Source organism: Mesorhizobium sp. ISC11, assembly GCF_037162595.1.
In the GTDB taxonomy this organism is placed as follows: Bacteria; Pseudomonadota; Alphaproteobacteria; order Rhizobiales; family Rhizobiaceae; genus Mesorhizobium; species Mesorhizobium ciceri.
In genome coordinates, this window is sequence record NZ_JAVSPW010000002.1 from 222,410 (window position 1) to 279,684 (window position 57,275).

Here is a 57,275-nt window from a genome sequence, read left to right on the forward strand (position 1 = left end):
GGTCAGCGCTATTATGACGAAACGGTCGTTAACCCGGCCAAGGGGGAGCGCTGGTTTTGCTCTCAATGGGATGCTTGGTGGGCTGGCTGGCGAAAGTCGAAGGTATGACGGCAACTGAGGCTGCGGAATCGGCAAAAACGTCTGGCTAGGTGACGGCGCGCAGAGAATATTAGCAATCGGGAACATTCGGTTCCTGCGGAAGTTTCTCGGGTGAAGGGACCTCAGGGAGGTTGCTATGAGAAAACTGTTCCTTGCTTCCGTGATTGCCATCGCCTGCGCCGCAGCCGCGGTCGCGCCTGCGGATGCACACTTCGGTTCTGGCATCGGCTTTTTTGGTCCGTTCGGCGGCTTCAGCCCGTTCGGCGGCGGCCCGTTTTACGGCGGTGGCCCCTTCTACGGCAGAGGTCCGTTTTACGACTATAGCGGCCGCTACTACGGCCCCCGCTATCCTGGCTACGTGGCCCGCTACCCGCATCGCTACTATTTCCGGCATCGTCACCATTGCCGCGTGAAGTGGGTTAGGCACTGGCACCATCACCACCGGGTGCTGGAACGCGTTCAGGTTTGCCGGTACTGACAAGCCGGATTGGCCTACCGCCCGTCTTTGGCCTTGGCATAAGCATTCGCCTGCCCCATGCCCGAATGCTTCTAAGCCACCTCGTCCCCCGGTCGGGTCGGATGCTGTCGATTTAGCAGGATAGACAAGGCCGTGATGATCTGAGGTATCGCAAACGGCTTGCTGATCATTATGCTTTCCGGAACGCCTTCAGCACTCCAATAGGGCGCGCCATCGCCGCTGATGTAAATCACGGGGATGGCGGGGTTCACTCCCCGAAGATCTCTGGCCAACTGCCACCCGTTTTTACCAGGACCAAGTCGAATATCCGTAATCAAGCTGCTAACCGGCGCTTCGTCAAACGCCTTTATAGCCGCTTCGGCTGTTGTCACCCCGATAACCCGGAAACCAGCCTCTTCCAAAGCCGTCTCAAGGTCCAGCAGGATTAGTGGCTCGTCTTCAACGACCAGAACCGGGATTTCGTCCATTCCCCACTTAGCACAGCCCCTGTTGCAGGCGCAACTTCACTTTAGCCACAGCTAATAAACGAGCAGAAGCATACGCCTGTGCTTAGGGCACTGGAAGCAGGTGGCTTGGTCAGCGCCCGTCCTTAGCCATGGCGTAAGGATTCGAAACGCCCATGCCGGAATGCTTCGTCGGGTCGAGCGTGTAGCTGAAACCGACGCTTCGCTGTTCGCAATTCGAGCAGCGCATCTTAGGCGCGAGATCAGCGGCCATCGCTGGCGCATCAGCGCCGCACCGCTCGCGCAGCGCCTCCAGGTCGAGCGTGCGGGAATGATTGCAGCGGGCGCAATGCGCCGTCACCCGCATGCCGCTTTCGATCAATGAACCAAACGTCCATCCCATGGCGTGAACGTAGCAAGAGCGGGAGCGGCGATCAACGATATCTCAAAGTGGCCGGCGCCCTTTGGCGGGGTGCTTCGGAGATGGACGCCGGCCTGGCGGGCGGGGTTGGCACGCCACAGGATGGTGGTCGACACGGTCAGATACCAAGCGACGGTGACAGAACCGTGCCGACCAATCTGGGCACGACGGTGGGCCTAGTGCCCAAACTTTACGCTACTCGCAAAACGACAGCGCAGCAATTAAACCTCATGGACTAGTTCGCGCAGTACGATCTTCGAACAGCCGGAACTATTCTTATTGGCACAGTGGCGGTCGATTCTCAGGATGTAGCCGCCCTAATTGCGACCCGTCGTGCTTGGCCAACGCGTCGGGTTCTGCGCGTGTCATCCCTTTGCAACCATTTTAGCTTAATCTAATTTAACCTCGGTCAGTCCGAGTTCGCGTATGTTGAAGTTCATCCGGCCAATGTTCCCCACGCTTGTCGAGGTGCCGCCGACAGGGGACAACTGGATTCACGAAATCAAGTACGATGGCTACCGGACGCAAATCATAATCGAGGACGGCACGGCCCGAGCGATCACCCGAAGGGGCTACGACTGGTCATCGACGTACAAGACGATAGTCGAGGTGGCGGCAACCCTTTCCCCCAAGTCGGCAATCATCGACGGCGAGGCAATCGTCCTCAACGGGAAGGGCGTGTCGGATTTCCATTCGCTGCGGTCCGCGATGCGATGGGCGCCGGATCGGATTATCTTCGTCGCCTTCGATCTACTGCACCTGGACGGGGTCAACCTGCGCCCAGCACCTCTGCTGGAACGTCGGGAAAAGCTGCTCGAACTCGTCGGGACTGCCAAAGGCGTGATCCAGTACAGTCACCATGTGCATGGCGGCGGGGCCGACTTCTACGCCGCGGTTGATCGCATGGGCCTGGAGGGCATGGTGTCGAAGCGGCCTGACAGCGTTTATCGGTCAGGCGACACCGAAGCGTGGCTGAAAACCAAATGCTACGAGGAAGTCGACTTTGAAGTGGCAGGCGTGCAGCTAAAACCGGGATCGGCACCACTCGCTTTGATGGCAACCCGCGATGCGGAACGCCGCTATGTCGGATCGGCTCACATCGCGCTGACCAAAGCCATGCGAGAACGCCTGTGGGCCAAGGTGCAGGAGGGGAAAGGCACGCCACCGAAGGGAGCCGACAAGCCAGACGCCGAATGGATCAAACCTGGCCTTGTCGGACGAGTGAAGACCCTTAAGCGCGAGGACAAGCTACGCCATGCGACTTTGCGGGCGATCCGCGAGGCTAAGGCATGACGCCCCGGCCGCTCCACCATGTGAACGTCGAACCCAACTCCCCTGTGGCAGTCGATCAGCGTGCAGCCTTGAAGCTCGTCCGAATGGCCATCGAGCAGGTATGCCCTGCCGGCGTGCTGCCTAGCGAGGAATGGGTGACGGGCTACTATGGCCCAGAACCGATCTATGAAGGCGAGGCATTGGCCAAGGCGATCATTGAGACCGTGGAGCGCCTGACGAAGTAAGCCCGCCGCTGAGGACACAATTACAGCGGCGGGCCTTGCACTTGCACCAGAGCTTGGATTTGAGGAGGGGAATCTCAACCAAGCACATTTCCAACTTCAATTTCAGAAACAGGTTCCAGCCCTACGAAAAAGATTAATCGCGGGTGGCCCGCCACCGGGTCTCGGAGCCAGTGGCGGGCCTTGCTTGGCTGTTTCAAGGAGATTTCCTTACCAAGCGCATTCCGAACTTCGACTGCGGACGCATGTTCCTCCCAGGTCGGTGCAAGAGTTTATGCACCCGGTGGCAATCGATGCATTGGCCAAGGGACGCCCAACAGGTCAACAGACCTTAATCGGCTTTCCAGCGCGCAACATGGCCCGCGCAATTGCGAGTTGCGTTTCCAGCCTAGCGTTCTCTTTCTGAGCCATATTGTTGGCCGCTATGAGCCGTTTCAGCGCCCGCAATGTCTCGCCTCGCGTCCATCCCGCCTCCAGCATGCAATCGACAATCGCCTGAAAGCCCGGCTCCATGGCCTCCTGGCAGTCGATGGCTCGGTCCTGATAATCGTCCTGTCGCTTGGGCGGATTGACCATATCTGCGTTCTCAGTTGGCGGGGCCTTTGGGCTTTGTCTCGGACGTAGATCCGTCGAGGAGATCGAGAAATGAGTGCAACGCCTTCACCATCATCCGAGCGCCGTTTTCGCTCAGGGTGAAGGATCGCTTCCCCTCGGCAGTTAATAGCCCGACAAGGCAGACCTCGGGATTATCGCGGTCATCGATTTCGATTGTGACGCCCGAGACCGCTGGCAGCATTACGTCCTTTGGCTTCTTCGGCATCACCACAACCTTGATACGTTCTCACTCCGTTCCCATCTTGGGCGGGCCTCGATCCTTGTCAATGAGACGACCTGAATGTGTGGACGCGTTTTTGTAAAATCGACCATCCCGGACATGGTGCGGCGCTTCGAGTTCGCGCACCCTGGCGACGTTGAGCGTTTGGGCAACGGGTTCCCGGTCTGGAATGGCGCGCCCAGCCTGACCTATCCAATCATTGTACGTGAAGAGCTTTCCACGAGCATGGCCGGTTTCCTTTCTGCGAAGTGGGGGCTGGTTCCCGGCTGGGCGCGCGATGGCGGCGGGCGGCCACCGCCTGTCAATGCGCGGTGCGAGACGATTGCCAGCAACGGCATGTTCCGAAAAGCATACGCCGCGCGCCGTTGCCTGGTGCCCGTCGACGGCTATTTCGAATGGCAAAAGCTCGATGGTTCGGGCACGAAAAAGCAGCCTTACGCTATCGCGATGACGGAGGACGAGCCTTTTGCCATGGCTGGAGTATGGGAAGAATATGCCGACAAGGCGACCGGCGAGTTGATCCGGACCTTCGCTGTCGTCACCTGCGAGCCCAATACGTTGATGGCGACGATCCATGATCGGATGCCGGTTATTCTGGCGCCTGCCGATTACATGCGCTGGCTCGGACCGGAACTGGATCCACGCGACCTCATGAAGCCATATCCTTCGGAGCTGATGAAGATGTGGCCGATCGACAGGAAGGTCGGAAGCCCGCGAAACAACACGCCGGACATCATTGACGAAATTGGCGTGGGACCAAACGACCTTTTCGACGTTTGAGCCTTTACACTGAACGGTCGCGGTAGGAATATTGTCCTCAGGTGGGGCGACTCTCAAAAGGTGTCGCAATGGCTAGGTCAAAACCCTCAAAGCAGTTATCACAGGCTGAAATCGAGCGCTTCCTGGTGGCAGCGGAAGCGCTGCACCTAAGCATCATCAAGCCGTTCATATCGCCACATTGCGACCACTACAGGCAGACGCGCGTCCTGCATGAGGTGCTATTGAAGGCCGTGCGGGACGTCACCGGGAAAGAGGTCGAGTTCATCCGGTGGAACACCACTGGACCGGTGCTGCCCCCTAAGGCTGGGTAAGCGCCTGGCGGCCGGGGATCGATCAGGCCGAACCCGCAGAACTGACAATGACCGCGATGCGGATAGCGACGGCATCAAGTCCGCCGTCGTAAATTCTCGTGAGGACGTGTTCCGCAGTTTCAGCCCTTTGGGCAGTGCAACCGCGAACGTCGCCACCGCCCAACCTTGCCGGCCTGTTGGCGACGCAATCCCAAACTCCCCACAATCCGTCGCGCTCAACATGACAATAGAATCTGTGCTTGTGATTTTCCACGCAAGGTAAACCCCCCGCATCCCCATTGGGGTCCAATCTATCCAGGAAGGTGGTTAATGGGCCCGCGTTTGCCGATCGCACTTTAGGCTGGCCGCAGTGGTCCGTCGCCCCGCGGTGGACTCCTCACTGCACCGGCCACGACATCAGCGCGGTCAGACGGCTGCCGATGCGAAATCGGCGAGATGCGGGAACAGAGTTCAGACGCCGACGTTTTTTCCCCAGGTCACGCGATTTGCGCGTGTAGAACTAACGGAGGAAAAAATGAGCATCAAAATGCTTACGATGGGCGCGATGGCGCTCGCAGTGATGACGGGCTCAGCGCTGGCTGGCAGCAGCACCACTTCCGCGCTCGATGATCCTGCAAAGATGTCACCTTTCTTCACGGATGCCGGCATGAAAACCTTGAGGTCGGAAGCGGATTTCAAGACCGCATGGATGTCCATGAAACCGGATGAACAAAAGGCGGTGCTGAAAGACTGCGGCGACACCACGCTCAACAAGTCGCACGCTGATTTCTGTGCCATGGCCAAGAAGATGGGCGGCTGAGAATAACCGCTCTAGGCATTGTTCCCGAAACGTATTTGGCCCGTCCCTTAGGCACGGGCCTTTTTCTGCGGACCATTCCCTTGCGAGCCATGTTGCTAAGCGCTCCCGTCGGTCTCGCTTTCCTCGTCAATCATCCGGACTGGCAGATAAGCATTCGTTTCCAGCCACTCACGCAAGACGATCTGAATGAGCTCCGACCGGCCGATTTTCATTTCAGCGGCAATGGAGTTCAGTGCGTCCTGTGTTGCTGGCTCTAGCGGGAGGCCGGCGACGTTCCGGAGCATCAACGCAGCGCGCCGAAGCATGATCTGAAGATCCCCTCGCGACATGTCGGCGATGCTATCGGCGGCGTTCTCCAGTTCTTTGGCGAAGGATGATAGGGGCATGGCTCTCATCCTAAAGACAACAGCGGAATAATACACAGCAATTCAATTGAACAACGGGTGTATCGGGGAACGCGGCAAAATTATCCTGGTTGGATTGGCAGCAGGGATCACGGTTCACCTGGGCGGGCATCAATGGATGAAAGGACATGAGATGCACCTTGCTGAGCTTACCAAGTATGCGGTCCAGGGACAGCGTCATTCACAGCGTATGCAGAGAACCGGCATCGGCAACGGCGGCTGGCCACTGTGGACCGAGGCGGAGACAGAAATATGCCGCTCGCTCTATCCAGACTACAAGGCCATGCGCAAGGCGTTGCCACATCGCACCCAAGCCGCCCTGGCGACACGATGCCAGACACTAGACATAGCTAAGAGGCGCCGTATCTGGACGGCAAGAAGTGATGCATTGTTTCGGAGACTCGATCGGACAGCAAGTGCGTCAGAGCTTTGCGCCGCGTTTCCTGACCACAGCCTCAAGAAATTATGCTGCCGAGGCAGCGCCCTGGGTCTTTCCCGCCCTAAAGTTCGCTACAAGCCTACTGGTTTGCTTTACTCGACGAACTTCGATCGGAATGTTCGCGACGAAACGTAACCATGGCCGAACTTGACGAATTTGCGAGGTCAAAGCGCTACTTCCGTCACAAAAACTGGAGGGGCGCCCGAGGCTTTGTCGACTACAATGCCATTGTGCGCGGAATACGAGAACTCGGCGGTACAGTCCACATCGAATGGAGCGAGCAATGAGCGCCTTCTTCCGGTGCCGGGTCGAGGCGACGATCGAGCACATGATAGCCCTTCTGGATGAGATGGATGGTGATCCGAACATGCAGGCGGAACCTGTCGAAGAACAGCATGACCGCGAAGCCGTCGACCTCAACTCTGTCATTGAACGCGTAACTGCGAGGGTTATCCACAGGTCGCCAAGATTGGTAAAACGCTCCGAGCTTCGTTAAGGTCTCGTTAACACTCTGAGAGCATCGTTTGCGTGGGTTCTGAACCCCTAATCGCCTACGAAGCCCGCTGCCTAACCCCAAGCCCCCCGCCCAGGCAGCGGGCTTACTTTTCCAAAGAGAGCCACGTTAGCAGACAGCACTCACCGGCGGAGCCGTTCGCCAAAGGCTTGGCGGAACTGCGAGAGCTTAGCAGCCGGCATCGCTGCCCAATCATGTGCGCGGAAGCCGTCTGCTGGCGGTGCCACCGCCGCATTATTTCCGACTACCTGCTGGAGAAGGCGAACGCGTCATGCATACTCTTGGGGCCGGTCATGCTGAGGAGGCCAGCCTGACGCCAGGCGCTGTGTGCGCGATGATGGAACGATCGTTTATCCCGGAGAGCATCTCCTCGGGACGCAAGCATGGATCATTGCAAGATCGCGGCCATGGCGATCGCCAGACGTTGAAAAGCCTTCCGCGCCAGGCACAGGGTCTGGCGGAACAAGCTGTGACCTCGAAGGTTGGGTCACGCAGACAGCTTCTGAGGCACGCGCATGGCGTTGGACAGAGACGGGGCGAAACTAGCGGCCGGATTGTCCGTCGCTGCATTAGCGGCACTAGCGGGATACAACGCCATCCGCGCCAAACGTGCGATCGCCAGCCTGACATGCGGACGTATGATGGCAATTGATGGTCTGCGCCTGCATTTTATCGAAGCCGGAACCGGCATGCCGCTGCTTCTCCTGCATGGATCCATGGCGGAGGATTTCAAGTCGAGCGGCGTCTTCGATGAGGCGGCAAAGACCTACCGGGTGCTCGCATTTGACCGTCCCGGCTTTGGGCGAAGCTCACGTTCGCGCACCCGGCGCTGGTCCGCTTGCGACCAAGCCGACCTCATACATGCCGCCGCCGGCAGATTGGGTATTAAGAAATATCTCGTGCTTGGACATTCCTGGGGAGCCTGGATCGCCCTCGAGTTGGCGCGCAGGCATCCTTCATCGGTCGCTGGCATTGTGCTTGTCTCAGGCTATTACTATCCGCCACCGCGGCTGGATCTTGCACTGGCCGCACTCCCGGCATTGCCGGTGATCGGAACGGGGTTTCGCCACACCTTGTTGCCGCTGCTTGTGAGGCTTGCCTGGCCTTGGGCAATGGAAAAGATATTTCGACCCGCTATGATCGCCAGCGACTTCGCCGCATCCGCCAAGGATGCCGCCAGCCGCCCTTCCCAACTGGGGGCGGTTTGTTCGGAGTCAGCATCTATGCTGGCCGCGGCCCTGTCGGAGAAGGCCAGCTATAAGGACATTTCCGTACCGACCGGCATCCTGGCGGGATCTGGAGACCGGTTGTTCGATGCGGAACGGAATGCACGGCGCCTGCATGGCGAAGTTGGTGGGTCTCTCCTCGAGGTGATTCCGGGCGCTGGCCATATGGTTCATCAGAGCGCCCCGCAGGCAGTAGTCGGTATGGTGCACACGATTTCAGCACGGCACGCCCTTTCCCAATCGAACCGTCGGCAGCGACGTAAGCTGCGTGCCGACGAGTTCAAGCCAGGTCCGGCTCCGCAAATGTTCCAGGCGGGCGACAAGTGACGCCGCTTGCACCAGATCGTCGTTCAAACGAGCTTTCCAAATGAGCGACCAACGTCCAGCCAACATGCATTCGGTGCTCCACCAGAACATAGAGGCACTGGTCGAGCACAGGCGACAACAGGAGGAGCACCAAAGCGTTCAGGTGCGGATTGCCGGCGCTATTTCGCGCTTCGCGGGGAGCATGACTTTCGTCTATCTGCATCTCGCAATCCTCGTGGCCTGGATCCTTGCAAACCTAGGCGCGATGCCAGCCATCCCAGCTTGGGACCCAACTTTCGTGATCCTGGCCATGGTCGCTTCCGTCGAGGCAATCTTCCTGTCTACCTTCGTGCTGATCAATCAGAACAGAATGGCCGAACACAGCGAGCGCCGAGCGGAACTGGATTTGCAGATCAGCCTCCTTAACGAACATGAAACCACGCGGCTGATCGAGATGGTGGCTGCCTTGGCGGTGCGTCTGAATGTCTCCACCCCGGCCGACAAAGAGCTGCGGCAACTGGCAGAGAATGTCGATCCCCGAAAGGTGATGACCCAAATCCAGCAGGCTTCTGAAGATCAGCAGGAAGCTTGATCAAAGCGACCGCGCCGGCAAGCCGCCGCAGCGTACCAACCCAACACGAGCTTACAGCGAGAAACCATTCGCGCGGCTGCTGTAGGCCTGCAATCGTCCTCATCGTCTGGCACTTGGCTGTCGAAGCACCAAGCCCGTCTTGGCGTTGTCCAAGGCGACCTCAGGACGTCAATCGATCGCGGCAGCGTATCAGCGGCGATAGCGAGGTACACTGGGGAGCCGAAGGTGTTCCCAACAGCATAATATGATCACCAAGCCCTTCTTTCTGCCGCAGATCATAACGGCCGTACCTCAACTCTTAAATGCTCAGCAAGGTCCAGAAACTCACATCCAGGATTCGGATCTTGGCCCGAGCTGCTGACTGGATCGCACGCCGGCAAGTCTTACATGCCGTATCCTGCGCCGTGCTTCTGGCTCTTGGCCAATTATTTTCGCCTCACCAAAACTCCCGGAACATTCTGTCCATCCTGCGTTGGGCCGCGCCGGACAATCCCTCTTGCACAATCGCCTGTTGCCCGGCATCGGAAGCTGGATCCCCACAGCTTCAGCCCGCCTCGGCTCCCCACCCGAGGCGGGCGGCGCGGAGTTGATGCAAGCATAGAGACGCCTTCACCCCATCAGAGCTGGCCGTACTGAGCCGCGTTTTGGCGCGCAGCAACCCCAAAAAACGAGACCGAAACCAAGAGAGAACGGAGTGCATCGCGCATCCTGGCTTACTACCAAGCTGGGATAACGGACGAGGACGAACTCGAACAGCTTTCTCGACAATCCCTCGCGTGGTTATCGACATTTCGGCAATTCAGCATGTGCACATACTAACTCCGGCGGACGGGCCACCGCGCGGCATGGCCCGACGCACAGAGCGTTCTGCCGGCGTCGAGCGTGATTCACAGCCGCCAGTTCTTAGGGCAGCTAGGAAGCAATGCATCAACGCCGCACCGGCTGCCCCGTCCTGGAACACTTTAATGCGCGCCGCCAGGAACGGGGTCGCTGTGCTGACGTTCTTCTGGGGACAAGGTGAGATTTCAGTGAACAGGCATATTTCGCGGACGGATGTCGAACAAATCGATCACACGGATGACAGCGGGTTTACGATAGAGCACGGCGTCCCGCCATCTTCAGCTATCGCGGCAGCGCTGGCCGGTGGGCTGGAGGCCAGCCGGCACAAGCACATTATCCATATAACTGCCTCGGAACGCAGCGCCGACGAGATCGTCGGGGCTTTGCGTCAGTTCCTGCCGCACGCGGAGATCATCTTGCTGCCGTCCTGGGATTGCCTGCCTTACGACAGGGTGTGGCCCACACGCGCCAATATGGGGCGGAGGCTTCGTGCGTTGTGTCACATGGCAACGAAGCCCGATCGTGCGCGCATCGCTGTAATGTCGATCGAAGCCAGTCTGCAGCGGGTGCCGCCCGCCCAGGTCATTGCTGGCGGTTTCGCAATTCTGGAGGTGGGACAAAAGTTCGACCGGGATGATTTCAGAACAAGGTCCGAAGCTTTTGGCTATGTCGTCGACGAGAGGGTCGACGAACCGGGTGAAATAGCTTTTCGGGGCGATCTCATGGACATCTTCCCCGCTGGCGCGGAGGACCCCGTTCGCGTCGTCCTTGGCCCAGACAGCTGCATTCGAGAGCTCAAAACCTACGATCCGATCAGTCAGCTCAGCGACCAGGTTCGAGACTCGATTGCTGTCGGACCGGCATCCGAGCTGATGTTTAAAGCTGGTGATCATCCTGAGCTGACAGCGATGCGCGCGACGTCGATGGAAGAGCGCCTGGTCGCATTATTTGGCGCGATGCCATCTGTCTTCGACAGTGCGTCGAGCGCCTCGATCTCCTTCCTTGAAGGGATCGACGGGCAGCCGCTCGACAAAATTCTGGACCTGATCGAGGATGCACGCCGTGCCAGGCAGGAGGCTGCCGGGCGCGAGAAACCTTTGCCGGAACAATTTTACCTGTCGCGTGAAGAGTGGGATGCTTCCGTGCGCAACCGCTCCACGAGACTTGCCGTTTCTGCCGAGCGAGTTCCCAAATTCTTTCGCCAGGCCCGGCCCGGGTACGAAATCGCTGAATTCGTGACAAGGCAGACAAGCGCCGGGGCCAGGGTGGTGTTGACCGGCGATGCCTCTGAACTGCAGCGAGCAGATCGCCTGCTCAATAGAAAGCTAGGCCGGCGGGCTGAGGAAGCGGTCGACTTACCGCAAATACTTTCCGCCGCGAGAGGCTCTCTTCTCAAGGCTGGCTTCGTCCTCGATGAAGGGTTTGTCGACGCGCAATCCGGTATCGCGATGGTCGCCGCAGCCGACCTGTTTGGCCCTGCGTTGAAGGCGGATGCCGGCATGGCCGCAAGCATACTCGAACCCGAGTTGCGCATCGGCGACGTCGTCGTCCATGAAGACCATGGCCTGGGCGTGCTCGCGGCGGTCGAACAGGTCGACTTGGCTGGTCAGCACCAGGATGTTGTCAGGCTGGAATATCATGGCGGGGCTTCCTTGCTGGTTCCGGTCGACGACTTTGGGAAAATATGGCGCTACGGCTCGGAACCGGAGGCAGTGTCGCTCGATCGCCTCAACGGCGAGGGCTGGCCCAAGCGACGCGAGGCTGCGTTGCGCGAGATCGACAGGCTGGCCAAGCGCCTGGTGGGCCTTGCCGAGATGAGGTCCAGCCAGCCCGCCGAGATCATCAAGCCCTCCCGCGCGGACTTGGCCCGTTTTGCGGCGAAATTTCCCTATACCGAGACTCCTGACCAGGCCGCCGCCATCCGCGCTGTGCTCGACGACCTTTCCTCGGGGAGAACAATGAACCGGCTCGTCTGCGGTGATGTTGGCTTCGGCAAGACAGAGGTGGCTTTGCGTGCTTGCGCCGCCGCCGCCCTCTGCGGGAAACAGGTTGCGGTCATAGCGCCGACAACCGTGTTGGCACGACAGCACTATGAGACGTTCAGCCGCCGTTTCGCAGGAACGGGCCTGCAGGTCGCCCACCTGTCAAGGATGGTCGGGGCAGCAAAGGCAAAAGCGGCAAAGGAGGGCCTGCGGAGCGGCCAGGTTACGATCGTCGTGGGTACTCAGGCCTTGGCGTCCAGGAGCGTCACTTTCGCCAATCTTGGACTGCTGGTGATTGACGAGGAGCACCGGTTCGGCGTCAAGTTGAAGCTGGCCCTGCGGAACATGGCGCCCTGCCTTCACACGCTGAGCATGAGCGCCACCCCGATACCGCGGACGCTGCAATCGGCGCTGTCGGGCATCCAGGATGTCAGCGTTCTAAACTCTCCGCCCGCCAAAAGACGTCCCGTCCGCACGATCCTGGCAGCGTTCGATCCAGCATCGGTGCGCGCGGCCCTCTTGCGTGAATTTCGCAGGGGTGGACAGAGTTTCTTCGTGGTTCCTCGCATCGAGGACATTGGCCCGGTCTCTGACCAGCTGAACAGGCTGGTGCCGGAACTCGGCGTCATGACGGCGCACGGTGAAATGAAAGGGAGGCAGCTGGACGAAGTCATGGTCGGATTCGCTGACGGTGATGGCGACATTTTGTTGAGCACCGACATCATCGAGAGTGGGCTCGATGTGCCTCGAGCCAACACCATCATTGTCTGGCGCCCGGACCGGTTCGGTCTGGCGCAGTTGCACCAGCTACGGGGTCGGGTCGGTAGAGGAGCGATGCAAGCGGCTGCGTTTCTTCTGACGGAACCTGGTGTTGAGCTGGCCGACGGCACCAGGGCCCGGCTTTCGACAATGCTTGCGCTCGATCGGCTTGGCTCCGGCCTGGCAATCAGTCAAAGGGACCTCGACCTGCGCGGCGCCGGCGATCTCTTCGGCGAAGATCAGGCTGGGCATATGAAACTGATCGGAGTGGGCCTCTACGAGCACTTGCTGGAGCGGGCGGTCTCGGCGGCTGGAGAAGGGGCCGACCCCAACAGGCAACTTGCCAACATCAACGTGCCTGCAAAAGGGGCTTTTCCCGAAAGCTATGTAAACGAGCCTACTGTCCGTGTTGGCCTCTATGCGCGGCTCTCTCGTATTCGTTCTGACTTGGACCTTGATGCATTCAGCGAGGAGCTCGAGGACCGCTTTGGTGACATGCCTGGCGAAGTGACCGTTCTGCTGGAACTTACCAGGTTGCGGATAGCAGCGTCGGAACTGGGTGTCGGCAAAGTTGATGTTGGGCCCGAAGCCGTCGCGATCACCTTGCGCAACAAGCCTCTGGCGTCACGCTGGCGGGACAGGAAGGTGTTGGGCCTGGAGTACCGAAACGGCCGCGTGATTTTCAAGCGGATCGAGCCCCGCGTCTCAGGCATCGATGCCGTTCGCTTGGCGCTAGATGCCATACGTGCAGTTCAGCCAAAGCACGAGGTCTGACGAGCCTTTTATCTCCACCCCGGCGGTACAATGTACCAGCTTCATATCACCTCAGCCAAGACTAGCAGGGCGAGGTTTAAGGCATCGTTCCGGCTTGATGGGCCGTCATGGCGGCCATGTTCTCGTTCAGGTGGGCCATGATCCAAACCGAGCCCAGGACCACCAGCGCAACGATCAGCACGCCGAAGGCCAAGGCCAGGATGTTGTTGGTGTTGTCCGGCCCGGTGGTCAGGTGCAGAAAAAAGACTAGATGCACACCCATCTGCGCAACAGCGAGCACCACCAGGGCCGAAATCACCGCCGGCTGGTAAATCAGATCGGTTTGAGCCGCCAGGAATGACGCGATCGTGAGCAGGATGGCCAGGCCGTAGCCGATCACATAGCCCAACAGCCCTCCAGCCACTTCGTGCTCGGTTATACGTTCCTCGCCCGGTGCGGAATCGCGGCGGTCCTGCATCTCGCCGGGCCTGCTCTCGGTGTCAGTCATGGCGATGCTCCCAACAGATAGACCAGGGTGAAGATGGCGACCCAGATGATGTCGAGTGCGTGCCAGAAAAGCCCGAAGCAGTGGACCCGCCGCAAAATATCCGACCGAAAACCCTTGACCCATAGCTGCGCCATCATTGTGCCCAGCCAGAGCAGCCCCAGCCCGACATGGGTGCCGTGGCAGCCAACGAGCGCAAAGAAGGCTGATAGAAATGCGCTGCGCGAAGGCCCCGCCTGCTCGCCGATCATCGCCGCGAATTCCTGTACCTCCAGAAACAGGAAGGCTGCCCCGAGCAATCCGGTGACGAGCAGCCAGGCCTGCGTGGCAGCCATCGATCTGCGACGGGTCGCGAGTGTCGCCAGGCCACCGGTGAAGCTCGACGTGAGCAGAAGGCCCGTCTGCACCGCAACGCGGGTGGGCTCGAACAAATCCTTGCCGGTCGGTCCGCCGGCGGTCGCCTTGGCAAGCACGGCATACGCCGCGAAGAAGGCCGAGAATATGATGATGTCGGACAGCAGAAAGATCCAGAAGCCATATGCCACGGTGACGAATTTCGAGGCCGGGCCGCCTTCACCGTGGCCGGTCGCGGAGCGCACGCCGTGTCGGCCGCCCTGACCAAGCCGATAGGGGTCTCGGGCCTGGGTGCCCGCGCTGAAGTCGCCGGGTAGCGCGTGATCGCTCATGCCGGCCGCTCCCAGCGCCGCAGCCGGGCTGACTGTGCGGCCTTGTGGTCATCGTCGATGCGCGCGACCTCTTCGGCGGGAATCTCATAATCCCCATGATCGCGCCAGGCGAAGACGACGAAGGTCGCGTAGGCGCCGATGAAGCCGACGATCGCCAGCCACCATATGTGCCAGATCAGCGCGAACCCGATCAGCGTGCTGAAGAAGGCGGTGACGAAGCCTGTCGGGCTGTTGCGCGGCATCTCGATAGGCTCGTATCCTTCCTCCGCACCGGGCCTCTTCTCCTCCCTTGCCCGTTGCTTGATGCGCCAGTAGGGCTCTTCATCCTCGACGTAAGGCAGCCGCGCGTAGTTGAAAACGGGGGGAGGGGAAGACGTCGACCATTCCAGTGAACGCCCGTCCCATGGGTCGCCTGTCTCATCGCGAAGCTTGTCGCGATGTCGGATCGAAACGGCGAGTTGCATGATCTGCAGTGCGGCGCCGGCGATCATCACCAGCACGCCGAACACGGCCACCACCAGCCATGGCGCCCAAAGATCCATGTCGATATGCTGCAGGCGCCGCGTCATGCCGAGCAGACCGACGATATAGAGCGGCACGAAGACCAGCATGTAGCCGGCCAAGGTGACCCAGAATGCGGCCTTGCCCCAGCCTTCGTGCAAGCGGAATCCGAACGCCTTGGGAAACCAGTAGGTGAAGCCGGCGAACGCGCCGAACAGCACGCCCGAAATGATGACGTTGTGGAAATGCGCGACGAGGAAAAGGGAGTTGTGCAGCACGAAGTCGGCCGGTGGAACGGCAAGCAGAACGCCGGTCATGCCGCCGACGGTGAAGGTGGTCACGAAGCCCAGCGCCCAAAGCATCGGCGTGTCGAAGCGGATGCGCCCGCCATACATGGTGAAGAGCCAGTTGTAGATCTTCACCCCGGTGCCGACGGCGATGACCGACGTGGCGATGCCGAAGGCGGCGTTGACGTCTGCTCCGGCGCCCATGGTGAAGAAATGATGCAGCCAGACCATGAACGAGACGATGCAGATGAACATCGTGGCCGCGACCATCGAACGGTATCCGAACAGCGGCTTTGACGAGAATGTCGAGAAGACCTCGGAGAAGATGCCGAAGGCGGGAAGCACCAGAATGTAGACCTCGGGATGGCCCCAGGCCCAGATCAGGTTGACGAACATCATCTGATTTCCGCCGGCTTCGTTGGTGAAGAAATGGAAGCCGAGATAGCGGTCCAGCGTCAGCATCGCCAGCGTGGCGGTGAGGATCGGGAAGGCTGCGACGATGAGCAGGTTGGACGCGAGCGAGGTCCAGCAGAACATCGGCATTCGCAGGTAGCCCATACCAGGCGCACGCATCTTTAGGATGGTCGTCACCAGGTTGACGCCGGTAAGCAGCGTGCCGACGCCGGAGATCTGGATCGACCACAGATAGTAATCGACACCGACGCCCGGCGAGTAGGTGGTCTCCGACAAGGGGGCATAGGGCAGCCAGCCGGTGCGCGCGAACTCACCGATGACAAGCGAGATGTTGACCAGCAGGGCTCCGGAAGCCGTCAGCCAGAAGCTGACGGAATTGAGTGTCGGAAAGGCTACATCGCGTATGCCAAGCTGCAGCGGTACGGCGAAATTCATCAGGCCGATCATGAAAGGCATCGCCGCGAAGAAGATCATAATCGTGCCGTGCGCGGAAAAGATCTGGTCGTAATGCTCCGGCGGCAGGTAGCCCGGCCCGTGGATCGCCAGCACCTGTTGCGTGCGCATCATGATGGCATCGATGAAGCCACGCAGAAGCATGAGCATCGCCAGCACAATGTACATCACGCCGATGCGCTTGTGGTCGACCGAGCTTATCCACTCGTTCCACAGATAGGGCCAGTAGCCCTTCACCGTTATCCATCCAAGCACGGCGACCCCTGCCAGAAAGACGCCGAGAGCCGCGACGAGCGGGATGGGTTGATCGAAGGGAATGGCCGACGAGTCGAGCTTGCCCAGCATCGTCATTCCGCCCCTTCTGCCTGTGGATGATGCCCCGTCGGCGGCGCCGCCGCGGGCAATGCCTTTGGGCTCACCTGTGGCTCGCCGCCGGCGGCACTTTCGGCCGGCCCCGGACCCGGGGGCAATATCTGCTGAGCGACGGCATCGAACAGCCCGGGCTGAACATGACCGAACGTGGACGGCGGCACGTTGGTGCTTTGCCGGGCGAGCTCGCGGTAGGCATTCGCGTTGAGCACGCCGCCGCCGCCACGCAGCGACGACGTCCAGCGGGTGAAGGCATCGGCTGAAACCGCGCTCACGCTGAAGTTCATGTCCGAGAAGCCGTCGCCGCTGAAGTGCGCCGACTGGCCGAAAAAGCTGCCCTCGCGGTCGGCCTGCAGATGCAACTCGGTCTGCATGCCGTTCATGACGTAGACCATGCTGCCAAGCTGGGGCACGAAGAACGTGTTCATCACGCTGGCCGAGGTCAGCTTGAAATGAACTGGAACGCCGGCGGGGATAACCAATTGATTGACAGCGCCCACGCCCTGCTCGGGATAGAGGAACAGCCATTTCCAGTCGAGCGCCACCACCTGGATGTCGAGCGGCGGCTGCGCGGAAGGGATCGGTTTGCGCGGATCGAGCTGGTGCGATCCGTAATAGATCAGCCCGCCCAGGAAAAGGATGGTGAGCGTGGGGATCGACCAGACGATCAACTCGATGCGCCCCGAATAGGTGAACTCCGGGTCATAGCGCGCGTCGCTGTTCGAGGCGCGGAATTTCCATGCGAAGGCCAAGAGCGCAACAAGCGTCGGAACAACGATCACCAGCATCACCGCCAGTGAGTTCAAGAGGATCGTGCGGTTGCCCGAGCCAATGGGTCCTTGCGGGTCGAGCACACCCCCCGCGCAACCGGGCAAGAATGCGATTGCCGGGATCCAGAGCAGTCGCCGCCCCGGCTTGGAGCTGGATCGCAACAACACTTGCTCGGCCACCAATCCTGGAGAGGACGCGTTCTTGGGGCACGCGCTCTTGGCACTTCTCATCTGAAGCCTTCCTCTGAACCAACTTCAAGGCGCGTGGCCGGGGTGCCGCCCTCCGCCGGACGAAGGACCTAACTGGCGCTTCCCAGGTTTGTTCCTCCTCGCTGGCTCGTGCACAAACTCCAATTCGGCGGCACGGCGATGGAGCACAGCTAAGTCGATCACCCCATCAAGCTGGTGGAGCCGGGACCGCTCCACGGTTTTGGCCCATGAGCGAATCGACGCCAGTCATGGCTCGTGACGACCGGTGGGGGCCCGAACTTCTTGCCGATCGCCGCGCCGGCGGAGAGGACACGTCCTTCGGGGTGCTCGTTTTCCATCTGACGTCTGCTCCTGACGCGGGATTTTTTCGGGGCTGGCCGCAAGTCGCCCAAGCGTGCGACGCCTAACTGGCGCCTCCCGGGATTGTTCCGCTTGTCAGTGTTTGGGCGACATGGGCGCGACCCGAGGGGGGGAACTCTACCTGCTCGAGAGATGGAGTTGTCCAACGTGACCATATTCACAACGACGGCGGCTCGGTTACCTCAGCTATTTGCAGCCGTCGCTGGCTCGCGTACGAATTTTGATTTCGGCGGGACGGCGAACACCGTGAAGCGCTCAGCCAGACTGTCAAGAGCTTTACGCATGCCCACTCCAGCGGCAGCCGCACCGTGTCCAGTGATGACCATCTGAGGGTTCAGGGCAGCCAGACGCTTCACAGATCTTTCCGCCGCATCCCAGTCCGGCGTGAAGTAGCGCGGCGGACCGTGCATCTCGAGATCCTGGACGGCGACCTCATAGACGGACTCCTGACCGGTGGTGATGAAAGCGTCCCCTACGATCAGCGAGCGGTCTTCCTCGCGCCAGAGCGAAATGTGACCAGGGGCGTGCCCGGGTGTGTGCAGCCATTGCCATCCGGGCATTCCGGGGACCGATCCGTCGGCGGGCAAGAGTTCCAATCGGTTGCCAAGATCGATCGGCCCGCGCGGAAAGAGCGGCGAAAGCAGCGCCATCAGTCCGCCCCCGACCCAGGGATCCGGTGGCGGATAAGATTCAGTTCCGTCCAAATAGGGCCACTCGAGTCGATGCGCGAAGACGGGCACCTCCCACCTATTCGCGAGGTCCAGAACCGTTCCCACATGGTCAAAATGGCCGTGTGTCAGGATAACCGCGGCAGGCCGTGCGTTGGTGCCAAACCGCTTTTCCGCGACCGCAAGAATACTGCTTCTCGACGTCGGCAACCCCGTATCTATTAGCACCCAGTTCCGATCTCCGCTGCGCGGTGCGCCGAAGAACACGACATTGACGATTGCCAGCCGCAAATAACCCAGGTCCGGTGCGATGCTCCAGGCACCGTCGCCATGATCTTCGCGCCTGGCGTGGTCGATCTCGGAAAGTCGAATCTGAACGGTCATGATCCCGTGCCTCGGTTGTTGCTGCGCAGCCGCTCGAGTTCATCGGCGGCGGTGGAACATCGCCCCGAACTTGGGCACGGCCCCCTTGTTCCTTCCTTGATCCTCGTTCGCCACCCGGATCGCAGACAGTCCACCACCGGAACAAAGGCTCGGCCAATCGGTTTGACAGAAGCCGCTCACGCAAGGGCGCTGGACTGAGCAACGAAGATCGGGCGCGCCCGATCGGATGCGGTATTTCGCCAACACGGTTTCGGGTCCGAACAAGGCGGCCGAGTTCGAAGCCGACTGTCCAAAAACGGCTTCCAATGAGCGAAGTGGGACGCAAGGACCAGCAACAGATGCTTCGGTCCGGAAGCTTCGCGCTTCGTCAGCTTTTCAATGGCAGGTTTTGAGTGAGTTGTTCGCATGGTCCGGTCCCTGAAGGCACAAGGCTGCTAAGTGGGTGGCGCGTATCGCGGACTGCAATGGCTATAAATGCGCATTTTCGGACCCTCGCATGTGGGCTCCTCACCATGCCTCTGGGACTTGCATTTTGGGGATTATCCGCGAGGTTTCTTCGGCAAACGGACAGATGCAACGACGGCAATTAGCGTTGCACTTTAGCGGCGCTCATGGGCCACTTGTCGTCGCGGGCCAGCTTCCGCGCCGTCCGGTCAGCCGCGCCTGGAGCAGCACCACGACCAGCAGGAAGAGCCCCCGGATGACGGACTGCCAGTAGGCCGAGAGGGAGATCCAACCCAACCCGTTTTCAAAGTTCAGGATGTTGAAAAGGATGCCGAGCAGGAGCACACCGGCCAGCGTGGTCATGACTGAGCCCGAGCCGCCGGTAAGCAGCGTCCCGCCCACGACCACGGCAGCGATGGCAGACAACTCCCAGCCGACGCCCTCGATTGGCTGGCCTGCGCCGAACTGCGAAGCGAGAACGACGCCCGCGAGCCCGGCCAGGCAACCGCTTGCGACATAGACGAGAAATTTGATGCGGTCCGTGCGCAGCCCCATCAGCCGCGATGCATCTTCGCCGCCCCCGATGGCCAGCACCGTCCGTCCCGTGCTGGTGTAATTCAGGACGACCGATCCGACCACATACGCAACCAGGGCGATGACCGCCGGGATCGGGAAGATCCAGAAGTTTCCTTGGCCGATGGCGGTGAAACCTGAATCATAGGACACCGAAACGGACTGGTTGCCAGCCAGAAGCAACGCCGAGCCGCTTGCGGCCAGCATGGTGGCAAGCGTGGCGATGAATGGCATCAGGTTTGCGCGCGTAACCAAGAGCGCGTTGATCAGCCCGGCTGCCAAGCCGGCGCCCACGCCAGCTGCAACACCAGCTGCTATGCCGTGGGGGCTCGCCAGCGCGGAAGCGACGCTGCCCAAGGCGGCGACGGAGCCGACCGACAGGTCGATGCCCCCGGTCATGATCACGAAGCACATGCCGAGCGCGACGAGCGCGAACATCGAGTTGTAGCGCAGAACGCTCATCACATTGAAGAAGCCCAGGAAACGTTCGTAGCGCAAGAATCCGAACAGCACCAAGGCTGCAAGCGCGACAACGACACCGTAGGTGCCGACTATGCCAATCAGTCGGGCGCTGTTCATAACTACACTCTGTGTTGCTGCTGCAGCCAGACGGCGAATGCGATGATAGCGGCCTTGACCACGAGCGCAGCGGCATCGGGCACACCATTGGCGAGCAGCGTGTAACGGACCAACTGAATGGTCAGCGCGCCGAGCAGGGTGCCGATAATCGTCGCCTTGCCGCCGCTGAGCAGCGTACCGCCCACTGCGACAGCCGCGATGGCGTCCAGTTCCATGCCCAGCCCGACAAGATTTGCGTCACTGGAGGAGTTGATCGCGATGACGACGAGACCGGCCAGCCCCGCGCAAAGGCCGCTGATCGCATAGACCGCGAGCTTGATCCTCGCTACGGCGATGCCAGCGAGTTCCGAGGCCTTTTCGTTGCCCCCGACGGCCAGGATGCTTCGCCCGAATACCGTGCGGTGAAGAGCCCACGCCGCCGCTGCAACCAGCACGGCCATGATGATGACCTGTGCCGGAATGCCGAGTGGGCGGGCCAGGCCGATCCATTGGAATTGCGGCACGCGGAAGGTCTGCAGATTGCCGTTGGTCATGACCTGCGCGATCCCGCGCCCCGCGATGAACAGCACAAGCGTTGCGACGATCGGCTGGATGCGGAAGCGGGAGACGAGCCACCCGTTGAACAGTCCCAACAGGCCGGCAACGAAGATCGAGACGACCATCGCCACGACGACCGCCAGGTAGGTGTTCCCGACCGGGAAGATCTTGCCCATGAAGATCATTGGCGCCAGTGCGCCGGAGATAGCCATCAGCGAACCAACCGACAGGTCGATGCCGCCGGTGGCGATCACCAGCGTCATTCCCACCGCGACGATCACAATGGTGCAGACCTGGGTCAGATTGACGTTGAGCGTCTGCAGCGTCGCAAAATTGCGAGTATAGCCGAGATTGAAGGCGATCAGCAGCATCAGCGCGATCACCGTTCCGTAGCGCGCCAGAAAGCCGAACAGATTGAAACCGAGGGCGCCGGCGTCGTTGGCAGGGGATGGTGTGGCCAGATCGCTCAAGCTGCCGCCTCCACCGGCGAACCGCCATGCGCCATCGCCGCGAGTACGTCCTCCACGTTGGCCGCCTGGCCTTCCAGTTCGGCCACGCTCACCCCTTCGCGCAGCACGAATATGCGATCCGCCCCTTCCATTACCTCCTCGATTTCCGAGGAGATCATCAGGACGCCGAGCCCATCGTCGGCAAGCTTCAGAATGAGGCGCTGGATCTCGCCTTTAGCCCCGACATCGATGCCGCGTGTCGGCTCGTCGAGGATGAGCAGCTTCGGGTTCATCGCCAGCCACCGGGCCAGCAGCACCTTTTGCTGGTTGCCGCCTGAGAGTTCGCGGACCTTCTGGTTGGGACCGGAGCATTTGATGCCGAGGTCGCGAATGAAGCGCGCGACGATCTCGCGCTGCCGGTCTTCGTTCAGGATGCCGTTGCGACTGATCTTCGGCAGCAGTGCCAGCGTTATGTTTTCCGCCACCGTCATCTCCGGCACGATGCCTTCGGCTTTGCGGTCTTCTGTGCAGAACCCCATTCCGGCGGCGATTGCGTCGGCGGCTCGCTCAGGATGGTAGGATGCCCTTTCCATCGTCATCTCGCCGGCCTTCAGGCGGTCGGCGCCGAATACAAGGCGAGCTGTTTCGGTGCGGCCGGCGCCGAGCAAGCCGGCAAAGCTGGCAATCTCCCCGCGGCGCACATCGAAGGTCACATTGCGAACCGACTGGCCGGCCGACAGCCCTTGCGCGGTAAACAGCACATCGCCTATCCTCGAACGATCGCGCGCGCCGAACGCAGTCGCGTGGCCGTCGACCACCGCGACATCGCGGCCAAGCATGGCCGCGACCAGTTCCAGTTTGCCGATGTCGCTCATCGCAGCGCTGCGCACCGTGTGGCCATCGCGCATGATCGTGACCCGGTCGCATACCTCGTAGAGCTCGTCGAGCTTGTGGCTGACGAATAGAACCGAGACGCCTTCGGCCTTGAGCTGCCGGACGACGCTGAACAAAACTGAGACTTCACGCTCGTCCAGCGAGGAGGTCGGCTCATCCATGATCACGAGGCGGGCGGAAAAGCCGATGGCGCGGGCAATCGCCACCATCTGCTGCGTGGCGGTATTGAAGTCGCCGAGCGGGCGGCGCACATCAATGCGGATCGAGAACCGGCTGAGCAGGCGCTCGGCTTCAGCATGCATCGCGCTCCAGTCGAGCAGTCCCCGACGGCGTTTCTCGCGTCCGAGGCAGATGTTCTCGGTTACAGAGCGGAGCGGGACGAGATTGATTTCCTGGTAGATGGTACTGATGCCGCTGACCTGCGCCTCATGCGGAGACCCGACCTCGAACGGCCTCTGCTCGAACAGCACCTGACCCCCATCCCGACGGTGGTAACCGGTGAGCACCTTGATAAGGGTCGACTTGCCCGCACCATTCTGGCCGATGAGTGCGTGGACCTCGCCCGGAAGGACCTGGAGTGAGGCACCGGCCAAGGCAGGGATACCGGCAAAACGCTTCTGGATGTCACGCATGTCCAGGAGCAGCGCTGCTTGATCCGGCTGAGTGATCATCGGCAAACTCCAAACCCTACCCGCCGGAGCGGGTAGGGCAGCTGGAAACAGGGTGGATATCAGAATGCAATATCGAAGTCCTTCTTCGCATTCGTCGGGTCGAAGAAGGCATCCTCGTTCTTAATAAAGGGCGGGATCTTTTTGCCGGCGGCATAATCGGCCATCGTGGCGAAGGCCTTCGGCCCGAACAGCGGGCTGCAGGCGCAGATGGCGCCGATCTTGCCGTCGATGATCGCCTGTACGCCTTCCTTCTCGCCGTCGATCGACAAGATCAGCACATCCTTGCCTGGGGTCTTGCCGGCGGCTTCCAAAGCGGCGATTGCACCCAGCGCCATCTCGTCATTGTGCGCGTAGATGATATCCGCATCGGGGTGCGCCTGAAGCAGCGTCTCGGCAACCTGCCGGCCCTTGTCGCGGGCGAAGTCGCCGGACTGAGACGCCAGGATAGTGAACTCCGAATGCTTGGCGATGAAATCGTCGAAGCCCTTCTTGCGATCGGTGGCCGCCGAGGCGCCGGTCGTGCCTTCCAGTTCGATGATCTTCGACTTGCCATTGGCGTTCTTGACCAGCCATTCGCCGATACGGGTCGCCTCCTCGATGAAATCCGACCCGATGAAGCAGACGTAATCCTCGCCCGGTTTGGCCATCGTGTGGTCAACGTCGCGGTCAACCAGGAACACCGGTATGCCGGCATCGCGCGCCGCCAGGATAACCGGCACCAGGGGCTTGTCCTCGCGCGGCGGCAGGAAGATGGCGTCGACGCCCTGCGCGATCATCGAGTTCACATCGGAAGCCTGCTTGGCCGACGATCCGGCGGCATCCGTGTAAACCAGTTGATGGCCGAGCTTGGCGGCTTCGTCCCGCATGCTCTTGGTCTCGGCAAGGCGCCACGGATTGTTGCTTTCCGTCTGGGCGAAACCGACCTTGTACTTGTCCTTCTTGGCGAGTGGCGGCAGCGCCGCAAAGGCGCGTGAGCCGAGCATCAGCGCGACCGCGCCGGCGGCGGAGCCTACCAGTAGTTTTCGACGGGTAATGATCATGCTCTTTCCTCCTTGATTGTCGCTTTCTGCGACCATGGACTTCCTCATCATTCGGCCCTGAAGGCTGCGGCGACGCCGCTGTTTGCAATTGGATGGGGCGCTATGCCGCCTCCAGGATGAAATCGGCGCATCGATCGCCCAGCATCATCGCCGGCGCGGCCGTGTTGCCGGCATTGATGTTCGGACAGGCCGACATGTCGGCAACCCGCAGATTGTCCACCCCGCGCACGCGCATCGCCGCGTCCAGCACCGCCATCCGGTCGCTGTCCGAGCCCATTCGGCACGTGCCGGCCGGATGGTAGTTGGTCTTGACGAAGCGTTTGCAATGTTTTGCCAGCGCCTCATCGCTGAGATCATCCTGACTTGGCACGGCAATGGCCTTGACCCGATCGCCGAGCGGCTTGGTCTGGAACGCCTGCAGGAAATAACGCTGACCCGAGATCATCTCCCGCATGTCGTCTGGATGCTTGAGCAGATTGGGCGAAACGACCGGCATGTCCTTCGGGTCCGCCGACCGCAGCCTCACAAAACCACGCGACTTAGGCTTCACCACAACCGTCGTGACGGTAAGCCCATAGGTGTTCTCGACGAGGGTGAGGATATCGCGATCCAGATAGACGTGCGGAACGCAGAAGGCCTGGATCGTTGGTTCACCGTGCGGATCGGCCGGGTTGACGAAGGCGCCGGCCTCGACTCCGGCCGAGAGGATCGTGCCGGTGCCGAAGAGCTTGAAATGGAGGCCATTCCTGATCATCCGCCAGCCTTGGCCTTGCCTGAAATAACCGTAAGGGCCGTTTGCCGTGGCGATGATCGGGACCTCCGGATGGTCGACCAGATTTTCGCCGACCCCTGGCAGGTCGGCGGCGCAAGCAATGCCATACCTGGCAAGCGCGTCGGCAGGGCCGATGCCCGACAGCATGAGCAGTTTCGGCGAGATGAGGGCGCCGGACGAGACAATCACGTCGGCATCCGCATAACTGGTACGCTCGGCGCCCGATGCGTCGGAGTAAACGACGCCCGTGACCCGCCCGTTTTCGATCAGCAGCCGACTGACAGTGCAATTGAGTTTCAGCGTCAGCTTAGGATCATTCGTCAGAGGCTCGATGAAAGCGTAGGCGGCGCTGCTTCGCTTTCCGCGCCGGTTCATGAACTGGTAGAAGCCGACGCCGCGCTGCGACGGGCCGTTGAAATCATGGTTGTACGGGAGTCCCAGTCCTTGGACCGCCTGGACGAACCATCGCGAAACATCATCGATGTGGCCGGGATCCGAGACCAGCAGCGGACCTTCGCTGCCATGCAGTTCGCCGCCGAGCCGATTGTTTCCCTCCATCCCGGTGAAGTGCGGCAGCACCGCCTGCCAGTTCCAGCGTACGCCGGCATTGTTGCCGCGCAGCATCTCGTCCCACTCGTCGTAATCAGCCGAGCGGCCTCTCATATAGACCTGGGCGTTGACCGAGGTGCCGCCACCCAGCACGTTGCCTTGCGAGATTTCATGGACGCGGCCGTCTAGGTGGGCTTGCGGCTCTGTGCGGTGATAGCGCATGAATTTCGAGCCGTTGATCATCTTGAAGATGCCGGGAGGCATGTCGAGCAGGGGGTGATGGTGGGAATGGCCGGCCTCCAGCAACAGGGTTCGCCTCCCTGCTTTGACCAGCCTTGCCGCCGCGACGCATCCGGCTGCCCCGCCGCCCACCACGATATGGTCAAAGGACTGCGTCATGCCTCAGGCGCCTCACGGCTTTCGAATGTACCGCGCACATACTCCCAGGCCGCCGAAAGGTGGTTGAGCAGCGCCCGCTCGGCGCCATCGGGATCGCGCTCGATGATGGCCATGCAGATTTCCCGGTGGCTGAGGAAATTCACGCGGTTCCGTTCGGGCGATCGGGGCATGCGCATCCACTGCGGCGAAAGCCACGCGGTGAATGCCTTGTGCACCACAGGCAGCACCGGGTTTCGGGCGATATCGTAAAGCGCGGCATGAAAAGCCACGTCGGTTGCGTAGAAATTCTGCGAGTCCGGAATAGCCGCCTCGTTCATGGCCAGGGCGGCCCCGAGTGCTGCGATGTCTTCCTTGCGGGCATGGATGGCCGCGTTGCGTGCCAGGGACGCCTCGAGGAAGACGCGCACGTCATAGAGGTTCTTCACGCCTGCCTGGTCGCTCAGCAGATGGCCGACAATGCCCTCAAGCGCGCCGAGCGCGGCATCCAGGCCCGGCCTGCGCGCAACTGGCCTGAAGCGTGGACGGGCTTCCACCAAGCCGCGGCTGGCCAGGCGCGCAATCGCCTCACGCACAACGCCCCGGCCCACGCCATACGCGATCATAAGTTCGCGCTCGGCCGGCAGGTAGCTGCCGTCGCCAATCCGTCCGGACGTGATGTCGGCCTCGATTCCAGCCACCATCGCGTCGGCCGCCCGGGCGGCGAGAATTGCCGCGGGCATCTCAGGACGGTCTCCCAATTCCAGCAAGCTTTCATCCTCCCAGCGGTGACCCATTAAAAAGTAAATCGGACCAAAGCACAAGCGCGTTGACTGTTTTGTCGGACCAAATCGGAGGCCATGGTCCACCAGTTCTCTGGAAAGCCGCAGCTTATGTGGATGAAATGAGCAGAGTGGTTGCCAGTTGGCAAGCTTGGTGCAATTATGGTCCGACGAAAAGCTCGATGGAAGCAGCATGAACGGCACCGAGATCAAGGAGGTCGAGACCCGGCTATTCCGGGTCCCGCTGCGTGAGGTGATGACCGATGCCAAGCACGGCGCGCACACACATTTCGAGCTGGTGACCGTCACGTTGAGGCTTGCCGATGGCAGCGAGGGCACCGGATACACCTACACCGGCGGCAAGGGCGGCTATGCTATCAAGGCAATGATCGAGCACGACCTGGCGCCCTTCCTGCGGGGACGCGACGCGACCGGGATCGAGACGCTCTATGACGGCATGCTCTGGCACATCCACTATGTCGGACGAGGTGGCGTCGCATCCTTCGCGATATCGGCGGTCGACATTGCGTTGTGGGATATCAAGGGTCGGCGCAGTGGCCTGCCGCTGTGGCAGATGGCTGGTGCGGCAGGGAAGACCGCCAAGGCCTATCGGGGCGGCATCGACCTAAACTTAACCCTCGATCAGCTCCTGGCCAGCATCGATTCTTATATAAAGGCCGGCTTCACGGCGGTGAAGATCAAAGTCGGCAAGGACGACCTTGCGGAGGATGTGGCCCGGGTGAAGGCAGTCCGCGAGCGCATTGGGCCCGATACCATCTTTATGGTTGACGCCAACTATGCGCTGACCGTCCCGCGAGCGATCGAGGCAGCGAGAGCATTCGCGCCCTACGATCTGCTGTGGTTCGAGGAGCCCATCATACCCGACGATTATGAAGGTTACGCCAGCATTGCCAAGGCAACTGGGATGCCCCTGGCCATGGGAGAAAACCTGCATGTCATCGAGGAGTTCGAGCATGCCTTTGCATGGTCGAAGCTCGGCTACATCCAACCTGACGCCTCCAACTGCGGCGGTGTCACAGGCTGGCTGCGCGTGGCAGCGCTCTCACGCAGGGCTGGCATTCCGGTCTGCAGTCACGGAATGCAGGAACTTCATGTCAGCCTCGTTGCAGGCCAGACAAATGCCGGCTGGGTAGAGGCGCATAGTTTCGATATTGACCAATACACCGCTGAGCCGCTTAGACTTCAGAATGGTTTGGCGCTTGCACCCGACGGACCTGGCGTGGGCGTTGTCTTCGATTGGCAGAAACTGGCGGCGTTCACGACTAGCGCCCCCTGAATGAGCGCCAGTTCTGAACTTGATGAACGAGATGATGGTCCTGCGGGAGTGGAATCGGAATTGCGAACGGAGCAGTGCTGGGTCTCCAGGCGGTAATCACCGACCTGTTACACCGGCGTCGCTGATGGCTGATTTCCAGCCCCTGAGCGCAGTCTGGTGAGCCCTGAATGGACTCGCTCAATCTCAGCGCGCCCGGGCAATGCCGGGGAGGGCGTCTGCGTCCGGTGGCAAGGCCTCTCTCGGGGCTGGCTGTTCTGCTGCAGGCGACGGTGGTGGACCCGGTTCGGCCCGTTCCTCGGCGATCAGCCGGGCGCCGCGTTCATAGGTGAGATAGCGCCACAGCCATTGGATCGAGACCTGGACTCGGTGTTGAAAACCGACGAGCAGGTAAACATGGATGATCGCCCAAGCGGACCAGGCGAACCAGCCTTTCAATTTCAGCCTGCCGGACTCGAACACGGCAGCATGGCGGCCGACGATCGCCGTGTTGCCTCGATTTCTGAAGACAAAAGCCGGGAGATCCTCGCCAGTATCTGTCCGGCGTGCCAGGGCCTTGCCGAGGTGCTCGCCCTGCTGCTTGGCCACCTGGGCAAGACCCGGCAGTGGCTGGCCGTTCTCGTCGAGGAACAGCGCGACATCGCCAAGCGCGAAGATGTCGGAACGGCCCATTACCTGCAGGTCGGATCCGACCTTCACCCGGCCGCCGCGGTCTAGCCCGACACCAAGCTGGGCCGCCAGCGGCGAAGCCGCCACTCCGGCGGCCCAGAGCGTCAAGGCTACCGGGATGACCTTGCCGCCGACGGTGATCTTCTGTGCTTCGATGGCCTCGACGCGACTGTCGAGCGCGACGTCGACGCCCAGGCTTTCGAGGCGCAGACGTGCATATTCGGAAAGCTCCGGAGCGAAGCCGGCGAGCAGACGGTTGCCGGCTTCGACAAGTATGATCTTTGTCTTCTCTGGCCGGATGTTGCGGAAGTCGCGTGCCAGCGTGTGCCGGCTGAGTTCTGCGATGGAGCCCGCCAGTTCCACGCCGGTCGGGCCGCCGCCGATGATGGCGATCGTCATCAGCCGTGATTGCTCGACTGGATCGGTTGTCCGTTCCGCATGCTCAAACGACAGCAGCAGCCGTGACCGTATCGTGCGGGCGTCCTCGATGCTCTTCAAGCCCGGACAAACCCGAGCCCAGCTCTCCTGGCTGAAGTAGAATGGCTGCGAGCCCGTTGCCAAGACCAGCAGGTCATAGGGAACCGTGGTCCCATCGGCCAGAACCAGTATCCTGGCCTCGGTGTCGATCTTGGCGACATTGCCGAAGAGGACCTGAACAGAGGGATAGCGGCCCAGTATCTTGCGGATTGGCTCGGCGATGTCAGGCGCCGACAAGGCGGCTGTTGCAACCTGATATAGCAGGGGCTGGAACAGGTGGTGATTGTGGCGGTCGATGATCGTGACCCCGATCTCCGCCCCGCCGAGCGCCTTGGCTACCTCCAGACCGGCAAACCCTCCGCCGACCACCACGATGCGGGGTATCATACTTCTGCTGTGGCTACCCTCGATGTTCCGTTGGATGGCGCGTTGCATGATTGCTACTCCCCAGTCCGGTTCCGCAGGTCATAAGCTTGAAGGAATGCCTCGTTGCTGGATGGGACGACTGACATCCCAGCTCGAAAGACGATGACGGAAGTGGCGGCACCGTTGAAGAGCGGGCCAGCACCCGCAGCCAGTCCTGCAAGCAGGACGATGCTGGTCAGAGCCGCCGAGGCACCTGCCGGTCCACCGCGGTTGGGCAGCACCAGCACCAACAGCAGCGGCACGATTCCGAAGATGACCAGCCACCAAATATCCCAGGCGAGCGGCATGTCGCTGTTCATCTTGATCCGATGCAGGCCGAGCAGCCAATGGAACACAATGGCGTCCACCAGATGCCAGACGCCGAACCCGATGAAGGCCAGCCGAAGGATCTCGGTCGTCGTTACGGCCCGCCTGCCTGCTGCCCTCGCCGCCACCAGCAGCACCGTGCCGGCAACGGCGAACACGTACATGAACAAGTGGAAGAGGCCGTCGGCCATGATCTGGAAGCGCAGGTCGGAACCCGCCGGGTCGGCGAGGCCCGAGAGAAGATGATGCCATTGCAGAATCTGGTGCAGGACGATGCCGTCGAAGAAACCGCCCAGCGCGAAGCCGAGCAGAAGCCAGCCGACTCTCGTTCTCGGATCGAGTTTCGCGGTGATGGTGTCCATATCAGGACGACTCCGCCGAAACCGGAGAGCCAAGTCTGGTTAGCAGCTCCAGGTGCATCGCCCTGTCCGGCGTCGGGTCGTGGAGATCATGACGGGCCTCGATCCAGAAGGCGGTAATCAGCCCGCCGACCACTGTCGTCAGAACCAAAGTCCCAGCAATGATTGCCAGCATGGATGTCGACCCTTCAACCGCGGGCACGCCGCGCCCGACCCGAACCTTGGCTTCTGCCGTATGTTCCCTCGCGTCGGGCGTTCTGGGGAGGAACAATCAACTTACATCATGGTTCGGATGCCCTGTTGGGGGATGGCTGAAGCGGAGAACATTCATGAGTGAATATTCGGCGGCGGCTCCGAGCAGCCGCGACGACCACAAGCGCGGGGCATCACCCGCTGGCTGTTTTCGACAACATGATCTGAGGGTTCACGTGCTGAGCTCCGGCGATGCCTTCGATCTTGCGATGCGACGTCCGGCAGGGGGTCCGGGAGCCTCGCCGCGTCAAAGCTGATGCGGTGGCGCGACGACAGCAAGGAAGACACGGCCTCCGCCGCCCCCCTCGCGAAGTCGTCGAGGTGACAGACTCGTCGCGTGGGCAAACAGCCTCGTCCCAACGGGCACCAGCGCTCGATCATGCTCGGCCAACGAAGAAAAGGGGTGCCGCTTCAAGACGCAGAATGCGCGTGTCGTTGAAATGCAATCGGAGGTGAAGAAGATCATGGGCCGCGGCCGGCTGCGACGAGCAATCGAGGATCGCTTCAGTTCGGCGGCCGGAGCTCTCTTGGGATTCATCATCGATCCTGATTGGGTCTTCCCTTAGCATTTTGACTGCCTCGTCCTTGCTGAGGCCGCAGTTGTGCGCAAAGTAGGTCGCTTCAATCGCCTTTTCACGATCCGCCGTGGATTCTGTGTGCTGTTTGGGTTTTTTGCCCATCATTCTCTACCTTGCATGCCACCGAACCGTCACAGTGCTGTGTTGTTCCCATGACATCGGTTCTGCTGACCTGCCGAGGCGCGGTTGCCTGATGTGCTCGACAAACGATATCCGCAACGCGCGAATGTCGTGACTTCAATGGTTTGACAGTAAAAGAGCCCGCGCCGTGGGAGGGGCCGGCGCGGGCGATCGGGTGACCGATCTTGCAGCGCGGGTCGACCGCTGCACGCCCCGAACTGTGCTTGCGGGAATTTGTTCCAGGTGCATTGCTCCGCGTCGGCGTCGCGGGTTTATGCAGGGGATGCGCTTGGCATTTCGCTTCGGACCCCGTCCAGACCTTGGATCTGTCTCTGCAAATGTGAGTGAACGTTCACTGTAAGTAGGTGGTCACGCGTGAGTGAATGGCGAACGCGAGCGGGTGATCTGATGCTATCGCATCGTTTCCACCTGCAGTCGTATGCAGAGCCTTAGCAGTTTTTAGCCGCATTCCTGACCTCGATGAACAGGGTCGAGAAGGTGCAGTCCATCACCGAAGATGTAGTCCGTGCAGATTCGGAATGTCGCCGGTCACGAAGAATGATGTGATCTGCCGCTTACCCTCGCCGGTGTGCTTGGTGGAGCCGACCAGGCCGTCGATAAGGACAAACGAATGCGAGGGCCGGTCGCCTCACGGACAAGGTCATGATTGGCCTGGAATTCCTTCTCCTGGATCGGGATGCCTTTCAGGACCGCCAGATCGGTCTCCCGGAGCTCAGAGATTTTCTACAGCTTGCGAAGACACGTATCCAGGTCTGCCCTTTTGTCCCCAACCTCACCCCCGGACTCGGGAGGGCGTCGCAACCGGAGCGTGGCAGCAAAGGAATCCGGCGGATACCTGCCTCGGAACAGATCATCGACGATCCTGTTGGGGCAGGAAACCGAAATCATTCCAAATGTGAAGGCAGGACAACAGACGAAGGGAAACCGAAGATGTCGAAGTCTTCCGACCGCACCGTACCCGGCGAAGGCAAGATCGAAACCGGCCCGAAAACATCTCCGCAACAGGATCCGGTGGAGGGATCTCGCGAGACAATCGATCGCGAACTCGAGCGGACAGATGACGAATATAGTTCCGACGAGGCGGAACGCTCGCGCCGAGACGTGCAAAAAAAGGTGGCGGAAGAGACCGAGCTGCCGGAACGCGGCTCGGCATAAGGATTGCCGGCACGTGCCAGGCAGAGACATGGAAGGTTCCATCCGAGGCCGTATCGCTGCTTTTTCGTGCTGCCTTCAACGCACCACACAAACCCGTGCGCGGTGCGCGGCGGTGATCCCAAGACGGCCAGGCTATCTTCGATGCCAAAGCTTGATTGTCGAGACCAACCACCCATGGCGTGGTCGCCTGGCGACGCGGCCTATCGCCGATCACACCTCGCCAGCGATCTCGGCAACTCTGTCAGGCTGCGCCGGCCCCTAGCTGCGAGCGGGCGAAGTCGCGGGCTGCGGAAGTGCCTCTGGGAAAGCCGCTGCGATCGCCATAGTCGCGCGGCCTGTTCCCGCTGCGAGCGTGGCGCGCGGACACGCCCTTCGCACCGATGATGCCGAGCAATGTGATGCCGGCGACCATGGCACGCGCGAGGCCCACATTGTCGCTTGGGACTGTCATGCCGATAGGCTGTCAACAATGTCGCGATGTCCAGCCCTCGCCAGCGACCCGGCTCCACAGCCCGGCCTGCTTGTCCACTGAAAGTGAGAGTATGCCGCTGCTTATTTCCCGCGCCCCAAAAGCACGGAGCAGATCTTCCTTGCCGCTCATGCCGAGGCACCGGCAATCCGCTCGGCGCCGACCAGATCGACGACACCCAGCGCGATGCTGAACCAGGCTCGTCATCCGGCTGTTCATGCCACATCACCTGGGGAAGTCGCTCTTGTCGGTCTGTTGGGCGCAGGTCGGGCAGGCGTGAAAACGGCTATGGCGCAGCTTAGGTGGGCCAAGGTCAACGAGCCTCGTCATTGCCTTCTCGCGAGGGCCACCAACGGCGGTGCTCGGCGCGTCTGCGAGGGTCGCGCACCTCAACTCGACGACATTAACCCGGACGCGCATGCTGATCCGACTGGAGCAGGGCGAGGGACGTTGCGACCGCGACGCCATGCTCTCGATCGTTTGGAACTGCTGCGGCTGAAATCCTGAGCCCGCCACCGGCCGACTGTAGCGCGAAACGGCTGCCAAACGAGCGATGTCCGGGCCTTCAAGGCCTCTTCTATTCCGGCCAAGCCGGCCCGGAGCCCGCATTCAGTCACATCCCTTGGACTTGGGTGCAGAGTTGCTGCATCGAGGCCATTTGAGCAGCCGAGTTTGCGCCCGAACCCGTGTTGGTGCTGGCAGTCTTATCACCAGCTGTGTCCGAGGATCCCGACGTGCCGGTGGTCGTACCCGAGCCGATACTGTTGCTAGCCGTGGTGTTGCTGCCGGTCGAACCCGAGGATCCCGACGTGCCGGTGGTTGTACCCGAACCAGTGCTGTTGCTAGCCGTGCTGTTACTGCCGGTCGAACCCGAGCTGCCTGATGTGCCGGTCGTTGTGCCAGAGCCAGTGCCGTTACTGGCCGTCATTCTCGAGCAGTCGGAGCGAACCTGTGCCTGCTGTTCAGAGCTCAGCGAAGACCAGTTCCGGCGGATCTCATCCTGCGACAGAAGTCTTCCCGAATTGGCGTCTCTGAAGAATGAGCCGGAGAGCTTGCTGTCCCAACCGCTCGGGATACCGCTTTGGCCGGAGCCGGACGTAGAACTCATACCCGAACCGGCCGATGAGCCGGACGTTCCGTTTGTGCCGCTGGATGTTCCCGACGACTGTGCGAAGGCTGCGGTGGCGAGACAGAGAGAGATTGCTGTTGCTGTCAAAATCTTACGTTTCATGTGAGTCTCCATTAGTGGGCGGCGCCCTTGTGGCGTCGCCCCCTAATCCAGAGGAAAGGCACTTGTTCCTGTATAGAGCGGAATTCAATGTCATGATCCTTGTGCACCAGTCCTGGGTCTCAAATGCGATGCCGGGGCGCTTCAACCACCAGCGAACCGCAGGCAAGGGCAAGACGCCCGCGATCGTGATCGCTGGGAATGGTATCGCTTTTGCCAAGGAGAAGAAGGTGGTGGTGAGTGACGCTGCGGACCTGTGCTCTACCAAGCACTCCGCCAAGAAGCCGGTGCCAGAGCTGGACTGCAGTTCGACTGGAACGGCCAAATTGCCGGCCGGTGCAACGCCGGAAAAACCACACCTCGGATAAACACCAATCCGTGGATGGAAAAAGACTTTCAGTGAAACGCGCGCTGGCGACGCTGCCTCTCGGGGAACATTGTCGCCTGGAAACACTTCGCACTGTCACATCAGTTCAACGTTCCCCTTTGGAACTGGCCCGCTGCCGAAAGGTGGCGGGCAGTTTAGCATCAGCTTGACGGCTTGATCGCCCACCACCTTTAGCGCCGGCCCAGCCCGGCCGGTTTTTTGTACATTAGCGGAACCTGAAAACTTGGCGGCTGGTTCTCAATCGACGTCGAGCCCCCTTCGCTTCTGGTCGAGGGCCGTAACCCTCGGCCGGGCGCGCATCGCTCCGCCAGTGGTGCGGGCCCACCTCGCTCTTCAAAGTTACAGTGGCTTTTGCGTTGGGTCGGCAGCCGTAGGCTTTGTCAACAAGGCAATTTTTCGCCGCAGCGCCGTCATATGCCTTTCGACCAGGCGCACGTGCTCGGCGTCGACGGTCACCATGGCCGGAGACTGGTGGTCGCCTTGTGGCTGACGGTCACCTTGTCGCCGTCGATGCGCGTGATCGGGCCGATCAATTCCATATGCTGCCAATCCAGCCTTCGAAGCCGAATCGACACAACCGAATGCGGGAAGTAGTCGTAAGAGGGGATCGTCACGCTTGATGGGATCGGGCGTCACCCGGCCGCGCACAGTCGCCGTGACGGCGACCTCGTCGCCAACTTTGAAATTACCTCGAGCCATGTCCAAGAGACAGGAGCAGCCGGCGATGGGGTCAAAATGAGCGGAACCTAATATGCGCGGGCGCCTTATCTGCTCATGAGCACGCGCGGCGCAGACTTTCTGCACAAGTGGATTTCGAACATGTCCCTAACACGGTCGGGACTGATACAACCTCTGTTGCCGAGCTGACCCAAGAGCTCTTCGCCGATGCTAAAGCGCTCGGCATCAAAACCACTGAGATCGAGGAAGACGTGGGCAGCGCCTACGAAGCGATCCTAAACGCGGTGTTCCGCCGTAACGGTCACTTGGCAAACTGATCATGTCCGACCTAGGCCGGACGCCTTCGCAAGCGCAGATCGCAGTTGGCGCCACCATGGGGTGATTGCTGGGCACCACGGCAAGAAGCATTGTTGTTAGTCGCTTCCTCAAACGGCTCTACTGACATCCCAGATGTGAGGTTTGTTCCCGCTCATGTCTCGGTCTTTGCAAGGGTACACGTAGGGTCGGAGAGCGAAAGCGCTCTGCGTCCTGCAACCAAGAGGTACACCGCGCTCTTTGCAGCACGTGTCGAGCGTCGTCGGCGCATATGTTCATGTGTGCTCACGGAAAGCGCGCCCAGACAGACCGACCGGGCAAGGGTGGGTGCGAGGAACGCGGAAGGGAGGCGGAGCCTTGCACTCAAGAAAGACCTGCGGCACATCTCAGCAGCCAGCGATATCAAGCTCGAGCAGCATCCAATGATTGCCAGTCGGGTGCCATTAAGTACCAAATCGCGGTCGCAGTATAGCTCCAGGCCTGTGAGCTCACCGCCGCAGCAATTGTCACCAGCAGGATTAGCACCATCGTCTCGCACGTGGTTTCGGTGGCGTCGTACATTACATTGGCGGGAGTGTGAACAGACCTCAGGAAGCTCACCCTTTCGTAACTTCGCTTGACTAGGAGGAACTGTGGAAGCGTTGTCTATCCCCACCCTAGGAATGATCCTGCTCACGGCCTCGCTGGTGGCCATGATTTCGAGGCGTCTGCGGCTGCCTTACAGTGTCGGCTTGGTTGTCGCCGGCATTGCACTGAGCTTCCTCCCGGGCGTTGCCGAGCTGCCTCTCAGCCGTGATCTGATTTTCACCGTGTTCCTGCCGCCGCTGATCTTCCAGGCTGCCCTGGAGATCGAGTGGCGTCACTTCAGAGTAGATCTGCCGGTGACAGCGCTGCTTGCCTTTCCAGGGGTCGCGATCGCAGCTGCGGCAGTGGCGGTCGGCATGCATCTGCTGCTTGGGTGGAGCTGGATTGGAGCGAGCCTGTTCGGTGTGCTGATCGCCGCCACGGACCCGGTATCAGTGCTGGCGGCCTTCAAGGAAATGAAAGTGCAAGCTCGCCTCCGTCTCCTTGTCGAATCCGAAAGCCTACTCAACGACGGTGCAGCCGCGGTGGGTTTTGCAATTCTCATCTCTGTGGCTGCTGGCGCCAGCGCAACGCCGTTAGCTATAGCGTCGTCATTTGGCTGGACAGTGACGGGTGGGGTGGCCGCAGGCGCGGCTGTGGCAGCGTTAATTCTTCTTATCGCGGGGCGGACTGAAGATTACCTGGTTGAGATCACATTGACAACGATTGCCGCCTACGGCTCTTTTCTTGCCGCTGAAAAGTTCGGCATGTCGGGTGTGCTGGCGACGCTGACTGCCGGCCTGCTGGTCGGAAATGTCGGCTGGAAGGGTGCTATCTCGGCCAATGCACGAAGCCACGTGCTCGCCTTTTGGACCTATTCGGCGTTCCTGGCCAACTCCATTGTGTTCATTCTGATTGGTGGACATGAAGCCCACCAGCCGTTGGGGATCTTTTCCGCAAGCTCCTTTATTGCTGTCGTGCTCGTGCTCCTCGGCCGCGTGCTGGCCATCTATCCACTCTGTGCCCTGCTGAGGGGGACCTCACTCCAGGTCAACGTCAAGTACCAGCACATTCTGGTCTGGGGAGGACTGCGAGGATCGCTTGCACTGGCGTTGGCCCTTGCACTGCCGCAAGGGATACCCGAAAGGGGGGAAATCATCGTCACGGCGTTTGCTGTCGTGGCGTTTTCAATTTTCGTCCAGGGCCTCACTATGCCTTGGCTTATCCGAAGGATGGGGCTGACGATTAGAGACTGAGACTTGGTCGCCCCGCTCCGCCGCCGACCTAGACGCCCGACCAGTCACCGGCTAAGCAGAAGAGGGGATCGTCATGCTGATGCGATCCGGCGTCGCACGGCCACGCACCACCGCCGTGACAGCGCGCCTTCATCGCCACCTTGAAACCCCCACCCATCTCCAAGAGTCTGGAGCGGGTGGGTCCGCGTCAAGCAAGAGCTAGTAAACATCCCGCTTACAGGCGCTCAGAGCGTTCGTTCGGGATGGCATTGGTCGTCATGGCAAGACGATCTAAAACCTTGCGGGATCTTTCGTTGTTCGAAGCGTCGCTTCGATGGTCAAGTGGAGGTCATCCAACTGTGCATCTGCCCGTCGCTGAAATTCCCGCGCGAATTTGATCAGCGAGGCGTCTGGATGCTAAGGGCTCGGCGCGTTCATTTCCGAGCGACCCAGTTGACCAACTTGGGGTCTGGATTCTGCTTTCCGGTAAGTGTGGCGACCAACGACGCGGCGTGATACCGCCATTGGTCTTTCGGGATGTTGTCTTCGACCACCAGTCTCTTGAATGACCGATGTCCACTCAATGAACGCCACCTTCTCGCCTGTCATGGTCTCGATCGACTTCACAGGGGTTCTCAATCCACGCCCGCGCACCTGCGGCGTGCTTATCCAGGCGCATCAGGTTCGGCCTCTATCCGGGGCAGAGCAAATGGTTCGGAGCCGCCTTCAGCGACCCGGTCCACGCTCAGCAGGCTGCGCGCATACTCCTGCTGCGCACGAACAATGGCATCATTCTGCTGCGAGGGAAGAAAGACCGGCAAAGCAAGGCACACACTTTGTGTGGCCAACAGCTTATTCCAGTTCGCGACCAGCGCCTTGAAAGCCCGTCCAACCGCCCTTGGATTGCGGTCGAGGTCATAGAGGCCCAGCGGATTGACCCGTCCGTTGTTCTCCCGAAGCGCACTGTCCCAGTCCACCTGATCCGTCAGTGAGTACCAGGTGAAGCCTACGATGGGAATGCCGTCGTTGCGGATGCGCAGCACGTTGGCCCACTCTTTCCACAACCAATAGACGGCCTCGTCTCCATTAGGGCCTTCGCTGATGTTGGTCTCTGTATGCATGACAGGTAGCCGGTAGCGGTTGAAGTACTGCCGCGTGATCTCGTCGTAGCCAAACACCTCGCCGGACCCGGACGTCGTGCCGTCTTCCCAAACCCGATGTTCGTTGGTCTGGTAATAATCGGTGCCCATCACGCAATGCCGACGCAGATGGTTCTCCAGGAAGAAACTGTATTCTTCGGCCGTCATCCCGTTTTCGAGAAGGTAACGATAGGTGCGCGCGTCGACGTCGTGACCGTAGTTGAGATCAAGCGACAGGAAACGCTCTCTGTTGAACCGCTCCGCCCCTAAGATCGCCTCGGGAGAGTCGGCGTGGAAGTATTCCGAGGATTCGCTCTGAATAAAAATCGCGTCCGGTCGCACCTCGAGGATCGCCCGCATGGCAAGCACGTTTGCCTTCACGATGTGCTTGAGGGCGGTGACGAAGGCGGTGTCGCTGCTCAGTTGCTCGTTCCACCAACCCCAGCGGGCTGAAAAGGTGGCGCAGATGAACATCTCATTTATTGGCGTGAAGAGCTGGATCCACGGATAGCGGATCGCAAAATCCCGGGCATAGTGTTCGAATAGTCTCGGAAAGTCGGGGTTCTGGAAATTACCAACCCAGTCCGGCACGCCAAAATGGCAAAGGTCGACGATCGGGAGAACGTCCTTCGCCTTTAGGTCGGAGAAGGTCTCGTCGGCGAAAGCCCAGTCGTAACGTCTATCAGCTAGCCACGTTTTGTGAATGGGAGGTCCGTAGCGGAGGAAATGGAGCCCGAGGTCCTGGACGAGTTCGAAGTCGGTGCGCCATCGATGGTAGAAGCGACATTTTTCCAGTTCGTCGACCCGCTCCCGCCCTCCTCGAATAGTCGGTGTGCTGTTCTCGATGCCGGTGGCAAACATGAACGTGAACATTGATGGTCCTCAGCCAATGCAGACATGCCTGACTTGCTCAACGTTCAGTGCTCCACGCCGTTCCTGCAAGGTGGTTGAGGGTCGGTGATCCTGGCCTGGCCGAGGCGGTTGTCCACCGTAACCACGCACAGCGTCTTCGGCGAAGCCTTCGCCAAGTCGAGCCTGAAGGAGTTCAGCGACAGCCGGTCGATCGGTGCCAAGCTCGGCTTCAGTGTCAAGTGGTAGTCGGCAGGTTGCAGGCTGATAGGGGCAATGAGCTTGGCGCCGAAGCGAGCCGGGCTGATACGAATAGATCAAGATATGATCCGTAGGAACTGGGGCTGAAGCCTCCTGCTGATGCAACTGCTGCGCTCTGATGGGCTTTGCCATTTCGGTGTTTGCGCAAAAGATGATATGGGTTCCGGGCGGTGCGACGTCACTCCAGGAGAGCTACCAGGACTGGAGCCTCACATGTCATAGATCGCCTGCGCTGTCTCACAGCAACAAACGCAGCAGAACGGCCAGCGGACAAGGCTGTCGAGCTCAGGCGGATCAGCGATGGGACCTTGGCCGGCAACCTCGTGCTTCCGTGGGCTTCTGCTCGACGCCGGCGCAAGCCTGCAGATCGACGACGGCCCGTCGCTCGACGTGCTTCGCTTCTCGACCTGCGTGCCCGCCGGCTGCATCGTCCAGCTCACCCTCGATGAAGGAACAGTGGCCGCATTGCGGGGAGGAGCGGCGCTGAAGAGCGAGGTCAGGAGCACCGATCAGAAGGAGGCGCTGTGATGGCCGGGATTGCGAGATTTCTAGCGGCTATGATACTGGAACGAAGTCTGCCGCCTGGTTTCTGCGGCTCGGATCGCAATCGACGCCGTAACCGGCAGGCCGGGTATTTAGTCTTCGGACAGAGCGAGTTCGGCGCATCTCTCGATATTCCAATTGGTCTCTCAGGATGCGCCAGGACCATCCTCCCTTCCCAACCGGTGCAATCTATGATCCGCTCCCGCCACAGGAGGATCGCATGGCATTCTCTGTTATCGGGGCTGGGTTCGGCCGCACCGGCACGCACACTCTGAACTTGGCGCTTGAAATGCTCGGGTTTGGGCCGTGCCATCACATGGAGGACGTCAACTCTAACCCCGAGCACCGCGACCTGATCCGCGCGGCCGGGCGCCGCGAGCCGGCGAACTGGGACGTCGTCTATGCCGGTTACAAGTCGGCAGTCGACTGGCCGACGGCCTATTTCTGGCGCGAACTCGCCGAGTATTTCCCCGACGCCAAGCTCATCCTCACCGTTCGCAACCCCGAGGACTGGTACAGGAGCGCACGCGTCACGATCTTCAACACCATGGGCGAGACCGCCGACCCGCAAAGTTTTGGCCGGGCCGTCATAGAGACGAAAATTTTCGGCGGTCGTCTCGACGACGAAACCCATGCTATCGAAGTGCTCGAAGCCCACAACGCCGAAGTGATCTCAGCTTTCCCGCCGTCGCGCCTGCTGGTCTGTAAGGTGGCCGACGGCTGGCCGAACCTGTGCGCCTTTCTCGGCGTGCCGATCCCGGCTGAACCCTTCCCCCACAGCAACACCACTACCGAATTCCGAAACCGCTTCGCCAAATAAGCCCCACACCGAGTTCGACGCCGAAGCCAGGCCAATGCGCGTAGCAGCCTGTCCACGCCGGCTCCGTTGCGTGTAACCAACGGGGGAGCGGGTGCATCAGAAAGGGACGGTGGGCGCTGTTGGGCGCGAAGGTGCCATGCGGCTAGCCGCTCTCGGATGTCCGCTACTGGGCGGCGGCCATGATAAGTGCAATGGCCAACTTGAGGCGCAAAGTCGCCCGACTGCAACAGCGTGCGCGTGTTCGACCATGATGTCAGTGGCACCATAGCGGCGGCGCGGAGAACCTCGCCCCACGTACGCCCAGGCTGGTCGAGGGACGGCTGCAGGATTGCGAGGAGCCGGGTTGCCGATGCGTCGGCAAGCCGGTCCTCAAGGGGTCATTTTTAGGTAGGCACCGGCTTGATCTGACCAGAATGCAACGGCGGCCGAGAGTTAGGCCTGCCAAGGCCACTTCGCGCATTCGTTCCGAACCTGCGTACGACCAAGACCCAGGTCTGCAAGCTGATGGTCTTCGAGCTCGGCCAGCTGTCCACGTTGGCGGTAGAGTTGTATCCAACGCGATACTATCACAATAGGTCCTGTCGCATTGTTGATGATGTGACGAACATGCGTCGGCAACGACGACGGAGGCCTCCGGCCTTCAGTAAGTGGGTGATTGAACATTTCTCATCCTCTCGCTGCATCCATGTTGACGTGTCGCGCTGAAATGCTCCAATCTGCCCACGGGCGCAAAGCATGGTTTCTCGTGCTTGGCCGAATTTTTCTCATGACATGGTAGAAAATTGGCTCGCCGACTGCCATCACTCAACGCCCTCAAGGCCTTCGAGGCCGCGGCTCGCCACGGGAGTTTCACCAGGGCGGCGGACGAACTATCCGTGACGCAGGGCGCGGTGAGCCATCAGGTGAAGGCGCTCGAGCTCGAATTGGGCGTCAGGCTGTTCGATCGCGAACGTCAAAAGCTGAGCATCACGCGAGCCGGCCTCTCCTATCTAGAGGTGGTACGTGATGCCTTCGACCGTATAGCTCTCGGCACGCAACGCATTCAGCATCTATCCAGGGCCGGCGCGTTGACGGTCAGCACGTCGCCCGACTTTGCCTCCAAGTGGTTGGTAAATCGCCTTGGCAGGTTTGCAGAGACGCATCCGGACATCGACCTCAGGGTTTCCGCAACCATGCATCACGTCGACTTCGCAAGAGAGGACGTCGATCTTGCCGTGCGGCATGGCGATGGCAACTGGGCTGGGCATGATGTTGTCCGCCTGTGTTCCGAGCAGCTGTTCGCGGTTTGCAGTCCCAAACTTCATCAGCGGATGCGCGAGCCGTCCGATGTGTTGAAATTTCCGCTGCTGCATCTTGATGACCGGAAGGACTGGTCGGAATGGCTCGAGGCTGCTGGCGTGCGAGATGCCAAACTCTCCCACGGACCGGTCCTGAACCGTGCCAGCATGGTCATAGACGCCGCTGTCGACGGCCAGGGCATCGCACTCGCCCGCACCACGCTTGCGGCTTGGGATCTCATCAACGGGCGCCTCGTCAGACCGTTTGCTACGGCTCTGCGATTGTCCAAGACATACTGGATCGTCTGCCCCCGCGCGATGTCGATGGTCCCTAAAATCATCACATTTCGTGAATGGCTGTTGGCCGAGGCCGCTGACGACGTGTCTCGCCTCCAGACGCTCGATCCATAGTGGCACGTTAAACCGCGAACGCACGGCAGTCGCAACCGCTCGACTGCGACGGCGAGGGTCCGGTTATCAGTCTCAAGCAGTGATTCAGACGAAGGCAGATAAAGTTCGGCTGACGCGCACCCGCGGTCGCCGGAATGTCAGCGCTTAGGCATTCGCAAAGTAGAACTCTAGGACCGATTTGAGGGGCAGCGCTGACATTGATCGGGAACAGATAATCCGTAATGCCGCCCGCAGGTGCCGCCTTCGACTAGGTGCTTCCAATCCACGTGACAAGCGCACACCAGGACCACCGCCACTCTCTGAAATGAACTCTATTCCGGCTGCTTCGAACGTTGCTTTAAGCTGAACTATTGTGGACTGTTTCAACGTCTCGCCTCGTTCGAATCGCACAACGGTTTGAGTTGAGACTCCGGCCTCCTTAGCAAGCTCTAAAACCCCCCAGCCCAATGCAGCTCGTGCCCGTTTTGCCGCGGGGAGGAAATAGGACGCGCCTTTAGTGCCGCGATCATGCTGACCCCAAGGGAACTTTCGATCAGTTCGCCCCAGTTTGTCGAAGGGCGCTTAATGTGTCGCGGTCGAGATGTTTTGGTTGACGCTAAAAAAGTTGGTCGGGTCGTATTTGCTTTTCACTTCCGCAAGCCGTCTGTAGTTTTCGCCGAATGAGGCGCGGATAACTTGGTCCGCGGGCTCGCTCTGAAAGTTCAGAAGGTGCATCCCGCTCGAATGCGGCTCGAACGCATCATACATGGCGCGTACCCAGGCAATATGCCTTTCGCTTTCGGCCGGATCCACCCACTGCGCGGTCATTCCTATGTTGTATTCCGCGCCGCGCTGGGCGAAGGCGGATTCAGCGCGACTGATCCTGCCTGGCGCGCCGCCATAGAACTCTACGATGCAGGCCGAAAGAGGCGACTTCATGCGATTTCCATGCTCGACAAGCAGGTCTATGATCGTGTCGGTAAGTTGCGGAACGAAGCTCGCCTTCCAGAAATTGTGGGTGCCGTCCGGGAAAGCGCCGTCAAGCAGCTTCTGCATCGTCGGGAAGGGCATTAGCTGGATGGCATCGAGCATTGGGGGACCGAAAGCTCGCAGCGGCGCCAGCACACGTGCGCCTTCTACCACGTCACCGCACCAGCATGCGATTACGCCGATCGCCGGCATGCCGTCCGGTGTCGTCAGCATGGCCGCGTAGGCAGTCAGTTCCTCCGGTGCCGTGGCCATGAAGTCACGATAGAAGCGCAACACCTCACCGGACTTGTCGCGTGCGTGAACGATCAGGCCGCCGAGCACTGAAGATATTTGCTGCGCCCGGAAGGTGAAGCAGGTGACGATGCCGAAATTGCCGCCGCCGCCGCGCAAAGCCCAGAACAGGTCGGGGTGTTCTTCCATGCTGGCCGTCAGCAGGTTGCCCTCCGCTGTCACCAGCTCAAACGAAATCACATTGTCGCAGCTCAGTCCGTACTTGCGCACCAGCCAGCCTACGCCGCCGCCGAGCGTCAGACCGGCAACGCCGGTCTTAGAGACGACGCCGACCGGCACCGCCAACCCATGCAAATGCGTCTCTCGGTCGAGATCGCCAAGCGTCGCGCCGCCCTGAACTCGCACGGTCTGGGTCTTGGGCTCAACCATCACGCCACGCATGGCGGAGAGGTCGATCACGATGCCGTTGTCGCAGAGCGCGCGCCCGGCGACATTGTGACCGCCCCCACGCACCGCGACAAGAAGGTCGTTTTTAGAAGCGAATTTCACTGCGTGGATTACATCAGCGACACCGAGGCAGCGTGCGATCAGTCCAGGGTGTCGATCAATTGCCGCGTTCCAAATACGGCGTGCCTCGTCGTAATCGGCATCAGCGAGCCGGATAAGGCGGCCAGCCAACCCCGAAGCGAACTCATCGATGAGGTCGGCGCCAATCGGCATGCCATTGCGACTTTGAAGCTGCGTCTCTAACATATCCTCCTCCTCAACTTCTCACCGCGTAAGCTCAAGCCTCGCGGTGAGAAGTAGCATAACACCAGTTGGCGGGCCTGTGACGCCGAAAACACCTTCGATCCGATAAGTGGCGCTCGGTGCGGAATGGCCGCTTTTGCCAACTGGATTCTAGGAAGCTGCCAGTCGGCTCGCGGCCCCATGACAGTCACATCAAGCAACGGAGAGGCGCACGCCACCAGCCGAGCAGCTCGCACACCACGGTATACCTCGACTAACGTAACACCGCCGCCGGTTGCGGCGTAACATCTGGGTGGATATCGACTATCTGTGACAGGGTAGCGTCAGGCCTAAACCTTGAGGTGACAGGGCCGCAGAGATAGCGAGCCATCGGGCAAAAATTGAAAGGCCGGAAGGGTTGCCGTACGGGTTTACCAAGGCAACGACGCTAGGTCTGTTCGCGGACGGTGGAACAAAAACCGCGCTGTCGAGATTCGGTCGTTGCACTGTTCCCATTCGGTGCTTTCCCCATGAGAACTGCCCACTGGCCTGACGGCTGGCGGGCTTTTTTGTATCAGCGGAACCTTATTACTCATGCTCAGTTCTTGGCGGCAGCGCCCCGCACGCTGCTGGCCAAGGAAAGGCAACCCTTGGCCGGGCCCGCATCGGTCCTCACCCAAGCGGTGCGGGCCCACTGTCGATGCTGCCGAGCCCGTCTTCACACCCTTGGGCGTATCTTTCGAACAGTTCCACCTTTTCTGAATAAGGAAGGCGGTGTAAACGCTGGCAACCTTCGCACCGATAGTGGGCGGCAACGATGAACCAACGCCCTGGCTTGGTGAACTCGTTTCCACATCCGGGGCATTTGAGTGTCATCTCAACCGAAGATAGTTTCTGGGAGAGCGGCATCAGGTCGCGTAACTCAAACTGCCGACGCCAGAATCAGCGTTATCCCCACCACCGTCGACGCATAGATCGTGGCTAAAGCACGATCGGTCGAGGAATACTCGGCGGGTGTGCGAGGCCGGCGAAGTCGGGGCCTCGGAATGTTTCGGTGCCCACGGGACGTTGGCGGAAGCGTTGTCATTGCAAGCGTGCAAAGATAGACGCTGGGCTATATCGGCGGCGATCAGAGAATAGTCCGCCACCAATTTCGACCTGTCCGAGACAATGGAGATTTCACGTTGCAACATCGCGCGCCTCCCATGAGTTCTCCCAACTGACGGGTCTAAATTATGTTCCGCCAATTTTGAGAGGGGTGCTGCTGCCGATGTGCTGGCGCGGCTAATCTACCAGCAACAGGAGCGGCTTGCTTTGGCTGCTCGTGCCAAATCACCTGCCGCAAGTCGCGCATGTCGACCTGCTGTCCGCACGTCGGGCAGGTATAGAAGTTGTCGTCCTCATCGGCTGGTTCGCCGCCGTGCTCCTTGCCGGGAATGGATGGTCCACGTCGGACGGCCTCGCCATGGCTGTCAAACAGTCAATTCGTCTAAAATGTTCCGGAACCATTTTAGCGCATGCTAAATTGAAACGCAGTCTTGCGGGTCAGTTCATGCGTCTGAAGTTCATCAGGCCAATGTTTCCCAGGCTTGTCGAGGTCCCCCCGACAGGAGACAACTGGATTCACGAAATCAAGTACGATGGCTATCGGACGCAAATCATAATCGAGACGGCACGGCCCGAGCGATCACGCGAAGAGGCTATGACTGGTCATCGACGTACAAGACGATTGTCGAGGCGGCGGCAACCCTTTCTCCAAGTCGGCAATCATCGACGGCGAGGCAATCGTCCTCAATGGGAAGGGCGTGTCGGATTTCCATTCGCTGCGGTCCGCAATGCGATGGGCGCCGGATCGGATCATCTTCGTCGCCTTCGATCTGTTGCACCTGGACGGGGTCAACTTGCGCCCAGCACCTCTGCTGGAACGTCGGGAAAAGCTGCTCGAACTCGTCGGGCCTGCCAAGGGCGTGATCCAGTACAGTCACCATGTGCATGGCGGCGGGGCCGACTTCTACGCCGCGGTTGATCGCATGGGCCTGGAGGGCATGGTGTCGAAGCGGCCTGACAGCGTTTATCGGTCAGGCGACACCGAAGCGTGGCTGAAAACCAAATGCTACGAGGAAGTCGACTTTGAAGTGGCAGGCGTGCAGCTAAAACCGGGATCGGCACCACTCGCTTTGATGGCAACCCGCGATGCGGAACGCCGCTATGTCGGATCGGCTCACATCGCCCTGACCAAAGCCATGCGAGAACGCCTGTGGGCCAAGGTGCAGGAGGGGAAAGGCACGCCACCGAAGGGAGCCGACAAGCCAGACGCCGAATGGATCAAACCTGGCCTTGTCGGACGAGTGAAGACCCTTAAGCGCGAGGACAAGCTACGCCATGCGACTTTGCAGGCGATCCGTGAGGCGAAATCGTGATGTTACGAACGCCAATGAAGTAGGCCCGCCTGACAGCCCACGTCCTAAAACACACCACCGATGCCTATCCCCCCACTAATGTCTGGTGGGGGGGCTATGGGGCGTTGCGGGACGGCCTGCGCGCGTTTCGCCGCCTTGCGGCTGGGACCGGTTTGCGAAGGGCCGTTGTCCGACGCGACTTTAGCCGGCTTGGCCTTGACGATGACCGGCTGCTTGCAGATTCTGCCGGAACGCAAAAAGAGATCGCCGAGCAATCCGACGGTCGGCTCGGTCGTGGGTGCGATCTGTTTGGTATTTTTGTAGTAGTCGGTGAGGGCACGGATGGAGCCTGTGCCCCAATCGCCATCAACTTGCATCCGGTAGCACCCCAGGCGACGAAGTTCGGTCTGAATGCTGCGCGCAAGATCGCCTGCCTTGTCCTTTTCCGCTTCGCCCGCCGAGGCGCCGACAATGAGAGTTTCGAGGCCGGAGACGACGCTCTGGCGAGCGACTGCAACGCTTTCGGTTGAAGACAGATTGGCGACCCGAGTGCCGACCGGCTCCGCTGAACCGCCTGACGGTGCCGGAATCTCGACGGACCGCAGCGTCTGTCCGACGATGAGCACGGCAGTCTGCAGGTCGTTGGAGGCGAGCTCTATCTGCAGCTTCTTCTTGGCGTCTGGATCGGACAGGATGCGCGACAGGCTCGCGCTCAACTGCGCCGGATCGAGCATCTGCTGTTCGGTGAAATAGAATTGTTCACGCAGGTTCGACTGATCCCACGGCACCTGGCGGCCGACGGTGAGCGCCTCGGTCTCATTGCGGACGCGGATCATCATGTCCGAAATGCTCAAGCCAGGAATTTCGACGTTTTTTAGAAGCGCAGTGGTGAACGGGCTGTTTTCGCCTGTTCCGTCGACGGTGACGTTGCCGGGCTGGGTGGCGAAGGCGACAAACGTGTTTTCGCCGACCTCGACCTGCGCCAGACCGTTGGAGATGTTGGCGCCGCTGCCCAGCGGATTGTTGCGGCAGGCATCAAGGAAGATGAAGGTCTGACGGCCGCGACTGGCGAATTTGGCGATCACATCATTCAGCTTGACGGCGTGCGCCGTCAGCTTGTCCAGGTTTTCCGGATCGGGCGTATCGATCGGTAGCAGGTAGTTTTCGCCCTGCACCTGCATGCCGTGGCCGGCGTAGAAGATCAGCACGGCGCTGCTTTCGGGCAGCTTCGCCTCGGCGTCATGGAAAAGCTTGACGAAGCCATCGGCGGTAAGATCGGTTCCAGTCAGAACCTCAAAGTTCAGCCGCTTCAGGCTGTCGGACAGTTTCGTCGCATCGTTGACCGCGTTGGCGAGGTGCTCGAGACGCTTGCTCTGGTAGTTCGTGTTGCCGATGACGATCGCCAGCCGGTTGCGCGGCTGTAATGAGGCGTTCTGTTCGACCGCGGCGCGAACGTCGATCGTGCTCAAAATCGCGAAAAGCATGAGCAGCGGGATGCGCAAGTATCCGTGGCGGTGGGTCATATCGGCATGCTCGTTCCAGCCTGCGTCAATCTTGATCCGGCGGCCTTCGAACGCACCAGACGCAAACGCAATCTGCCCGAGCGTTTGGACCCCGTGCCGCCAAAGGCCCGCAAATTTTTATACCAAGTATCCTGTCAAAGATAGGAAAAAGGGATTTGTATGCAGTCACTGGACCGTGGAGGGCTCGATGCCGACCAAGATCAACCTCGCGCTGCCGGTTTACGGAGCAGCCTACAAAAGCGTATTCGTTCGCAGCCTTTTTGCGGCCCTGACTCACGAAAGCCTTTCCAGCTACGCGTTCACGCTGTCGGAAATCGAGTACACGGATATACCGTTTTCTCGGAACTATCTGCTCACGAATTTCTACTACAAGAAGCTGGACTGCAGTCACATCCTGATGATCGACAGCGACATGGGCTTTTCGCCCGATCTCATTGCCGCGATGCTGGCGCTCGACAAGCCTGTAGTCGGCACTTTGTATCCGCGGCGTCTGGTCGACCTTCGCAAACTTCACTCGCTGTCGAAACTGCCGTTCGACAAGGCCTTTGCGCAAAGCCTGGAGTTCCTCGGAACCATCATCGAACCGCGGCAGGAGATGGGCGGCTTTGTCCGGGTATCGCTATGTGGCACGGGTATCTTCTTGGTTTCGCGCGACTGCGTCGCCAGGATAATTGAGAAACTGCCCGAAACGGTGAACCGGTCGCGCTACAGAAAAAACAAATACGCCGCACAGTTCGAGAGCTTTCTGACGCCATTTTCGAAGATCGTGACGCCGGACGTGGACTTGCCTACCGATTTTTCTTTTTGTCATCGCTGGGCCCAGCAGTGCGGCGGGGAAATATGGGCAAGTTACGACCGCAAGGTTGCCCACGCGGGAAGCCTGACCGTTTCGGCAGCCTATTCTGACCTCTAGATGTTCGCGTCCTTGTACCGCGTCGTACTGCATCTGAGCGGTTCAATCTGAGTTCGATAGTGACCTTGTCGCCACACATGACCTTATAGTGGCCTGAGAGCGAACGCCTAACCATTGCCGACGAGCAGCGCGCTGCGTACACTGCCTGTCAATCAAGTCAACGAGCCCCATTGAAGGGCCGGTGATTTATTGTAATTGCCTTAACTGTGACGGTATCGATTCTCGTAAGGTGGGATCGAATGAGAGTGCCGCGCGAGGCCTATCAATTGGCGGGTGTTTCGTTGCTTGCGTTAGCGGCGGCATCCACGTTGCAGATATCTGGCGCGGAAGCGTGCTCGGCTATCGCAAGCGGTGCTGGTACAACAGTCGGCTCAGGCATCTCGGCCGAAACGACGTTCGAAACGACATCGGTCACGGTCGAGTGCAGCACAACTGGAAACGTCCAGGATGTCGGCGGCGTATTCACGACGGGGTTCGCGGGATACAAGGGGCAAGCCAACGACTCGTCAACAGTCATCGTCAACGATTATGACGGAAACGGCGATGACATTGTTAGCATCTTTGGCGGTATCCTGGACAACAGCACGCCTACCCCCGTCATAAGTGGCCTGCCGCCGGTAACGTCATCGGCAACGACATCCTTGCAGTCGGCAGAGGGGACCCTCGAACTCTTTGGCGGCAACGACCGGTTCGAGATGTCCTATGGGGATTTGTCGGGCGATCCGTTCGCCCCAAATGTCGACGCCAATCTCGACGCCGGGGCGGGCGATGACACCGTTATCATCCAGGCCGGCAGCATCCACGACATCGATCTTGGAGATGGTGTCGACAGTGTCGTGATATCCGGCAGCGGCACACAGGTCGGCAATGTGACCGGTGGCATCGGTGACGACCTGATATCGGTCGGTATCCTCGAGGTCGAGGAAGGCGTTTTTTTCAGCGAGCCAATCGTCGGTATCATCTCTGGGGGTGAGGGCGGTGATACCATTACCATCGGGGGAGGCAACGTCGAGGCCGTGGATGCCGGGGCCGGCGACGACCAGGTCAGCATCGGCGGCAATACCGCAATCGAATTGGATATCGATGGAGAGGCCGGCAACGACACAATAACGGTCAGTGGCAACGCCACCATAGGCGGCAGCATTTTCGGCAACGATGGCAACGACACCGTCAACATCGACGGTGGAACCGTCGGCACAACCATATCGCCGGGCATCGTTGATCTTGCGGGCGGCGCCGACATTTTCAACATGACCGCGGGCCATGTGACCGGCTCGGTGTTCGGCGAAGGCGGCGGCAACACCTATACCGTCAGCGGCGGCACGGTCGACGGCTCGATCTATGCCGGCAGCCAGGACGACAGCGTATCGATCTCGGGCAACGCCAGTGTCGGCATCGACCCAGGTGAGGGTGGGGAGGGCACGGATTCTGTCGGGCTGGAGGATGGTGACGACACCTTCGACATGACCGGCGGCACTCTTGCGGGTGCGGTAAGCGGTGGTGCCGGCAATGATGTCATTACGCTGCGCGGCGGCACCATAAACAGTTTTCTGGAAGGCAACGACGGCAACGATCAGATATTGGTCTCCGGCGGCGTGCTTGCGGGAGAGGTCACCGGCGATGTCGGTGACGATCTGATTGTCATCAGCGGCGGCGCCATCGGATCCAGCGTTTCCGGCGGCGCCGGCTTCGACAATGTCTCGGTCACCGGCGGCACCATCACGGGCGGCATAGACGCCGAGCATGTCCATCTGTCGGGCGGCACGATCGGCGGTAACATTACCGGTCTTGGTCCCGACACGCTCGTGATCGACGGCATCGGTGCGGTTGACCCACTCAATTTGAGCGATGGCGTTCTGTTCAGCGGCACGGGCGCCAACGGCACCATCACCGGCACCGATCTCGCTGCCGGCGGCAAGAGCCAGAACTTTACCGGCTTCGACAATTTTTCCTCCGACAATTCCACGCTGCGCTTCAACGGCGGCATACAAGGCATCAACCACCTCAACCTGGGCAGTGGCTCGACGCTGTTCATCAACGGCAACGTCACCATGCCGGGTTCGATCATCGCGACGAATTCGCTGATCGACATGACGAACGGTGTCGCTGGCGATGTGTTGACGCTAGGCGGCCTCACCCTCAACGGTGCCAGCATCGGCCTCGACATCAACCAGCAGACATCTCAGTCGGATCAGCTCATTGCCGATGCGTTTTCGGCAACCGGCGCCAATACCATCATCGTCAACCTGCTCGGCACGCCGCAATTTGCCGAGCCGACCGACATACCGCTCATTGTTTCGACCAACGGCCCGGTCACCGGGACGTTCAGCGTCGCAGGCGTGCCCGGCACACCGGGTTCGCTTTTCACCTATGCGATCGTCACAGGCCCGAATGGCAGCGTGTTCCTGCGTGCCACGCCAGTCAATTTTGGCATTGCGGCGGCGCCGACCAGTGCCACCAACGCCGGCGCGGTCACGGTGGCAATCGAGGCTCTTTACGGCATAAACCGCGACGCGCTCGACGCTGACCTCAACCTTTCGCCCGCATCCGGATCTGGAATGGTGCCGGTTTCGGAAAGTTTCGGGGTCTTTGCTTCAGGCCAGTTCGCCCATACCGAGCATGACGGCTACAACATCAGCGGCGGCGGCTTGAATGGCCCCGGCCCGAGCTTCGATGCCAATGATTTTTCGGCTGCCATCAGCCTGGATTTCAATGCCGCCAAACACTTCCAGTTCGACAATGAGTACGGCCTGAACATCGGCGTTTTCGCCGGCTACGCCTCGACCGACGTCAACCTCGGCGCGTTTCGGGGATTTGATGCCATCGGCGAAGGTACCAACAAGGCCGGCCTGTTCGGCGGCTACGCGCTGTTTCGCAAGGACTACAATTACGCGCTCGTCTCGGCCTCCGGCTTCATCGGTGGAAGCGACGTGACGAACGGCGTGCTCGGCACCACCGGCAGCTATGATACCAAGGGCTATGCAGTGACGGCATCGGTCGGCCATATCTTCAAGCTGGGCGAGCGCACCCGCTTCGATCTGCGTGGCGGCCTGCTTGGCGTTTCCTTCCGCGGCGATCCGTATACAGACAGCGGCGGCAACGAGTTCGGCAAGAGCCAGCTTTCTTTCGGCGCGATCAAGCTCGAGCCCGGCATCTATGGCGACTACACGTTGAGCAACGGCATGGTGATCAGCCCCTATGCGCGAGGCGAATTGCAGCAGCGTTTCGGCTACAAGAACACCACCGAAATCGACACCAGGGAGATCGACTTCAACGATGCCGATTTTTCCGCCGCGCTGTCGACCGGCTTCAACCTGAAGATGTCGGCCGCGACCACCGTCAACGGCGAAGTTCGCGGCAAGGTGTCATCGGACAGTTCCACCATCGGCGCCAAGCTCGGACTGAAGATCGCCTTCTAACCAAGACGATGAACCCGAGATTTGCATCGCTCGGGAGTGGTGCACCGCACCACGCGAGATGCTCGCCAAGCGACAGCAAGTGTTCTATGCTCCTCGCTGAGAAATCGTGAACTGCTCTAGGCAGGGGGTTCCATGTTCGAAGTCGTGGGAGTCTGGTGGAAAACACGGGCAAGAGGCTGGCTCGTTATAAACGCGCTTGGCTTGGTCGTTGCGTTGTTGGTGTTGATTTTGCCCGGACTGGGAACTGCGAAGGCAGAGACGAACTGGACGCTGGACTCGACCGCTTCGGTCCTGACCTATCAGTCGGTCAAGAAGAACACGATCGTCGAAACCAACAAGATCAGGAATATTTCCGGTAGCCTCACCTCGGCGGGTGATGCGAAAGTCACCTTCGACCTGAATTCGGTCGATACAGGGGTTGACCTTCGCAACGTCCGCATGCGGTTCCTTTTTTTCGAGACATTCAAGTTTCCCTCCGCCGAACTGACCGCGAAGGTAGATCCCGCCGCATTTGCCGACCTGGCGACCAAGCGACGTGTGAAGGCGGTTCTTCCGTTCCGTCTCAGCCTGCACGGGGTCGACAAGGATCTTCAAGCCAACATCGTGGTCACCATGATCAGCGATACCATGGTGTCGGTCGCTTCGGAGGCTCCTGTCGCCGTGCATGTGGAAGACTTCGGATTGCTGCCGAACGTGGATAAACTCCAGCAGGCGGCCAACGTGACCAATATTGTTCCCACGGCATCGGTTTCATTCGATTTCGTTTTCATCGCTGACGGCAGCAAGCCGGCTGTTGTCCAACCGGTTGCGGCGAGCACTGCCGATGTCGGGCCTGTCACCACCGATGCGGCGAAGACCAGCTTCAGCGACGAGGAGTGCCTCAACAGGTTCGCGGTGCTGTCGCGCACCGGAGCCATCTACTTTAGAACGGCGAGCGCGCGGCTCGATAGCCAAAGCCGGCCGCTGCTTGCTGAGGTCGTCGGCGTCGTGGGCAAGTGCCCGGGCCTGAAGGTCGAGGTTTCTGGACACACCGATTCCGACGGGTCGCCCATCGAGAACAAGCGCCTGTCGGAGCGAAGGGCCCAGGCGGTTGCCGACGCCATAGTTGCCGCTGGAATTCCGCGCACCCAGATCGCGGCGACTGGCTATGGCGAGGAGCGCCCGGTTGCCGACAACGACACGCCGAAGAACAAGGCGCTCAATCGGCGGATCGAGTTTTCCGCCACTAAGCTCGTCAACTGAGGGACGCCCTGTTGTCCCGGGTGGGTTTTGATCGTATCGGCCATTGCGGTGGACTTGTGGGCGCCATTGCGCTTGTAGCGCTGGCACTGCTTTTGACTTTGTCGGCCGCCAGTGCTGAACGCCGTGTTGCGTTGGTCCTTGGCAACTCCCAATATGAGCATGCGCCGGCGCTGACCAATCCGGTACGCGACGCCCACGCCATGGCCGAACGCCTCGAGAATCTGGACTTTGAAGTCGTTTCCGGCTTCGATCTGACCAAATTGCAGACCCAGACGACGATTGCACAATTCGCAAAGCAGGTGCGCGGCGCCGATATCGCCCTTTTTTTCTACGCCGGCCACGGGTTGCAGGTTTCAGGCAGCAACTACCTTCTTCCGGTCGACGCAGCACTCGAGGACGAGACTTCGCTCGATTTCGAGGCGGTGCCCGTGGACTTCGTCCTGCGGCAAATGTCGCGCGAGACCAGCATAAGGCTGATTTTTCTCGACGCTTGCCGTGACAATCCGCTTGCCGAAGTGCTGGCAAAGACCGCCGGCGTGAAGGGAGCAAGAAGCGGCCTTGCCGAAATTCCCATCGAGAATGGTGGCGCCGGCACGCTTGTCGCGTTCGCCACCAGTCCCAATCAGGTCGCCTTTGACGGGTCGGGCCAACATTCGCCGTTCGCTTCGGCGCTGCTGGCGCATATGGGCGAAACAAACGTTTCCATCACCGAAGCCATGAACCGCGTTACCGCCGATGTCTTCAAGGTAACCGCCGGCAAACAGCGCCCCTGGAGCAATGTCTCGCTGACCACTGAGGTCGTCCTGCACAAGATCGACCTCAACGCACCGCTGATCGTCGGCGAGGCGACCACTCAGAAATCGGAAGCCGGTTCGGATGGGCGAAACGTTGCGGCAAACCCGTCGGGCGCCGACGACGCCCAACTTTCGCTCGATATGCTTCGTCAGAAAATCCCAAGGCTTGCCTCCGACGAGCCTATCTTTTTTGACCATCCTGTCGATTTCGGCGATCCGGAAATCGACGGCAAGAGCATTGCGGAGCTGATCAAGGGCAAGCCACGCTTCAGTCCTGTGGAGGGGCTCGACAAGTCGGTATGGGAAGGAAAGCACTGCGACGGTTGCCATGAATGGAACGAGGCCCGGCTGTGTGAACAGTCGAAAAATTTCGCCGCCAACGACGTGTCTGTCTTACGGCTTCAACATCCGCTTGGAACGCGCTTCAAGGTGGCGCTCGCAAAATGGGCGCAAGGTGGCTGTAAGTAGGCCAGGATGATGACGGCATCCATCGGTTTCTGCCGGGCGAATGCTCTAATCCGCATCCGCTGCTTGGCTCAGGGCCTCGATCTCAGCCATCTGGATGCCCATTTCGACAAATGCCGAAAGAACGGCGAACCGGTCAGCCAGTGCGACACGCGCCAGTCCGGCCAGAATCCCGGCATTGATTGCGTGGGCGGCTGGAAACGGCAGCAACGCCGGTGCCATCGTCGCGGCCCTGGCCGAACCATTGTCACGCCATCCCGCGGCCAGAGCAATCCAGCCGACCGGCGTTGTTGGCGGCGTCGCGCCGGCTGTGCTGAGCGCCGCCTGGTGGCGGAGACTGTCCGGTTCGCCCACCCAGTTGTGGACCAGCGGGAGCAACTGATGATCGGTCTCATCCAACAGGTCGGCCAGGTGGCTCAGGCATTCATGGGCCCACCAGACCGCGGCTCGCTCGGGAAGCAGGTAGGCACAAAATGTAACCGCTTCCTCGGGAACGCGCCCTGCGAGAAGGTCGCGGCAAAACTCGATCGAGCGCTGGTCGGTTGGAAGGCTCCTCATGTCCCGCGCAATAGCAGGACACGCCGCGAAAAGATCCCTTGCCGTTTTGAACCGGAGCCCATTGGCCATGACCGCCACGCTTTCATCGAGAAGCTTGGCCACTCAAGCCTTAGGCGCGGCGCGGGTCAAGTCTCAACCGGTGACGCGGCAACAACTGTCACGCCCCCGGCGATTGCAGACAGACAATTGCCTGCGAATTTGCTATGATCCCAACATCGAAAATCGGAATACTCAACCAGGAGGAGCCGCTATGCAGTGGAGCAGTTCAGCTTTTGTGTTGGCGGTCGTGCTTTTCTCGACCCACGCTTCCGCCGACCCCGTTCAGAAATCTGAAGACATCGTGAAGTTTTTTGCTGGTGCGGCCGATCTCGGCAAGTCCCGCGGGATTTGTGTTGGCTCCGCGGAGGAGTGCAAAAGCAAGTCCAATGACGCGTCGGCAGTGAAAACCGGCCTCGACATGCTGATCAATTTCGGCTTGGATTCGGCCGAACTTGACGCCACCGCGCGCGCTGAACTCGACGAGTTCGCCAAAGCCCTGAAGGACAACCGGCTGAGCACGTTCAGCTTCGTCGTCGAAGGCTATACCGATGCCACCGGCACGGTGCACCACAACGAAGGCCTGTCGCAACGACGAGCGAAATCGGTAGCCGCCTTCCTCACGGCCAGCGGCATCGAGCCTGATCGCATCAACGCGGTCGGCATGGGTGAAAAGAACCCGCGCAGTTCCAACCCATACGATCCGCTCAATCGCCGCGTGGAAATGCGGATAAAGACACAATAGCCACGCAAAGCTGCGCCGCAGCCTGGGATGGGGCGAAGATTGTTCTACCCGATGGAATTTGGACAGGGGTGAGCATAGCAGCGCGAGCGTGGTTCAAAGCGTATTCTGAATTGAGCTTATGACGGCGGTGACGGCCTGCTTGTATTTTTCAAACTCCGGTGACGTCTGGCGGACCTCCGTGGTCGTTGTCTGCTGGGCGGCGCCAGTGGCCATGCGGCCCAGCTTCTGGCCCATTTTCCTTTCGGCCCAGTCCACGACGTAGCTGGCGGTCTTGCCGGTGAGAAACGGGTTGGCCTGGATGACGGCCGACCCCAGCACGGCGCTCAGTTGCGCCGAACCTGTGGCCGACAGCACCTGGTGCGCGCCTTCCATTCCCAGGAAATGACAGAGATAGAGTCTGCCCGCCGTAATCTGGTGACCACGCTCCCGAAGATAGGCCTCGCCTTCGCGAGCCAGGTTGCGAACCATCTCACGCGAGATCGTGGCGTCGTAGCGCAGTGCGAGCAGGTCGGCTGTCGACAGCGTGCGCGCAAGTTCCGGGCGGTAGGTGTTCATCATCCTGATCCAGGTCTTGCTTATGAATTGCCCTGCACCGGTTGCTGAGGAATTTGGGTTCTTGGCGCGAGCGCTGCCGCCGCTTTCGACATGAAC

Annotated in this window: 54 protein-coding genes and 1 pseudogene (2 of these 55 running past the window's edge); 27 read left to right on the top strand and 28 right to left on the bottom strand. The window is 60.4% G+C overall.

Going from position 1 to position 57,275, the window contains the following annotated elements; all coding sequences use genetic code 11:
• Positions 1-108, top strand: the 3' portion of a protein-coding gene (locus tag RPF88_RS32170) for a sunset domain-containing protein (protein WP_013525238.1). Its footprint begins 234 nt before the window's first position; 108 of the gene's 342 nt are visible here — the last part of the coding sequence; its start codon lies off the left edge, out of view; its stop codon occupies positions 106-108.
• 127 nt (positions 109-235) lie between these two features.
• Entirely contained in the window at positions 236-577 is a 342-nt protein-coding gene (locus RPF88_RS32175) for a hypothetical protein (RefSeq protein WP_337124079.1), read from the top strand.
• A gap of 71 nt (positions 578-648) precedes the next feature.
• On the opposite strand, the gene RPF88_RS32180 is transcribed toward RPF88_RS32175, so the two are convergent.
• Together RPF88_RS32180 and RPF88_RS32185 are read right to left on the bottom strand one after the other, a co-directional pair.
• Positions 649-1,044, bottom strand: coding sequence for a response regulator (locus tag RPF88_RS32180; RefSeq protein WP_024504606.1), 396 nt, complete (start codon positions 1,042-1,044; stop codon positions 649-651).
• 109 nt (positions 1,045-1,153) lie between these two features.
• Positions 1,154-1,402 (bottom strand): hypothetical protein, encoded by a 249-nt coding sequence (locus tag RPF88_RS32185; protein WP_245265376.1) that lies wholly within the window; start codon positions 1,400-1,402, stop codon positions 1,154-1,156.
• A gap of 468 nt (positions 1,403-1,870) precedes the next feature.
• Here RPF88_RS32185 and RPF88_RS32190 point away from each other — a divergent pair, with 468 nt between their 5' ends.
• Positions 1,871-2,734 carry an ATP-dependent DNA ligase gene (locus RPF88_RS32190; RefSeq protein ID WP_337124080.1) on the top strand — a complete coding sequence of 288 codons (864 nt, stop codon included), beginning with the start codon at positions 1,871-1,873 and terminating at the stop codon, positions 2,732-2,734.
• Positions 2,735-2,817: 83 nt separating this feature from the next.
• On the top strand, positions 2,818-2,958 hold the full coding sequence (locus tag RPF88_RS32195) for a hypothetical protein (protein ID WP_244507019.1): 141 nt from the start codon (positions 2,818-2,820) through the stop codon (positions 2,956-2,958).
• 318 nt (positions 2,959-3,276) lie between these two features.
• Here the strand turns inward: RPF88_RS32195 and RPF88_RS32200 are convergent, their stop codons facing one another.
• Together RPF88_RS32200 and RPF88_RS32205 are read right to left on the bottom strand one after the other, a co-directional pair.
• On the bottom strand, positions 3,277-3,531 hold the full coding sequence (locus tag RPF88_RS32200; RefSeq protein WP_024505445.1) for a hypothetical protein: 255 nt from the start codon (positions 3,529-3,531) through the stop codon (positions 3,277-3,279).
• 10 nt (positions 3,532-3,541) lie between these two features.
• A complete protein-coding gene (locus RPF88_RS32205; protein WP_013525244.1) occupies positions 3,542-3,775 on the bottom strand; it encodes a hypothetical protein in 234 nt (77 codons plus the stop codon).
• A 75-nt stretch (positions 3,776-3,850) separates the two neighbouring features.
• On the opposite strand from RPF88_RS32205, the gene RPF88_RS32210 reads away from it, so the two are divergent.
• From RPF88_RS32210 to RPF88_RS32220, 3 genes are all read left to right on the top strand, one after another.
• Positions 3,851-4,570, top strand: a complete 720-nt coding sequence (locus tag RPF88_RS32210) for an SOS response-associated peptidase (RefSeq protein ID WP_024505444.1) — start codon at positions 3,851-3,853, stop codon at positions 4,568-4,570.
• A 68-nt stretch (positions 4,571-4,638) separates the two neighbouring features.
• Positions 4,639-4,881 carry a hypothetical protein gene (locus RPF88_RS32215; protein WP_024505443.1) on the top strand — a complete coding sequence of 81 codons (243 nt, stop codon included), beginning with the start codon at positions 4,639-4,641 and terminating at the stop codon, positions 4,879-4,881.
• Between the two features lie 514 nt (positions 4,882-5,395).
• Positions 5,396-5,680: a hypothetical protein gene (locus RPF88_RS32220; protein WP_013525246.1), complete on the top strand. Its 285-nt coding sequence runs from the start codon at positions 5,396-5,398 to the stop codon at positions 5,678-5,680.
• 95 nt (positions 5,681-5,775) lie between these two features.
• On the opposite strand, the gene RPF88_RS32225 is transcribed toward RPF88_RS32220, so the two are convergent.
• Complete coding sequence (locus RPF88_RS32225) at positions 5,776-6,066, bottom strand: hypothetical protein (RefSeq protein WP_013525247.1); 291 nt, start codon at positions 6,064-6,066, stop codon at positions 5,776-5,778.
• A gap of 740 nt (positions 6,067-6,806) precedes the next feature.
• On the opposite strand from RPF88_RS32225, the gene RPF88_RS32230 reads away from it, so the two are divergent.
• From RPF88_RS32230 to RPF88_RS32250, 5 genes are all read left to right on the top strand, one after another.
• Complete coding sequence (locus tag RPF88_RS32230; protein ID WP_013525248.1) at positions 6,807-7,019, top strand: hypothetical protein; 213 nt, start codon at positions 6,807-6,809, stop codon at positions 7,017-7,019.
• Positions 7,020-7,051: 32 nt separating this feature from the next.
• Entirely contained in the window at positions 7,052-7,351 is a 300-nt protein-coding gene (locus tag RPF88_RS32235) for a DUF488 domain-containing protein (protein ID WP_245265410.1), read from the top strand.
• 201 nt (positions 7,352-7,552) lie between these two features.
• On the top strand, positions 7,553-8,590 hold the full coding sequence (locus tag RPF88_RS32240) for an alpha/beta fold hydrolase (protein WP_013525249.1): 1,038 nt from the start codon (positions 7,553-7,555) through the stop codon (positions 8,588-8,590).
• A 40-nt stretch (positions 8,591-8,630) separates the two neighbouring features.
• Entirely contained in the window at positions 8,631-9,161 is a 531-nt protein-coding gene (locus RPF88_RS32245) for a DUF1003 domain-containing protein (RefSeq protein ID WP_013525250.1), read from the top strand.
• Positions 9,162-10,126: 965 nt separating this feature from the next.
• The gene (locus tag RPF88_RS32250) at positions 10,127-13,516 is read left to right on the top strand and encodes a DEAD/DEAH box helicase (protein ID WP_337124082.1); all 3,390 of its coding nucleotides are present in this window, start codon (positions 10,127-10,129) and stop codon (positions 13,514-13,516) included.
• A gap of 76 nt (positions 13,517-13,592) precedes the next feature.
• Here RPF88_RS32250 and cyoD read toward each other — a convergent pair whose 3' ends face one another.
• The 11 genes from cyoD to RPF88_RS32305 form a co-directional block, all read right to left on the bottom strand.
• Positions 13,593-14,003: a cytochrome o ubiquinol oxidase subunit IV gene (gene cyoD / locus RPF88_RS32255; RefSeq protein ID WP_013525252.1), complete on the bottom strand. Its 411-nt coding sequence runs from the start codon at positions 14,001-14,003 to the stop codon at positions 13,593-13,595.
• Positions 14,000-14,686, bottom strand: coding sequence for a cytochrome (ubi)quinol oxidase subunit III (locus tag RPF88_RS32260; protein ID WP_024505439.1), 687 nt, complete (start codon positions 14,684-14,686; stop codon positions 14,000-14,002). The genes cyoD and RPF88_RS32260 overlap by 4 nt, the downstream gene beginning before the upstream one ends.
• Positions 14,683-16,686 (bottom strand): cytochrome o ubiquinol oxidase subunit I, encoded by a 2,004-nt coding sequence (cyoB, locus tag RPF88_RS32265; RefSeq protein ID WP_164920119.1) that lies wholly within the window; start codon positions 16,684-16,686, stop codon positions 14,683-14,685. Before cyoB ends, RPF88_RS32260 begins: the two co-directional genes overlap by 4 nt.
• A gap of 2 nt (positions 16,687-16,688) precedes the next feature.
• Positions 16,689-17,711 (bottom strand): ubiquinol oxidase subunit II, encoded by a 1,023-nt coding sequence (cyoA, locus tag RPF88_RS32270; protein ID WP_024505437.1) that lies wholly within the window; start codon positions 17,709-17,711, stop codon positions 16,689-16,691.
• A gap of 521 nt (positions 17,712-18,232) precedes the next feature.
• The gene (locus tag RPF88_RS32275) at positions 18,233-19,102 is read right to left on the bottom strand and encodes an MBL fold metallo-hydrolase (RefSeq protein ID WP_013525257.1); all 870 of its coding nucleotides are present in this window, start codon (positions 19,100-19,102) and stop codon (positions 18,233-18,235) included.
• A gap of 609 nt (positions 19,103-19,711) precedes the next feature.
• Positions 19,712-20,698: an ABC transporter permease gene (locus RPF88_RS32280; RefSeq protein ID WP_013525258.1), complete on the bottom strand. Its 987-nt coding sequence runs from the start codon at positions 20,696-20,698 to the stop codon at positions 19,712-19,714.
• 2 nt (positions 20,699-20,700) lie between these two features.
• Positions 20,701-21,696 (bottom strand): ABC transporter permease, encoded by a 996-nt coding sequence (locus tag RPF88_RS32285; RefSeq protein WP_442921317.1) that lies wholly within the window; start codon positions 21,694-21,696, stop codon positions 20,701-20,703.
• A 5-nt stretch (positions 21,697-21,701) separates the two neighbouring features.
• Positions 21,702-23,249, bottom strand: a complete 1,548-nt coding sequence (locus RPF88_RS32290) for a sugar ABC transporter ATP-binding protein (RefSeq protein ID WP_024505436.1) — start codon at positions 23,247-23,249, stop codon at positions 21,702-21,704.
• Between the two features lie 59 nt (positions 23,250-23,308).
• Positions 23,309-24,289, bottom strand: a complete 981-nt coding sequence (locus RPF88_RS32295) for an ABC transporter substrate-binding protein (protein ID WP_013525261.1) — start codon at positions 24,287-24,289, stop codon at positions 23,309-23,311.
• Positions 24,290-24,389: 100 nt separating this feature from the next.
• Positions 24,390-26,009: a GMC family oxidoreductase gene (locus tag RPF88_RS32300; RefSeq protein WP_013525262.1), complete on the bottom strand. Its 1,620-nt coding sequence runs from the start codon at positions 26,007-26,009 to the stop codon at positions 24,390-24,392.
• Positions 26,006-26,962 (bottom strand): FCD domain-containing protein, encoded by a 957-nt coding sequence (locus RPF88_RS32305; RefSeq protein WP_245265409.1) that lies wholly within the window; start codon positions 26,960-26,962, stop codon positions 26,006-26,008. Before RPF88_RS32305 ends, RPF88_RS32300 begins: the two co-directional genes overlap by 4 nt.
• Between RPF88_RS32305 and RPF88_RS32310 the strand changes: the two genes are divergently transcribed.
• The gene (locus RPF88_RS32310; protein WP_013525264.1) at positions 26,961-28,064 is read left to right on the top strand and encodes a mandelate racemase/muconate lactonizing enzyme family protein; all 1,104 of its coding nucleotides are present in this window, start codon (positions 26,961-26,963) and stop codon (positions 28,062-28,064) included. The genes RPF88_RS32305 and RPF88_RS32310 overlap by 2 nt on opposite strands.
• Before the next feature lie 183 nt (positions 28,065-28,247).
• Here the strand turns inward: RPF88_RS32310 and RPF88_RS32315 are convergent, their stop codons facing one another.
• The 4 genes from RPF88_RS32315 to RPF88_RS32330 form a co-directional block, all read right to left on the bottom strand.
• Complete coding sequence (locus tag RPF88_RS32315; protein WP_013525265.1) at positions 28,248-29,642, bottom strand: NAD(P)/FAD-dependent oxidoreductase; 1,395 nt, start codon at positions 29,640-29,642, stop codon at positions 28,248-28,250.
• A gap of 5 nt (positions 29,643-29,647) precedes the next feature.
• The gene (locus tag RPF88_RS32320) at positions 29,648-30,301 is read right to left on the bottom strand and encodes a DUF2243 domain-containing protein (protein ID WP_024505435.1); all 654 of its coding nucleotides are present in this window, start codon (positions 30,299-30,301) and stop codon (positions 29,648-29,650) included.
• Between the two features lies 1 nt (position 30,302).
• Positions 30,303-30,473 (bottom strand): hypothetical protein, encoded by a 171-nt coding sequence (locus RPF88_RS32325; protein WP_013525040.1) that lies wholly within the window; start codon positions 30,471-30,473, stop codon positions 30,303-30,305.
• Positions 30,474-30,927: 454 nt separating this feature from the next.
• Complete coding sequence (locus RPF88_RS32330) at positions 30,928-31,233, bottom strand: hypothetical protein (protein WP_024505434.1); 306 nt, start codon at positions 31,231-31,233, stop codon at positions 30,928-30,930.
• Positions 31,234-31,911: 678 nt separating this feature from the next.
• Here RPF88_RS32330 and RPF88_RS32335 point away from each other — a divergent pair.
• Complete coding sequence (locus RPF88_RS32335) at positions 31,912-32,424, top strand: hypothetical protein (protein WP_155924996.1); 513 nt, start codon at positions 31,912-31,914, stop codon at positions 32,422-32,424.
• A gap of 241 nt (positions 32,425-32,665) precedes the next feature.
• Here the strand turns inward: RPF88_RS32335 and RPF88_RS32340 are convergent, their stop codons facing one another.
• Entirely contained in the window at positions 32,666-32,875 is a 210-nt protein-coding gene (locus RPF88_RS32340) for a hypothetical protein (protein WP_245265408.1), read from the bottom strand.
• 752 nt (positions 32,876-33,627) lie between these two features.
• Here RPF88_RS32340 and RPF88_RS32345 point away from each other — a divergent pair.
• The 4 genes from RPF88_RS32345 (at position 33,628) to RPF88_RS32360 (ending at position 37,322) form a co-directional block, all read left to right on the top strand.
• On the top strand, positions 33,628-34,128 hold the full coding sequence (locus RPF88_RS32345; protein WP_013525268.1) for a periplasmic protein tonb: 501 nt from the start codon (positions 33,628-33,630) through the stop codon (positions 34,126-34,128).
• Between the two features lie 58 nt (positions 34,129-34,186).
• Complete coding sequence (locus tag RPF88_RS32350) at positions 34,187-34,489, top strand: hypothetical protein (protein ID WP_013525269.1); 303 nt, start codon at positions 34,187-34,189, stop codon at positions 34,487-34,489.
• 826 nt (positions 34,490-35,315) lie between these two features.
• Positions 35,316-35,504 (top strand): DUF768 domain-containing protein, encoded by a 189-nt coding sequence (locus tag RPF88_RS32355; protein ID WP_337123932.1) that lies wholly within the window; start codon positions 35,316-35,318, stop codon positions 35,502-35,504.
• Between the two features lie 630 nt (positions 35,505-36,134).
• The gene (locus tag RPF88_RS32360) at positions 36,135-37,322 is read left to right on the top strand and encodes a cation:proton antiporter (protein ID WP_013525270.1); all 1,188 of its coding nucleotides are present in this window, start codon (positions 36,135-36,137) and stop codon (positions 37,320-37,322) included.
• Positions 37,323-37,966: 644 nt separating this feature from the next.
• Here RPF88_RS32360 and RPF88_RS32365 read toward each other — a convergent pair.
• On the bottom strand, positions 37,967-39,313 hold the full coding sequence (locus RPF88_RS32365; RefSeq protein ID WP_013525271.1) for a family 1 glycosylhydrolase: 1,347 nt from the start codon (positions 39,311-39,313) through the stop codon (positions 37,967-37,969).
• Positions 39,314-39,772: 459 nt separating this feature from the next.
• Between RPF88_RS32365 and RPF88_RS32370 the strand changes: the two genes are divergently transcribed.
• Both RPF88_RS32370 and RPF88_RS32375 read left to right on the top strand, forming a co-directional pair.
• Positions 39,773-40,078 (top strand): invasion associated locus B family protein, encoded by a 306-nt coding sequence (locus RPF88_RS32370; protein ID WP_081714437.1) that lies wholly within the window; start codon positions 39,773-39,775, stop codon positions 40,076-40,078.
• A gap of 235 nt (positions 40,079-40,313) precedes the next feature.
• On the top strand, positions 40,314-40,913 hold the full coding sequence (locus tag RPF88_RS32375) for a sulfotransferase family protein (protein ID WP_013525272.1): 600 nt from the start codon (positions 40,314-40,316) through the stop codon (positions 40,911-40,913).
• A gap of 432 nt (positions 40,914-41,345) precedes the next feature.
• Here the strand turns inward: RPF88_RS32375 and RPF88_RS33495 are convergent, their stop codons facing one another.
• Entirely contained in the window at positions 41,346-41,576 is a 231-nt protein-coding gene (locus RPF88_RS33495; protein WP_081714486.1) for a DUF1127 domain-containing protein, read from the bottom strand.
• Positions 41,577-41,695: 119 nt separating this feature from the next.
• Between RPF88_RS33495 and RPF88_RS32380 the strand changes: the two genes are divergently transcribed.
• Positions 41,696-42,601, top strand: a complete 906-nt coding sequence (locus RPF88_RS32380) for a transcriptional regulator GcvA (RefSeq protein ID WP_024505892.1) — start codon at positions 41,696-41,698, stop codon at positions 42,599-42,601.
• A 258-nt stretch (positions 42,602-42,859) separates the two neighbouring features.
• On the opposite strand, the pseudogene RPF88_RS32385 reads toward RPF88_RS32380, so the two are convergent.
• Positions 42,860-43,060 (bottom strand): annotated as a pseudogene (locus RPF88_RS32385) (helix-turn-helix domain-containing protein); the annotation flags it as partial.
• A 102-nt stretch (positions 43,061-43,162) separates the two neighbouring features.
• The gene (locus RPF88_RS32390) at positions 43,163-44,554 is read right to left on the bottom strand and encodes an FAD-binding oxidoreductase (protein ID WP_013525274.1); all 1,392 of its coding nucleotides are present in this window, start codon (positions 44,552-44,554) and stop codon (positions 43,163-43,165) included.
• Positions 44,555-46,335: 1,781 nt separating this feature from the next.
• On the opposite strand from RPF88_RS32390, the gene RPF88_RS32395 reads away from it, so the two are divergent.
• Positions 46,336-46,950, top strand: coding sequence for an ATP-dependent DNA ligase (locus RPF88_RS32395; RefSeq protein ID WP_337123933.1), 615 nt, complete (start codon positions 46,336-46,338; stop codon positions 46,948-46,950).
• Positions 46,951-46,994: 44 nt separating this feature from the next.
• On the opposite strand, the gene RPF88_RS32400 is transcribed toward RPF88_RS32395, so the two are convergent.
• The gene (locus tag RPF88_RS32400; protein WP_337123934.1) at positions 46,995-48,452 is read right to left on the bottom strand and encodes a caspase family protein; all 1,458 of its coding nucleotides are present in this window, start codon (positions 48,450-48,452) and stop codon (positions 46,995-46,997) included.
• 187 nt (positions 48,453-48,639) lie between these two features.
• On the opposite strand from RPF88_RS32400, the gene RPF88_RS32405 reads away from it, so the two are divergent.
• From RPF88_RS32405 to RPF88_RS32420, 4 genes are all read left to right on the top strand, one after another.
• The gene (locus tag RPF88_RS32405; protein ID WP_013525277.1) at positions 48,640-49,365 is read left to right on the top strand and encodes a hypothetical protein; all 726 of its coding nucleotides are present in this window, start codon (positions 48,640-48,642) and stop codon (positions 49,363-49,365) included.
• A 239-nt stretch (positions 49,366-49,604) separates the two neighbouring features.
• Entirely contained in the window at positions 49,605-52,784 is a 3,180-nt protein-coding gene (locus tag RPF88_RS32410) for an autotransporter (RefSeq protein ID WP_337123935.1), read from the top strand.
• A gap of 132 nt (positions 52,785-52,916) precedes the next feature.
• Complete coding sequence (locus RPF88_RS32415) at positions 52,917-54,026, top strand: OmpA family protein (protein ID WP_337123936.1); 1,110 nt, start codon at positions 52,917-52,919, stop codon at positions 54,024-54,026.
• A 20-nt stretch (positions 54,027-54,046) separates the two neighbouring features.
• Positions 54,047-55,288 carry a caspase family protein gene (locus RPF88_RS32420; RefSeq protein ID WP_224673649.1) on the top strand — a complete coding sequence of 414 codons (1,242 nt, stop codon included), beginning with the start codon at positions 54,047-54,049 and terminating at the stop codon, positions 55,286-55,288.
• A gap of 45 nt (positions 55,289-55,333) precedes the next feature.
• Here RPF88_RS32420 and RPF88_RS32425 read toward each other — a convergent pair whose 3' ends face one another.
• Positions 55,334-55,945: a DUF6931 family protein gene (locus tag RPF88_RS32425; protein ID WP_244507016.1), complete on the bottom strand. Its 612-nt coding sequence runs from the start codon at positions 55,943-55,945 to the stop codon at positions 55,334-55,336.
• Positions 55,946-56,093: 148 nt separating this feature from the next.
• On the opposite strand from RPF88_RS32425, the gene RPF88_RS32430 reads away from it, so the two are divergent.
• Positions 56,094-56,624: an OmpA family protein gene (locus tag RPF88_RS32430; protein ID WP_013525282.1), complete on the top strand. Its 531-nt coding sequence runs from the start codon at positions 56,094-56,096 to the stop codon at positions 56,622-56,624.
• Between the two features lie 93 nt (positions 56,625-56,717).
• On the opposite strand, the gene RPF88_RS32435 is transcribed toward RPF88_RS32430, so the two are convergent.
• Positions 56,718-57,275: the 3' portion of a M23 family metallopeptidase gene (locus RPF88_RS32435; RefSeq protein WP_337123937.1), read on the bottom strand. It continues 1,773 nt past the right edge of the window; the window shows 558 of its 2,331 coding nt (coding positions 1,774-2,331); its start codon lies off the right edge, out of view; the stop codon is at positions 56,718-56,720.

Excerpts from the sequence above, each read along its gene's own strand:
- RPF88_RS32200 (WP_024505445.1), bottom strand. The coding sequence starts at position 3,531 with ATGGTCAATCCGCCCAAGCGACAGGACGATTATCAGGACCGAGCCATC.
- RPF88_RS32245 (WP_013525250.1), top strand. The coding sequence starts at position 8,631 with ATGAGCGACCAACGTCCAGCCAACATGCATTCGGTGCTCCACCAGAAC.
- RPF88_RS32320 (WP_024505435.1), bottom strand. The coding sequence starts at position 30,301 with ATGGACACCATCACCGCGAAACTCGATCCGAGAACGAGAGTCGGCTGG.
- RPF88_RS32315 (WP_013525265.1), bottom strand. The coding sequence starts at position 29,642 with ATGCAACGCGCCATCCAACGGAACATCGAGGGTAGCCACAGCAGAAGT.
- RPF88_RS32300 (WP_013525262.1), bottom strand. The coding sequence starts at position 26,009 with ATGACGCAGTCCTTTGACCATATCGTGGTGGGCGGCGGGGCAGCCGGA.
- RPF88_RS32365 (WP_013525271.1), bottom strand. The coding sequence starts at position 39,313 with ATGTTCACGTTCATGTTTGCCACCGGCATCGAGAACAGCACACCGACT.
- RPF88_RS32400 (WP_337123934.1), bottom strand. The coding sequence starts at position 48,452 with ATGACCCACCGCCACGGATACTTGCGCATCCCGCTGCTCATGCTTTTC.
- cyoB (WP_164920119.1), bottom strand. The coding sequence starts at position 16,686 with ATGCTGGGCAAGCTCGACTCGTCGGCCATTCCCTTCGATCAACCCATC.
- RPF88_RS32325 (WP_013525040.1), bottom strand. The coding sequence starts at position 30,473 with ATGCTGGCAATCATTGCTGGGACTTTGGTTCTGACGACAGTGGTCGGC.
- RPF88_RS32375 (WP_013525272.1), top strand. The coding sequence starts at position 40,314 with ATGGCATTCTCTGTTATCGGGGCTGGGTTCGGCCGCACCGGCACGCAC.
- RPF88_RS32220 (WP_013525246.1), top strand. The coding sequence starts at position 5,396 with ATGAGCATCAAAATGCTTACGATGGGCGCGATGGCGCTCGCAGTGATG.
- RPF88_RS32405 (WP_013525277.1), top strand. The coding sequence starts at position 48,640 with ATGCCGACCAAGATCAACCTCGCGCTGCCGGTTTACGGAGCAGCCTAC.
- RPF88_RS32330 (WP_024505434.1), bottom strand. The coding sequence starts at position 31,233 with ATGATGGGCAAAAAACCCAAACAGCACACAGAATCCACGGCGGATCGT.
- RPF88_RS32335 (WP_155924996.1), top strand. The coding sequence starts at position 31,912 with ATGATTGGCCTGGAATTCCTTCTCCTGGATCGGGATGCCTTTCAGGAC.
- RPF88_RS32410 (WP_337123935.1), top strand. The coding sequence starts at position 49,605 with ATGAGAGTGCCGCGCGAGGCCTATCAATTGGCGGGTGTTTCGTTGCTT.
- RPF88_RS32195 (WP_244507019.1), top strand. The coding sequence starts at position 2,818 with ATGGCCATCGAGCAGGTATGCCCTGCCGGCGTGCTGCCTAGCGAGGAA.
- RPF88_RS32430 (WP_013525282.1), top strand. The coding sequence starts at position 56,094 with ATGCAGTGGAGCAGTTCAGCTTTTGTGTTGGCGGTCGTGCTTTTCTCG.
- RPF88_RS32340 (WP_245265408.1), bottom strand. The coding sequence starts at position 32,875 with ATGACAGTCCCAAGCGACAATGTGGGCCTCGCGCGTGCCATGGTCGCC.
- RPF88_RS32180 (WP_024504606.1), bottom strand. The coding sequence starts at position 1,044 with ATGGACGAAATCCCGGTTCTGGTCGTTGAAGACGAGCCACTAATCCTG.
- RPF88_RS32260 (WP_024505439.1), bottom strand. The coding sequence starts at position 14,686 with ATGAGCGATCACGCGCTACCCGGCGACTTCAGCGCGGGCACCCAGGCC.
- RPF88_RS33495 (WP_081714486.1), bottom strand. The coding sequence starts at position 41,576 with ATGTTCAATCACCCACTTACTGAAGGCCGGAGGCCTCCGTCGTCGTTG.
- RPF88_RS32290 (WP_024505436.1), bottom strand. The coding sequence starts at position 23,249 with ATGATCACTCAGCCGGATCAAGCAGCGCTGCTCCTGGACATGCGTGAC.
- RPF88_RS32305 (WP_245265409.1), bottom strand. The coding sequence starts at position 26,962 with ATGCTGCTTCCATCGAGCTTTTCGTCGGACCATAATTGCACCAAGCTT.
- RPF88_RS32390 (WP_013525274.1), bottom strand. The coding sequence starts at position 44,554 with ATGTTAGAGACGCAGCTTCAAAGTCGCAATGGCATGCCGATTGGCGCC.
- RPF88_RS32205 (WP_013525244.1), bottom strand. The coding sequence starts at position 3,775 with ATGCCGAAGAAGCCAAAGGACGTAATGCTGCCAGCGGTCTCGGGCGTC.
- RPF88_RS32310 (WP_013525264.1), top strand. The coding sequence starts at position 26,961 with ATGAACGGCACCGAGATCAAGGAGGTCGAGACCCGGCTATTCCGGGTC.
- RPF88_RS32240 (WP_013525249.1), top strand. The coding sequence starts at position 7,553 with ATGGCGTTGGACAGAGACGGGGCGAAACTAGCGGCCGGATTGTCCGTC.
- RPF88_RS32250 (WP_337124082.1), top strand. The coding sequence starts at position 10,127 with ATGCGCGCCGCCAGGAACGGGGTCGCTGTGCTGACGTTCTTCTGGGGA.
- RPF88_RS32275 (WP_013525257.1), bottom strand. The coding sequence starts at position 19,102 with ATGACCGTTCAGATTCGACTTTCCGAGATCGACCACGCCAGGCGCGAA.
- RPF88_RS32215 (WP_024505443.1), top strand. The coding sequence starts at position 4,639 with ATGGCTAGGTCAAAACCCTCAAAGCAGTTATCACAGGCTGAAATCGAG.
- RPF88_RS32210 (WP_024505444.1), top strand. The coding sequence starts at position 3,851 with ATGTGTGGACGCGTTTTTGTAAAATCGACCATCCCGGACATGGTGCGG.
- cyoD (WP_013525252.1), bottom strand. The coding sequence starts at position 14,003 with ATGACTGACACCGAGAGCAGGCCCGGCGAGATGCAGGACCGCCGCGAT.
- RPF88_RS32295 (WP_013525261.1), bottom strand. The coding sequence starts at position 24,289 with ATGATCATTACCCGTCGAAAACTACTGGTAGGCTCCGCCGCCGGCGCG.
- RPF88_RS32415 (WP_337123936.1), top strand. The coding sequence starts at position 52,917 with ATGTTCGAAGTCGTGGGAGTCTGGTGGAAAACACGGGCAAGAGGCTGG.
- RPF88_RS32280 (WP_013525258.1), bottom strand. The coding sequence starts at position 20,698 with ATGAACAGCGCCCGACTGATTGGCATAGTCGGCACCTACGGTGTCGTT.
- RPF88_RS32175 (WP_337124079.1), top strand. The coding sequence starts at position 236 with ATGAGAAAACTGTTCCTTGCTTCCGTGATTGCCATCGCCTGCGCCGCA.
- RPF88_RS32225 (WP_013525247.1), bottom strand. The coding sequence starts at position 6,066 with ATGCCCCTATCATCCTTCGCCAAAGAACTGGAGAACGCCGCCGATAGC.
- cyoA (WP_024505437.1), bottom strand. The coding sequence starts at position 17,711 with ATGAGAAGTGCCAAGAGCGCGTGCCCCAAGAACGCGTCCTCTCCAGGA.
- RPF88_RS32230 (WP_013525248.1), top strand. The coding sequence starts at position 6,807 with ATGAGCGCCTTCTTCCGGTGCCGGGTCGAGGCGACGATCGAGCACATG.